This window comes from Halosimplex yunnanense (assembly GCF_054504345.1).
Map to the genome: position 1 here is coordinate 445,758 of NZ_JBTJEL010000034.1, position 42,901 is coordinate 488,658.

Genomic DNA, 42,901 nt, shown 5'->3' on the forward strand with positions numbered 1-42,901 from the left:
CCGATCGCCGCGGGAACGAGGAGGTCGACGTCGAGTTCGAGGATCGCCTCGTTGCTGATCGTCTCGTCGGCGTACTTGGTCACGGCCTCGGGCTCCTCGTCGTGCGAGGGGATCGAGCGGGTGTCGAGGCCGTCGGGATCGTAGGCGGCGCCGTTGACGTCGCTCACGGCGACGATCGACGCGCCCCAGTCGTCGAGCAGGCGGGCCGCGTTCGCGCCGACGCTCCCGAAGCCCTGGACCGCGACGGTCGCGTCTTCGAGGGGGTAGTCGTAGTATTCCAGCGCCTCACGACTGATGATGGCGACGCTGCGGCCGGGCGCTTCCTCGCGGCCCTCGCTCCCGCCGATGACGGGCGGCTTTCCGGTCACGACGCCGGGCGTCGTCTCGGCCTCCTGGACGCTGTAGGCGTCCATGATCCACGCCATCGTCTGGGCGCCGGTTCCCATGTCGGGCGCCGGGATGTCGGTCATCGGCCCGATGATGTTGCGTATCTCGTTGGCGAACCGGCGGGTGAGCCGCTCGGTCTCGGCCTCGCTGAGGTCCTTCGGGTCGACGACCACGCCGCCTTTCGCGCCGCCGAAGGGGATGTCCATCACCGCGCACTTCCAGGTCATCCACATCGAGAGGCCGATGCACTCCTCGCGGGAGACCTCCGGATGATAGCGGAGGCCGCCCTTGTACGGCCCGCGGACGCTGTCGTGCTGGGCGCGGTACCCCTGGAACATCTCGACCGTCCCGTCGTCGCGCTTCAGGGGGATCGTCACTTCGTGGACGGCCGCGGGGTAGTTGAGCCGTTCGACGATGTTCCGGTCGACGTCGATGATCGACGCCGCCTCGTTGAGCTGGTGGCGCGCGGTCTCGAGTGCGGTCTCCGGGTGGTCGTCGGTCTCCGACGACGCACCCTCGGCTGTCGAGGTGGGTTCTGTGGCCATCTGATGATCCCGTTGGGTGGGTTATTCGAGGGATTTCGCCCGGTTCTGGTACTCGCCGCCGCACTCGCACTCGCCGGGATGGGACTCCGAGTTCACCATGTCGCCGCACTGCAGACACTCGTACGTCGATGTCTCGTTCGGGTCGTTCTCGTGTTCGACGTCTTGTCCGTGTGGCATGACCATCGCTTGTAGCGCCTCGGGTAAGTATTAATCGTAATATGAATATTAAGGATATATCAATACCTTATATGTGGTTGGTGGGCGCGATCGCCTGCGGCGTTCCACCGTACTTCGGAGTGCCAATTCGGGGACGGTGGACTCCGTTCGCCTCACGACTTCGGCGGCAGATGTGCGACTTCCAGCCAGAACGTGACGAGCGTCTCGGCCAGCCGTTCGAGTCCCGCTGCGTCGGTCGGCCTGTGGACGTAGGCGTTCGCACACAGTTCGTACGCCCGGGCGACGTCTTCGATAGCGTCGGCCTCCGTTGCGACGACCGGGATCTGCCGCAGTTCGGGATCATCGCGCATCTCGGCGAGGATCTCCATTCCACGGGAACCGCCGAGACGCAGGTCGACGACGACCAGATCCGGCCGCGATACGTCCGTGAACTCGCCCCGCCGATGCAGGAACTCGAGCGCCGCCGTGACGTCGTCGACGACGTGGACGCGTTTCGTGGCCGCCGTCGCTTCGAACGCGTCGACGAACGGGGCAACGGCCACCGGATCCGACTCCAGCAGCAGGACGTCGTAGGTTCGGGTCCGTCCTCGGGGAGTCGTCGGCGTCACGGTCGGCACGTTCGTCTGGAAGGAAGGCGGCTTGCGGCGATAGCCGTTCGTCCTAATATCTTCGGCGTGAGCGCCTGACAGTCCCCGTCTCGGAACGGGTCGGCCAGACCACTTTCACTGCGGTAGGCTGGAGTATATGTACGAACGGGACGTGCAGTCTGTACCGAGAGCGCGCCCCCGCGTCCGAACCGCGCTCACGCTTCCAGGTGATTTCAATGGTCACGCAAGAATCGTCACGGCTCGGCGTCTGTCCGGTCTGCGGCGAGGAGGTGCTGTCCCGTCACGTCCTGATCAGCTACGAGACGGAATCGGGCGAGACCGACGTCTGGGCCGAGTGTCCGGACTGTCACGACGTGGTTCACCCGCGATGAGTTTCTCGATCGTCGACGGGGTGCGGCGCCTGCTGGGGTCGTCGACCGCGTCGGTGGTCGAGTGTCGGCGCTGCGGGACCTCCCTCGACGAGGGCGCCGAGCAGTGCCCCGAGTGCGGTAGCGAAGCCCTCAGCCGCTACGATCTCTGAGCGGTCTGCCCGCCGCACGGGCGCGGGTCACGCATCGAACTCCGCGGCCTCGAAGAGGGGGCGGAGTCGCTCGGTCTCGGCGACCGATCGCAGTCGGTTGCGCGCGTCCGTCGCCATTGCGAACTGCCGCGTAGCGTGGTAGCGGAGCCGTTCCTCGTCGACCGCCGGCGGGACGATCCCGTCGGGGCTGCCCTCGTCCTCGATGGCGAGTCGAATCTGTCGCGCCGTGCTGAGACCGCGACCGAGCGACGCGAAGTGATCCCGGTGGGACTCGTCGGCCCCGGCGAGCGTGACACCGACGACTGCCGCGCTCTCGCCGAGGCGGCCAGCCGTCCCGTCGACCAGCGAGACGTGATCGTCGGCGCTCGCGCCTGCCCGGTCGCGAATGGTGTGGAACGTCCGAACGAGGTCGCTGGACGTCTCTGCGAGCGTCCGATAGCACGCGTCGAGCGTGGGACGGTCGATCTCGCCGAGCGTCGAATACGCCGCGGCGTAGAGGAAGTCGCCGGCGAGGAGGGCGACCGTCCGATCCCGGTCGAGCGAGTGCGGAACCGACCCGTCGATCTGGACGAGCAGTTCGTTTCTGAGCCGGCAGTAAGCGCGGAGCAGTTCGACCGCGGCGCCCGCCCGTCCCACGAGTTCGTGGTCGGCGTCGTCGGCGACGGCCCGGTACGTGCGAGCCAGCACCTGGCCGAACCACCGGTCCTCGGACTCGTCGACGACGGCCCGGGCGAGCGGGAGCCGGGCACCGCCGGCGGATTCGACAGCGGCGTCGAGCTGGCGGTCGATCGCCGCTTCGGAGTCGGTGGTCGTCCAGTCGGTCGTCATGGTGTCAGTCGTCCGTCGAGACAGCCTCCGGACCGGCGTCACCGACGTCGACACCGGACTCCGTGAGGTCGTTCTCGCGCCAGGTTCCGCGCCGGTACCAGCCGTAGGCGACGACCGCCCCGACGACGTTGGAGACGGCGAACGAGAGCCAGATGCCCGACTCGCCGAGCGGGCCCGAGGCGATCCACGCGATCGGGAACCGGACGACGCCGAGCATCACTACGGAGATGGCCGCGGCGGTCAGCGTCTTGCCGGCGCCACGGAAGCTCCCCGTGTACGCCCGCATGATGCCGATGAACCCGAAGGTCAGTGCCACGTAGCGGATGAACTCCGTGGCGATGTCGACGACTTCGGGGTCGGTCGTGAACACGTCGGCGATGGGCGCCGCGACGAACCAGACGAGGATGCCGGCGGCCGTCAGGATGCCGAAGAGCACCTTCGCGGCGAGCCCGGCGGCTTGTTCGGCCCGGTCCGGTTTGTCGGCACCCATGTTCTGGCCGGTCATCGTCTCGACGCCCCGAGCGACGGCGATTGCCGGCAGGAAGATGACCGAGAACACGCGCGTCCCGATCCCGTAGGCCGCGACGACGGCGTCCGGGAACATCGCGACGATGAACAGCAGCAGGTTCATCGACAGCGCGCGGCCCATCCCTTCGACCGACGCGGGGAGGCCGATCCGGAGGAGCCGCCGCAGGTACGTGAGGTCGGGCGCCATGTCGCGGAGGTTGATCTCGACGCCGCGGGTCCCGCGGAACATGATCGCCAGCCCGACCACCAGCGCGAGGGCGCGCGAGAATATCGTCGCGATCGCGGCGCCGGTGATGCCCGAACCGGTGTAGGCGGTCGCCTCGAGCAGCGTCGCTTCGAGCCCGCCGAGCCCGAGCATCGAGAACAGCGGGTTGCCCTCGAAGCCGAAGATCAGGAACGGGTCGATGACGATGTTCAGGACGACCGAGCCGAACATCACGAGCATCGGGGTGATCGTGTCGCCGTAGCCGCGCATGAGCGCGATGAAGACGGCGAAGCCGAACATGAACAGCAGGCCCAGCGAGATGACTTCCATGTAGCTCGTCGCCAGGGGCAACACGTCGTCGGAGGCGCCCATGAGCGCGAGGAAGTCGGAGACCGCGAAGTAGCCGACGACACCGAGGATGATCGACGCGATGGCCGCGAACGTCACCGTCTGGGAGGCCGCGTACTCGGCCTCGCGCTTCTCGTCGGCGCCGGTGAACTGAGCCACGAGGACGCTCCCGGCGACCGAGATGCCCATCCCGAGCGAGATGAGCAGGAACACCATCGGGAACGCGAAGCTGATCGCCGCCAGCGCGTCCGTGCTGTACTGGCCCAGCCAGAACGTGTCCGCGAGGTTGTAGGCCGTCTGGAAGAGGTTCGTGACGACGATCGGCATCGACAGGAAAAACAGCGGCTTGCCGATGCCGCCCGACGTGAGGTCGAACTCCTCGGGGCCTTTGAACAGCGCCCCGATACGGTCGCGGACGCCCATCAGTGCGCGACCTCCGTCGACCCGTCGGCGACCAGATACGCTTCGGCGTACCGGGTCACCGACTCGTGTACCCGTTCGGGGGCGCGGTCGAACGCGGCGTTCCGGGCGTGAGCCCCGGTAACCACGGTAACGAGGAGTTCCGCGCCCGCGTCCGGGTCGACGCGCTCGTCGAACGCACCCGCCTCGACGCCGGCGGACAGCACCTCCCGGAACCGCTCGAAGAGCGCCTGGTCGAACGCGGCGAGCTGTGACCGGATCGCCTCGTCAGAGGGCGCCTGCGCGTTCACTTCGAGCATCGCCGTGCGGAACTCCCGTCCGGGCGTCGTTTCCGAGTCGGCCAGAAGCAGGTCGAGGAGCACCGCGAGGTGCTCGCGGGGCCCGCCCTCTGGCTCCGACCGGAGTTCGGTGGTGAACCGATCGTAGAGGTGTGCGAGTAGCTCGCTGAAGAGATTCGCCTTGCTGTCGTAGTAGTAGTGGATCAGTCCGGTGCTCGTGTCGGCCTCGGCCGCGACGTCCTGCATCGTCAGATCCGCGTATCCGTGGTCGCAGAGTGCGCGATACGCCGCCTCAAGGATCTCCGTCGCTGGTTCGTCGTCCATTCGATACGTAGCTTACTGACTAGTTAGTCAAAAAGCTTTGGAAGCCCGACGGGTCCGTCGGCGGCGCCGTATCGCCGCGGAGCGCCCCTCGGTCGGGTGATGCGTTCTGCGAGCGGCTGACTATCGGGTCACAACTGTTAACCGGGACTGGCCGTATGCACTACCAATGGCCGACAAGCCGGACAGGTCGTTCTCGGAGGCCGACGAGGAGATCATGCGAGCGACCTACCGGGCGCTCCGGGAGCACGGATACGCGAACCTCACGATCAAACGGATCGCCGAGGAGTACGGCAAGTCGACGGCCGCCGTCCACTACCACTACGACACGAAAGACGACCTGCTGGCCGCGTTCCTAGACTACGTCCTCGACCGGTTCGTGGCGACGATCCACGAGGTCGAGACGACCGATCCCGAACAGCGACTGAACTTACTGCTCGATAAGTTGCTCGTCGTCCCCGGGGACCACTACGACCTCCTGATCGCCATGCTGGAGATGCGGAGTCAGGCGCCGTACAAGGAGGCGTTCGCCGAGCGCTTTCGGCAGAACGACGAGTACGTCCGGTACATGCTCCGGACGGTCATCGACCACGGCATCGACGAGGGCGTCTTCGCCGACGCCGACGCGGAACACGTCGCGAGCGCGCTGATGACCATCGTCGACGGCGCCCGCACGCGAGCTGTCGTGTTAGACGAGACGGAGTCGCTGGAGACGGCACGGCGGGCGGCCGACGAGTACGTCACGGCACTGCTGCTCGAGGACCGCTGAAACTGCTACGACGGACGGCGAGCCCCGGCACCGAACGCACCGCTGGCCACTTACTCCGATGGATCGTCCGACCGTTTCGCCGGCGATTCGGCAGCCGATTCCGGCGCTAACTCACCGACCTCGGCCGTACACCACTGGCAGAAGTCGAGTTCGGGATCGAGTTCCCGTCCGCAGTTCGGACAGTGGATGAGCTGGCCGTCGGCCGAGGCAGTCGCCTGTGCGACGATGTTGTGCGCGTGGGCGAGCACGTACGCGTCGGCGACGCTGAACGCGCCCGCGACCAGGAGCGGTGCCAGTGCCTGCGGGTCGACGGTCCCGGAGTTCACGAGCGCGTCGAGCGCGGCGGGATCGACGAACAACACGGCGACCCCGGACAGGACCGCGACCCACCCGATCGCGCGCCGCCACCGGCGGAGGTAGAGATGCCCGAATCCGGTCCCCAGCGCCGCGAGCACGGCGGCGAGCCACGGCCGTTTCCGAGATATCGATCGGTCCATGCTCTTACTAACCAGTTAGTCAGCCATAAGTCTTCTCGCCTCCGGACGGTTCGGATATCCGACGGCGAACCCGTCGGCGGTCGGCGGTCTGTGGCGGACGGCTGCTACCCAGGGGCGTCGATTCGGCGGCCAGGCGGCCCGGCTTCGAGCGCCGGGATGGCCGAGCAGTAGCCCGTGCTTATTTATTCTCTATCGATGTTTGGTAGTCTGTGAACTCGTGGTTTCGAGGGGACGAACGGCGGATACCGCGGTACCTCGTCGCGGTCGCGGTCGTCCTCGGGGCGGCGACCCTTCTGGAGGTCGCGCTTCGCGCGCTCGGCGTACTCGCAGGGTCGAGCGGCGAGACGCTGGTCTTCCAGGGTGAGTTCATCGTGGGGGTGCTCACGGCCGCGCCGTTCGTCGTCGGGATCGGCTACGCCGGCTATCGACTCCCGGAGAGCCGGCTCGACCCGGCGCGATATCCCCGCATCCTGGAGTGGCTGCTCCGCGGCGCCGTGCTGTCGCTGCTGTTCAACCTGCTGCTCATCGCGGTTATCGGTGTCTCGTCACTGGCGATATTCGTCGCGTGGGTCCGCTGGGGGATCGCCGTCGGAGCGGGTCTCGGCGTCGTCATCGGCGTCTCCGAGGCCCGGGCCGTCCAGAACTCCGTCGAGGCGGAACTCGCCCAGGACCGGTCGGAACGCCTCGCCAGACAGCGCGACCTCCTCAACTACCTCAACAGCTTCCTCCGCCACGAGGGCCTGAACACGGTCCAGATCATCAGCGGCCACGCGAACTTGCTGCTGGAGGAGAGCGACCCCGGGAGCGACGCCTACGCGCACGGTGAGGTCATCCATCGCCGTAGCGAGGACATCGCGGACGTGATCACGGACGTCCGGCTGTTGATCGAGGTGGCCCACGAGGAGATTGCGCTCGAACCGATGGACGTCGGCGCGGTGTTACAGGGAGAGATCGAGCGGATCGAGGACAGGGACGAGCCGGTCGAGGTCGACGCCTCGATCCCCGAGGATACCTACGTGCAGGCGAACTCGCTACTGAAACACGTGTTCGGGAACCTGCTGGCGAACGCGGTGGAACACAACGACAGCGCCGTCGCGAAAGTGGGCATCTCGGTAACGCGCTCCGGGGAAACCGTCGCGGTCGAGATCGCGGACAACGGCGAGGGGATCCCCGAGGCCCGTGTCGGCGAACTGTTCGGTCAGCCGGACTCGTTCGCCACCGACCACGGGCTCGGACTGTTTCTCGTCGGCGAACTGGTCGAGCAGTACGACGGGTCGGTCGAACTGGTGGAGACCGGAGCGGACGGGAGCGTCTTTCGTGTCGAACTGCCGCGAGCCGCGTCCGGTGTGGCGGCTCGCTCCGCCGAGCCGGATCCGGATGCATCCAGCACTCCGACGACCGACACCGCGGGGGAGTCGGACGAGTTGCACCTCGATTGATCGAACGTCGGTCGGGCACGTTGCTGCGGTATGGACAAAGTTTATGCTGCGGCCGGGAGCACTCGAAGCCGTCCGCACACACGGACAACGAAGCCATCCACTTCGTTCGGGAGTTCCCCAACTCCCACCCGAACCCACCACAACCCTGCGGGCCCGTCCGGGCCCGCGTTTTCGCCCTGTACTCGTCCTCGACGACCGGGAGAACGCCGTTCCGCCAGTCGCTACCGGTGGATCACTCGTCGGAGTACTCGAAGTACTCGATCCGGTCGCGCTCGATCTCCTCCCACGTTCCGTCGGTGAGCTGTTCGGTGACGCGGTGGATGTCGTCCTCGCCCGGGAAGAGGAGGATCCGGAGCCGTCGCGGCGGGGTGTCGACGGGGTGGTACTCCAGTTTGAAAATCTCGTCCATGTCGTGTCCACCGGCCCGGGACCAATCCGTTACCGGGAGCGCTAATAACGTCTGCTATTCCAGTATCGACGGCCGAGCCGCCTCGAACGGTCGTTTCTCGGGGACGGCGACGGGGCGGGGAGAACGTGGTGCGGGAAAGTAACTCACAGTTGTCCGCCCGGTGGTCGCGCCGTGACCGCCCTGCAGTATCCGCCCGGGCACCGATTACGCGCCGGACCGTAGCCCGGGTATGATCACGGCTGATCGGATGCGAGCGGTCACGTCGAACGCCGTCGCGCTCGGCGTTTCGCGGGCGCAACTGACGGAAGCGAGCGCGACGGCCGTCGCCCGCGAGGTGCGCGAGTGCGCTAGCGCGGGCGCCGCCGTCGCGGTCGTCGCAGGTCGCGGCGAAAACGGCGGTGTCGCACTCGCTACCGCCCGCCATCTCGACGAACTCGATCCCGAGATTCCGCTACTGGGCCGTCCCGAATCGATCGCGGCGGCGACCGCGCACGAAAACTGGACGGCCGCCGTCGCGTCGGAACTCGACGCCCACCCCGTCGTCGACCCGCGTGACCTCGACTTCGGGGCCGCGGACGTGGTCCTCGACGGGATCCTCGGCCCGGATATCTCCGCTGCGCCGGATGAGCCAGAGCGGACGGCCATCGAGGCGGTGAACGGCTGCGACGCCACCGTCGTCGCCGTCGACGTGCCGTCCGGGCTGGACGGGAACACTGGCGAGCAGCCGGGCGTCGCCGTCGACGCCGACCGCACTGTGGCCTTCCACGCCGCAAAGCCCGGACTCGACTCCCGCGTTGACTCTGATTCCGAGGTCACTGTCGCTGACGTGGGGATCCCGGCGGCCGCCGAGCGGTTCGTCGGCCCGGGCGACCTCCAGTGCATTCGCGGACACGTGCGGGCGAACCGCGCGGACGACGACGCCGGGCGGATCTTCGTGATCGGCGGCGGCCCCTACACGGGCGCCCCGGCGCTGAGCGCGCAGGCGGCGCTCCGCGGCGGCGCCGACCTCGCCTTTCTCGCCGTCCCGGAGGCGGTCGGCGACCCTATCAGCGGCTACGCCGAGGACCTCATCGTCCAGCCGTACCCGGGCGAGCACCTGACGCCCGATCAGGTCGACGACCTGGTCGAGACCGCGATGGGACACGACGACGCGGTCGTGCTCGGGCCGGGGCTGGGCGACGCGGACGAGACGCACGCGGCCGTCGAAGCGTTTCTCTCGGCCTACGACGGGCGCGCCGTCGTCGACGCCGACGCCATCCCGGCGGTTCCGGCCGTCGAGACCGACGCGACGCTCGTTCTGACGCCGAATACCCACGAACTGGAGGAGATCGGCGGACCGTCAGTAGCGGATCTCCGGGAGTCGACAGACGAGATCGAGTCGTTCGCCGCCGAACTGGGCCACGCGCTCGCGGTGAAAAGCGCCGAGACGGTCGTGACGGACGGAGAGTCGACACGGATCGTCCGCGCGGGAACGCCCGGGTTGACTGTCGGCGGAACGGGCGACATCTTCGCCGGGCTGACGGCGGCCTTCCTGGGCGTCGCCGACCCGCTCGACGCCGCCTGTGCCGCGGGCTACGTGAAAGGCCGGGCCGGCGAGCGACTGGCCGAGACGATGGGCGCCGGGTTCGTCGCGTCGGGCCTGCTGGATGCCATCCCGCCGACGATCTGGCCGCCGGAGCGGCGGTCGATCCCACGTAGCGGTGACGGCCCGGCCCCACGTCGCGGTGACAGACTGCCCCCGCGATAGCGGCGACGCGGCCGCCTCGTCCGGGTTTCACTTCCGGCCCGTGGCGCTCACTCTTGGGCGTCGGGCTCCTACCGCGCGGCATGGCTCGACGCACGAGCGCGGACCTGCCGCTGCACTCCGGATCGGCGCCCTCGTGGCTGTTCGACCGGATGGTCGACCTCAGCGGCGCCATCGCCGAGGCCGTCGTCGCGGAGTACGGCCGGGAGGAACTCCTCCGGCGACTCGCCGACCCCTACTGGTTCCAAGCGCTGGGTTGCGTCATCGGTTTCGACTGGCACTCCTCGGGCGTCACGACGACGACCATGGGCGCGCTGAAGGAAGCCCTCTCCGCCGAGGACCACGGGATCGAGATCGTCGGCGGCAAGGGCGCGACCTCCCGGGAGACGCCCGACGAAATCGACGACAGCCCGCTGGGTCTGCCGCCCGGAGCGCGCGACGACCTCCGGTACACCTCGCGGCTGAGCGCCACCGTCGACAACGCCTGCGTCCAGGACTCGTTCACCCTCTATCACCACACGATGGCGATCACCGAATCCGGGTCGTGGTGCGTCGTCCAGCAGGGGATGAACGACTCGACCGCCCGCCGCTACCACTGGCTCTCCGACGACGTCGACGACTTCGTCGAGGAACCGCAGGCGGCCATCTGTTCGCAGGGGCAAGCCGACACGCTCGATCTCACCTCCGAAGGCTCGGCGGAGACGCGGGAGGCCTCGGTCGACCTCGTGCAGGACGACCCGGTCCACCTCAAGCGCGAACTCCGGGGCGAGGCCTCGCTCGCCGACTTCGGCGGTGGCGTTCCGAGCGATGGCGGGGGCGGTGGCAGGGACGGGAACGCCGGCGGAAACGGAACGGGAGCGCTCGACGTGCTCGCGGACGATCCGGCCCTGACGATGCCGGCCCACCACGAGCTCCGGGACGCGGACCTCTCGGAGCGAGCGATCGATCAGCTCGAACGGGCCTACGAGTACCAGCCCGACAGCTACGAGGAACTCCTCGACCTCGACGGGATCGGGCCGGGGTCGATCCGGGCGCTCGCGCTCGTCGCCGAACTAGTCTACGACGCCGAGAGTTCCCGGGAAGACCCGGCAAAGTACGCATACGCCCACGGCGGGAAGGACGGGACGCCCCAACCGGTCGAGCGCGAGCGCTACGACCGGTCGATCGAGTACATGCGGTCGATGCTCGACGGCGCCGAACTCGACCGCGAGACGAAACAGCAGTCGCTCCAGCGCCTTGCGGAACTGGAGTGAGACGGATCAGCCCGTCGCGTCGACGCGTTCGACCTCGTCGGCGAGGTCGGCGAACAGTTGGTCGGCCTGCTCGTCGTCGTAGTCGGTGTGGTACTCCTTCGGCACGCCCTCTTTGGCGAGGTTGACGTGGTGGTCGGGGGTGACGCCGTGGTCGTCGAGACATTTGCGGGCGCACTCCAGCGGGCAGCCGTCGATCACCACGGTCGGCCGGCCGGAGGTCGCGGTGTCGACGAGCGGGGCCACGTCCCCGCCGACGCCGGCGATGCAAGACATCTCGGCCAGCCGTTCGCGGTCCAGTCTGACGGCGAGGTCGTTGGCCATCTGCGCCGCGCTCGAACAGCCCGAACAGGAGTACACCAGCGGTAGGTCGTCGTAGTCGTCGGTCATCGCCGATCCGTTCCCCGCCGTCCACGGAAGCGATTGTCCCGAACGACTTCGTTTCGCCCGGTTCGACCGTGACGAATGGTCGCTACGCAGGCGAAGGTATTCGCACGAACGCCTTCGGGGGTCCGCGGCGTCGTTTCCGACGATGGCCCAACAACAGCTGGACCTCCGCGAGGTGCCGCCGCCGGAACGCCACCCGAAGATCTTCGAGGCGTTCGAGGCACTGGAGAGCGGCGAGGCGCTGACGCTCGTCAACGACCACGAACCGACGCCGCTGTACCACCAGATGGCGGCGGAGATCGAGTCGTTCGACGCCGAGGGGTACACCGTCGACCGCGTCGGCCCGAACGAGTTCATCGCCACGCTCCCCAAGAAGTAATCGAGCGCGCACTGGATCGATCACCTCACCGGGGGGAGAGCAAACACTATCCGCCAGTGCGACGAACCGCCGTTCATGTCAGCCGACGACGGAGTTCCGCGTTCGCGGCGCGAGGGGATCTATCGCGACGAGCGGTGGCTCCGCCAGCACGTCCGCGGACTCCTGAACTTCTACTATCCCGACTGCGTCGACCACCGCTTCGGGGGGTACGTCGCCCAGTTGAGCGACCGCGACGGCCACGTCTACGACGGCAAGTCGAAGCTCACCGTCGCGACGGCGCGGTTCGTCTTCAACTTCAGCACGGGGAAACGGCTCGGCGGTCCCGACTGGTGTCACTCCGCCGCCCAGCACGGCGTCGACTTTCTGATCGACGTTCACCGCCAGGACGACGGCGGCTACCCGTGGCTGCTCTCCGGACGCGACGTCGAAGACCCCGAGCGGACCGCCTACGCCCACGCGTTCGTCCTGTTCGCGCTCTCGACGGCCGCCGAGGCCGACATTCCGCGGGCGGAAGAGCACGTCCGCGAGACGTTCGAGACTATCGACGAGCGCTTCTGGGAACCCGAACACGGCCTCTGCAGGGGGAAACTCGACGCCGACTGGGAGGAGACCGAGGCCTACCGCGGACAGAACGCGAACATGCACGCCTGCGAGGGGTTCATCGCCGCCTACGAAGCCACGGGCGAGGAGGAGTACCTCGACCGGGCGTACGCCATCGCCGAGCGACTGGCGCTGGAACTGGCCGACGCGGGCGACGGGTTAGTCTGGGAGCACTACACGACGGAGTGGGACCACGACTGGTCGTACAACCGCGAGGAGCCCACGCACCTCTTCCGCCCGTGGGGGTACCAGCCCGGCCACCTGCTCGAGTGGGCGAAACTGCTCTGTCACCTCGACGAGCACGTCGACGCCGACTGGCTGGTCGACCGAGCCGAACGCTTCTTCGACGCCGCGGTCGAACGCGGCTGGGACGGCGACCGCGGCGGCTTCGTCTACAACTTCGACCGCGACGGTGAGCCCATCGCGGAGGAGAAGTACTACTGGCCGCTCGCCGAGGGGTTCGCCGCCGCGGCCCGTCTCGGGGAGGTCACTGGCGACGAGACGTACTGGACGTGGTACGACCGGATCTGGGAGTACGCGATGGACAACGCCGTCAACCCGAAGTACGGCAACTGGTACTTCCGGCTGACGCCGGACAACGAGGTCGACGAGGCGGCAATCGACGCTTCGCCGGAAGTCAAGACCGAGTACCACCCGCTCGGTGCCTGCGCCGACGTCCTGCAGGCGACGAGTGATCGGTGACGAGACGGTTCGTTTCCCGATACGGGCCGCAAACGCCGGGATTATGGCCGTTGTCCCCTGACGGGGATAGCTCGATAGAACCAAGTGGTCCCGGGGCCTGCGTGCGAGACAGAGCTACGAATGGAGATCTCCGATCAACTTCGCTGTCTCTTCTCCGCGCGCGTAGAGGAGCGGGACGAATCGTACGTCGTCGAAGTTCCCAAGCGGGAAGTCAGGCGCGGCGGAGTCGAACCGGGCGAGACGTATCGCGTCGCACTGCTCCCGTCGCCGGACACGGGCTCGAACGGGACCGACGAACGGACGAACGGGGCCGACCGGTCCGGTTCGTCCTCCCGCGAGAACGGCGGGCAGACGAGCGACGACGACGGGCCGAGCGAGTCGACGAACGGGAGCCGCGAGCGCGGCAGCCGGCAGCGACCGCCCGTCGAGGAGGGCGAGTCCCGCCGCGTCGAGATCGAGGACATCGGCGAACAGGGCGACGGCATCACGCGCGTCGAGCGCGGGTTCGTCGTCATCGTCCCCGACACCGAACAGGGCGAGCGCGTCGAAGTCGAGATCACGGACGTGCGCGAGAACGTCGCCTTCGCCGAAGTGGTCGAGCGGTTGAGCTACTACGAGTAACCGACCGCTGTCGTGTACGACTCTCGAACGCGGCCCCGAAACGGCCGCTGTCCGGCTGACAGAACGCTTAACCGGGTTCCGATCGCACGTCCGGCAGATCAACCGTGACGGCGATCACCGACTACGAACTGTTCGAGGTACCGCCCCGCTGGCTCTTCCTGAAAGTCGAGACGAGCGATGGCACCGTCGGCTGGGGCGAACCCGTCGTCGAGGGCCGCTCGAAGACTGTCGAGACTGCCGTCGAGGAGCTGATGGACAACTACCTCCTCGGCGAGGACCCCGCCGACATCGAGGACCACTGGCAGGCGATGTACCGCGGCGGCTTCTACCGCGGCGGCCCGGTCCTGATGAGCGCCATCGCGGGCATCGACCAGGCGCTGTGGGACATCAAGGGCAAGCACTTCGGCGCGCCGGTCTACGAACTGCTCGGCGGGAAGGCACGCGACCGCGTCCGCGTCTACCAGTGGATCGGCGGCGACCGGCCCGCCGACGTCGGCGACGCCGCCGAGGAGCGGGTCGACGAGGGACTCACCGCGCTGAAGATGAACGCCACGCCGGAACTCCGCCGCGTCGACAACCCCGCGGCCGTCGAGGCGGCCGTCGACCGCGTGCGGACGGTCCGCGAGCGCGTCGGCGACGAGGTCGACATCGGACTGGACTTCCACGGCCGCGTCGCCAAGTCGATGGCAAAGCGGATCGCCGAAGCCGTCGAACCCTACGAACCGATGTTCGTCGAGGAGCCCGTCCTCCCGGAGAACAACGACGCGCTCCCGCACGTCGCGAACCACACCACCACGCCCATCGCGACCGGCGAGCGGATGTACTCCCGCTGGGACTTCAAGGAGGTCTTCGAGCAGGGGGTCGTCGACGTGATCCAGCCCGACCTGTCCCACGCCGGCGGGATCACCGAAGTCTCGAAGATCGCCGCGATGGCGGAGGCCTACGACGTCGCGCTCGCGCCCCATTGCCCGCTCGGCCCCATCGCCCTCGCGTCGTGCTTCCAGGTAGACGCGAACGCGCCGAACGCGCTCATCCAGGAGCAGAGCCTCGGCATCCACTACAACGAAGGCACTGACGAACTGGCCTATCTCACTGACCCGTCGGTCTTCGAGTACGAGGACGGCGCCGTCGCGGTCCCCGACGGTCCCGGACTGGGCATCGAGATCGACGAGGAGTACGTCCGCGAGCAGGCCGGGCAGGACGTGGACTGGCACAACCCGGTCTGGCGCCACGACGACGGCAGCGTCGCCGAGTGGTGAGCGGTCGCTGCCGCTCGAACGAAGAGATCGACGGCACGAAAGGGGGGCTAGTCGCCCCCGAGTTGAAACCGGGTGACAGAGTGGGTCGGACGGGGTGCCGTGGCAAGCTGGCCCGTCTCGCACGAGCCATCTATGCAAAGGGTCCACACACGCAAGTCGGCCCGGCCTCAAATGTTTGGGTCCCATTCCTCGTCTCGGTAGGCCCCGCGATCGCAGTCGATTACCGCGCCGGACAGTCATAAAAATATTCTTACTCGATAGGGAATTCAAACGTTATTTGTCAATTTCTCTGCCCACCGTGAAAGACTTGATGGGAAACGTCAATACCTCGCGGTTTCGATCCGGAATTGGGCTATTCGAGGGTTCTCGGTGTGGTTCTATTTGCCTTCTAACTCGGTTCGGTTCGGAATCCGGAAGCGGCCGAGTGCTCCGGGGAGGGCCCAGTTCGATTCTCCGTTTTGGACTCAAAAACGTAGGAAATAGGGCCTAAAGGTCCTGAGGGTGCCGGGGCCGGCTACCAGTGTCGCCGATCGTGCCGATTTTGCGCCAGATCGGTGAGGCGACGAATCATAAATTTACGATCAGTACTGGAAATGCGTATGGTTTTCCGGATCGGGGCAGTGGCCCGGACCCGATCTGGACCTACCAGTCGCGTCTCGGGTCGAGGAGTTCGACGGGGTGAGTCGGCTCGCGCGCGAGGAGCGCGTCGATCTGTTCGAGACAGGAGGTTCCGCTGGCGACGGGGATGCGGTCGCCGTTGCCGGGCGCCCGGAGCTGTTCGCCGAGCTGTTCGCCGACGTCCATGCTGATCTCGTAGTAGTCGGACTTGTAGCCGAAGCTCCCTGCCATACCGCAACACTCCACGTCAGTGGTCGTCACGTCGTAGCCGAGGCGTTCGAGGACGGCGACAGTGTGCGATTCGAGCCCGAGCGTCCGCTGCTGGCAGTGGCTGTGGTAGACGACTCCCGGACCGTCGGCGTCGGGGCCGCTCAGGAGGTCCTCGTCGGCGCCTTCCTGGGTTAGCAGGCCGTAGACGTACTCCAGCACCTCGTAGCTGTTCGTCGAGACCGTCTCCAGCGCATCGCCGTCCTCGGGCAGGAGCTTCTCGTACTCCCGGTCTATCATGGCGAGGTCGCTCGGCTCGACGACGACCACGTCGTAGCCCTCGGCGACGTACTCCGAGAGGGTGGCGACCACGTCCTCGGCGTGGTCGGTCGCGGTGCGGACCATCCCCTGCGAGAACGGCGCGCGGCCGCTGGCGCGCACGTCCGGGACGGTCACCGAGCAGCCCAGCGCTTCGAGCGCGCGAACGGCCGCCTTCCCCCGGTCGGTGAGGACGTGGTTCGTGTAGAGGTCGGGATAGACGACGACCTCGCGGCCGTGGGTGTCCGAACCGTCGACGCCGCTCGACCGCTTGTCGGCCCACTCACGGAACGTCTCCCGGCGGAAGGTCGGGAGGTCGCGGCGCTGGTCGACGCCGAGGACGCGCTCCATCGCCCAGCGGCTCGGCCCCGCGTCGGCCAGCCAGTTCGACAGCGGCGCGGTCGCGCTGCCGAGCTTCGCCACCGTCTCGAAGTTCCCGAAGAAGCGCTTGCCCAGCGGCGGGCTCCCCTCGTCCTCGGCGTCCGGCGTCAGGCCGTCGACCAGCGAGTCGAAGTTGGTCTCGTCGTCGCCGCGGTTGATCCGGTCCCGGACGACCGTGTTGATCCACGGGATGTCGATGCCGACCGGACACGCGTTCACGCAGCGCGTACAGCCGGTACAGAGGTCGTTGAACTCCGCGGCGACGTCCTCGCCTTCGATTCCGGCTTCCCAGCCCGTCGCGATGCCGCCGGAGTACGTCTCGCCGCCGAAGGCGTGGCCGCCGACGCTCTGGAAGTTGGCACAGCTGTTCGAACATGCCGAACACCGGATGCAGTAGAGCGTCTCGCGGAGCTGGTCGTCCTCGCGCATGTCGAGGCGACCGTTGTCGACGAGTACGAGGTGGAAATCCCGGTCGGCGTCCAGTTCGGAGAGGGGCGTCTCGTCGTCGTCGAAGTCGACGGTCGGTGTGTCGACCGGCGGCGTGAACAGCGAGATGTAGGAGGTGATGTCCTGTCCGGTGCCCGAGCGGCCGATGAGTTCGACGAACGGCGCGAAGTCGCTGACCGAGGGGACGATCTTCTCCACGCCGGCGACGGCGACGTGGGTGTCCGTCGCTGCGACGGACTTGCGGGCGTTACCCTCGCTGGTCACGAGCGCCATCGTCCCCGATTCCGCGGCGACGAAGTTCGCGCCCGTCATGCCCACGTCGGCGTCCTCGATCAGGTCGCCGAGGTGCTCGCGGGCGAACTGGGTGAGTTCCTCGGCGGTCTCCAGCGGTGGATCGGGGTCGAACCGTTCGTTGAGGAGATCGGCGATACCCTCGCGGGACTTGTGGATCGCCGGCGCGACGATGTGGGAGGGGGCCTCGTCGGCCACCTGCAGGACCCATTCGCCGAGATCCGTCTCGACCACGTCGACCCCGTCTTCCTCCAGCGCTTCGTTGACCTCCAGTTCCTCCGAGGTCATCGACTTGCTCTTGACCACTCGCTCGGCGTCCTCGTCGGCGACGACCTCCCTGATGTACTCGTTGGCGTCCGCGGCGTCGTCGGCGACGTAGACCGTCCCGCCGTTGTCCTCGACGGTCTCGCGGAGCTGATCGACGAGTTCGGGGAGTCGCTCGATGGCGTCCTCCTTGATCGCGCGGGCCTGTTCCTTGAGTTCCTCGTAGTCGTCGAGTCTGGCGACCGACTCGTAGCGGCCGTCGTTGAACGCGGTCGTGTTGGCGCGGACGGCCGCCCCCTCGGCGTCCATGAGTCGCCGGTAGTCGTCCTGTTTCGCCATCGTCACGACCCCTCCACGACGATTGCGGTCACCGTCTTCGGCCCGTGCGCGCCCTCGACGAGCGCGCCCATGTCGGCGGTGGCGCTCGGTCCGGTCGCGAGGATCCGGCTGCCTCGCGCCGTCTCGGGGTCCGCGTCGAAGCCCTCGAACGCCGTCTCCATGTCTTCGACGACGTCTTCCTCTCGAAGCACGGCGATGTGGTCCTCGACGAAGAGGCTGACCAGTTCTGCCCCGTCGGCGGTGCCGGGGAGCACGAGCGACCCGTAGTCGCCGACGCAGAGCGACGCGGGCGTCACGCCGACGCTCGCGGCCTTCAGCTCCGCGGGCGTGGGGTCGACGACCACGGGCGTCTCCGAAAGCGAGACGGGCAAATCGGTCAACTGGACGCCGACGGCCGGGCCGACGGCGAGGTCAGCGATGATCTCGGCGAACTCCTCCGGTCGGACCCGATGGGTCTGGACGCCCACCGATTCGAGGTCCTCACGCAGGCCGTCCACAGTCCCGGAAGTCATGGGACGAACGTCGGACCGCCCGGTCTTGTGCTTTGCGGGTCAGTGACGAACGGACGAGTAATTTCAAGACCGAGGGGGCTCTGCACCGGGACATGGAGATAGCGAGCCACCGACGTGAATCACGGACAGAGCGACCGTCTCGACGGGAGGTGACGGCGCCGTGGTGACCTTCGACGTCAACGCCGGCATCGTCGGCGAGTCGGTCCCCGACGGGATCGAGCGCGCCGCCGACCTCGGCGTCGAGGCCGTCGAGTTCTTCGACTGGGAAGGCGCCGACCTGGACGCCGTCGAGTCGGCCTGCGAAACCCACGGGATCGACATCGCGGGAGTCCTCGCGGCGGGCGCGGGCTCGAACATCGACGACCGCGACGCGCCCGCGGCGGTCAACCCCTACGACCGCGAGACGGCCGTGGCGGACATCGAGCGGTCGCTTGAGGCCGCGGGGGACCTCGGCGCGGAGTGTCTCATCGTCACCGTCGGCCCCGACCAGGGCGGGTTCTCCCGGGATACCCAGCGACGCGCGCTCGAACGCGTTCTCTCGGACGTGGCACCGACCGCCGAGGACGTCGGCGTCACGGTCGTCATCGAACCGCTGAACACGGTCGTCGACCACCCCGGCTACTTCCTCGAATCGTCCCGGGAAGCGTTCGACGTCACGCGCGCGGTGGGCAGCGACCGCGTGCAGGTGCTCTTCGACGTCTACCACCAGCAGATCACCGAAGGCGACGTGATCCGCAACCTGACGGAGAACGTCGATCAGGTGGGCCACGTCCACGTCGCCGACAACCCCGGCCGGTTCGAACCGGGGACTGGCGAGATCGCCTACAGCGAGGTGCTGGACGCCCTCGACGACGCCGGTTACGACGGCTACGTCGGGATGGAGTTCTTCGCGACCAGCGAGGGCACGTCGATGGACGAAGCCGTCCGGTCGACGCTGGAACTCGCCTGATCGGCGGGAGTGGGTGATCTGTCCGCTCTGATCGCGGTGCCGGAACGGACTCGGCGCGCGCTTCACGAACGGCCGAACACCGGTTCCGGTAATACCGTACAGATTTATAATGATCGAGGTTTGAGTACCGGGTAGAGGCGACCGAAGGATGCAAACCGAGATCGACGTTCCGGTGAAGGCGACGCGGGTGAGTTTCGACGTCGTCGAGGTGCTCCGCGCACTCGACGGGGCGGGTGTGACGGAAGTCGCAGACGAACTCGACCTCCCGCGGAGTACAGTACACGACCACCTCCGGACGCTCGAGGAACTCGAGCTGGTCGTCAACGAGGACGGGACCTACAAGACGGGGACGCGATTCCTCGAGTTCGGTGGGTACGCGCGCCAGCGCATGAAGGTCTTCGAGGTGGCCAAGCCGGAGCTGCAGAAGCTCGCCGAGCAGACCGGCGAGCACTCCAACCTCATGGTCGAGGAGCACGGGCGCGGCGTCTTCCTCTACAAGACCGAGGGGGAGAACGCGGTCAAGCTCGACACCTACAACGGCTATCGCGTCCACCTCCAGACCACCGCGCTCGGCAAGGCGATGATGGCCCACATGGACGAGGAGCGCGTCCGCGACATCCTCGACCGCCACGGCATGCCGGCGATCACCGACCGGACGGTCACCGACGAGGACGTCCTCTTCGAGCAGTTCGAGGAGATCCGCGAACGCGGCTACGCCATCGACAGGGAAGAGCGCGTCCGCGGGATGATCTGCATCGCCGCGCCGCTGCTCGACGACGACGAGGTGCTGGGCGCCATCTCCGTCTCCGGCCCGAAAAACCGGATGCAGGGCGAGCGCTTCGAGGAGGAGATCCCCCGACAGGTGCTGCGCATCGCCAACGTCATCGAAGTCAACATGACCCACGCGTAGCCGCCCCAGCGGCTCCAGCTTTCCGTGGGCGCTCTCCCGGTGCCCACCCGGAGTGACAGTCTCGCCTGCGGTCGGTGTTCACCGGCTACCGCCGTGTCAGCGGCCTCGGTTTCAATCGCAAAGCCTGCGGCGCCCTGCCCACCCGTTGCCGAAGCATCACCCTTCTAAAGATTTAAGGGTCGATGGGACGCTCTTCCGGTGATGCGATTCGTTCGCTACACAGACGGCGGGAGCGCCACCTGGGGCGTCCGCGACGGAGACACGATTCACTCGCTCGACGGCCAGCCGACGGGCGAGCCGAGCTACGAGCAGTTGACCAACGAGAGCTACCTCGACGAGGTGCGCCGCCGCGTCGAGGACGGCGCGCTCTCGCAGCGTTCGGCCGAGGACGTGTCGCTGCTCGCGCCGGTCCCGGTTCCCGGCAAGATCGTCTGCGTGGGGCTGAACTACCGCGACCACGCGGAGGAACAGGACGAGGAGATCCCCGAGACGCCGCTCCTGTTCTCGAAGGCGCCGACGACGGTCACGAACCCCGGCGACCCCATCGTCCACCCGGGCGGCGACGAGCAGGTCGACTACGAGGTCGAGCTCGCGGTCGTCATCGGTCGCCAGGCCAAACACATCGACGAGGACGAGGTCGACGACCACGTGGCCGGATACACCGTGCTCAACGACGTGAGCGGCCGGCGTTCGCAGTTCGACGACGGCCAGTTCTTCCGCGGCAAGAGCTTCGACACCTTCTCGCCGATGGGGCCGTCGCTGGTCGCCGGCGACGGGTTCGACCCGAACGGCGTCGACGTGTCCCTGCGCGTCGACGGCGAGACGAAGCAGGACTCCAACACCGAGCAGTTCATCTTCGACATCCAGGAGGCGGTCTCGTACATCAGCGAGAACATGACGCTGCGGCCCGGCGACGTGATCTCGACCGGGACGCCCGGCGGCGTCGGTATCTTCCGCGAACCGCTCGACCTACTCGAACCGGGCGACACCTGTGAGGCCGAGATCGAGGGCATCGGCACGCTCGAGAACCCGGTCGTCGAAGAGTAAGCGACGCGATCCCCGTCCCCCGCGCGGCTGACGCTACTGGCGCGGGGGAACTTTTACTATCGACCCGCGTCCACCGCGGGGTATGGTACTCGACTCCCATACGCACACGTGGGGACCGCCGAGCGACGACCACCCGTGGGTCAACGGCCCGCTCGTCGAGGACTCGGTCAGTTCGTTCTCGGTCGACCCGGTCTTCCGGAACGAGGCGCTGCTCGAGGAGATGGACGCCGTCGGCGTCGACGAGGCGGTCGTCGTCGGCTACCCCATCTGCGAGTGGACCGACAACTGGTACACGATCGAGGCCGCCCGCGAGCACGACCGGCTCCACGGCGTCGTGATGCTCGACCAGTTCGCCGACGGGGCGGCCGACGACCTCCGCGAGGCGATGGCCGTCGACGGCGTTCTCGGGTTCCGACTGGGCGGACTCTGCCCCTACGACCGCATGTGGGAGACGTTCGACCGGTCGGTGACGTGGCTCCGCGACGCTATCGAGGAGACGGAGTTCTGGGAGGCCGCCGCCGAGACGGACGCGCTCGTCCAGATACTCGTCCGCGGGGAGCAACTCGACCAGGCGCTCGAACTCGTCGAGCGTTACCCCGACCTGACGTACCTCTTCGACCACTTCGCGTACGCCGAACCGGACGAACCACTCGGCGACGGCGTCTACGAGACGTTCTCCGCTCTCGCGGAGTACGACTCCGTCGGCGTCAAGGTCTCCGAGATCGTCCACCAGTCCGACGAAGCCCACCCCTACGCCGACATGCACGACCACGTCCGGTGGCTACTCGACGAGTTCGGCCGCGAGCGCGTCGTCTGGGGCTCGGACTACCCGAACGTCTCCGACGAGGCGACCTACGGGGAGACGCTGTCGTGGGTCGACGCCGTCGACGACCTCTCACCCGGCGACCGCAAGTGGCTCACCGACCGGGCGTTTCGTCGCCACGTCGACCTGTAACAGCCGTTCGGACTCACATTCTCTCTGGGATGTGATCTGACCGCCCTCCTGCGAGGAGCGCTATATGACCGTCCTCCTGCGAGGAGTGAAACGTAAGTGGCCCATATATTCCGGCAATGCCGGACGATATTCGCGATCGCGCTGCGGTCTCCGAGAAATCACCCGGCTTGCGACCGCCGGCGGAACCGTGAAACCCGTTGATCAGGCCCCGATCGAACCGGTGACCGGCGTCCGACTCGGACGAAATTCCATTTGTAAGTCTGTAATCAAGCCGGCGCGGACCGGAGTAAAGGTGGCAGATAGCCCATCCGGCGATCATTGCCGCTCGTTTGCCGTTTGACCGCCGAGAGCGGCGCAGCCTGTCCATTCCGCCAATCTGTCCGGTAATACCGGAACCAGTATGAGAATAGTTGGCACAGGTGGTGGACGAGATCCGGCTCTGTGGCTGGGACGGCCTCGAAATCCGGAACCTCGTGGGATTCCCGCTGAGAGGGGTTCCGGTATTACCGAACGATTTCGAGCGGGAGACGAGCCCCACGAAATAGCTGAAAGACGGCACAGCGAGGCACGGGAGAGCCGATGGTGAGTCTCCTCCGCTGGGACGGCGGTCGAAGCGCTCACAGCGGATTGCGGGGTGAGTTAGTTACTCGGAGTCGCGCTGCGCTGTAGAAGTAGACGATGTGATCGGGCGACCGACTGTCGAGAAGTCAATGTGGAAACCGGGTGCGGCGCGGCGGACGGAGTCGCGTCGGCGATCGCTCCCGGGTTAGTCGTCGGCGAAGCGGAAGACGGGTTTGACGACCTCCGAGGCGAGGAACGATTCGAAGGCAGCGGTGGGATCGGCAGTCGAAAAGGAGTCGTCGACGACGGCCGCGGCGTCGATGGCGTCGTTCTCCATGAGTCGCAGCGCCTGTTCGAAGTTCGTCCAGACCGACCCATAGGAGGAGATGATGTCGATTTCGCCGCGGACGACGGGGGTCATGAGAAGTTCGCTCGGTTCGCGGGGGATGCCGACGACGACGACTTCACCGCCCTTGCGGGCGATGTCGACCCCCGTCTCGACGCCCGTGTAGTGGCCGCTGGCGTCGAACACCACGTCGAAGCCGACGTCGTCTGTCCGTGCCGCGGCGTGGGATTCGAGGTCTGATTCGGAGACGTTGATGGTATCGATGCCGAGCGACTGGACGAGCGGCAACCTGGAGTCAGCGTCCTGGCCGAGGCCGGAGACGAGGACGTTGGCGCCCAGAGAGTCGGCGACGGCGGCGGTGAACACACCGATCGGCCCGGGACCTTCGACCAGTACGTCGTCGCCCGGATTGATCGACGAGCGTGTGAGTACCGCCCGTGTGGCGATGCTCAGCGGTTCGGTGATGGCGGCGTCGGCCAGCGACACCGCGTCCGGAACCGCGTGGAGGTGCTGGGGGTCGACCACCGTGTAGTCCGCATACGCGCCGTCGCGGTGCATGCCGGTGATGGAGAAATTCTGGCAGATGTTTTCCTCGCCATTCTGGCACTGGAAGCACTCCCCGCAGTGGTGGATGGGTTCTTCGACGACGCGGTCGCCGGGGTCGAAGCTCGTGACCTCCTCGCCGACGGCTTCGACCGTGCCCGAGTACTCGTGGCCCATGATGCGGGGCATGGCGATCCAGTCGTAGCCACCCTCGTACTCGTAGGCGTGGGCGTCGCTGCCGCAGATACCTGCCGAATGCACCCGGACGAGCACCTCGTCTGGACCGGGGGACGGCCGCTCTCCTTCCTGAACCTCGACGGACGCAGGGCCCGTCTGGACTATTTGCTTCATATGCTAACAGATCCCTCTCGACTTCGACACTATCAGGTGCGTGCCTTCAATATATAAATATGGTGGCCGGTCGACCCCGCGATCCGCCAGTTGCCTCTCGTATTCTTCCGGTGGTCACTCGAGGTCGACGGCGACACGTTCGCCGGTCCGCGCGCTCTCGTAGGCGGCGTCGAGCAGCGCCGTCACGACGAGGACGTCCTCGGCGGTCGCCGGCGGCTTCGTCTCGGACTCGATCGCCTCGGCGAACGCGGCGAACTTGCTCGGTGCCTCGTCGTAGGCCAGATCGGGGATCCGCTCGTCGCCGCCGGGCTCGACGACGGTGAGTTCGCGCTGGCCCCAGCCAGTGCCCTCCAGATACATCGCGCCCTCGTCGTCCCAGACGTGGATGTGCTCGCGCGTCGCGGAGGCGACGGCGGAGTCGGCGAAGCTGGCGACCGCGCCGTTCTCGAAGCGGACCGTCAGCGAGGACTTCGTGTCGATGTACCCCTCGTCGTCGTAGAAGTCCATCTCGGCGCTGACCGCCGTCGGGGTCAGCCCGGACAGCCACAGCACCGACTCGAGGACGTGAGTCCCGACGCTGAAGAGATGTCCGCGTCCGCCGATCTCGGGTTTGACCCGCCAGTTCGTCCCGCGCTCGAAGTGCCCGGTCCAGTCCTGTGTCAGCTCGCCGGTCATGAACGTCGGCTCCTGTCCCTCCTCGTGATAGCGGTCGTAGGCGGCGACGAAGCCGGGGTTGAGGTGGCGCTGGTAGCCGGCCATGAACACCAGATCGGAGTCGGCGACCCGGTCATGGAGCCGCTCGGCGGCCTCCTGTTCGATCACGACCGGCTTCTCACAGAGGACGTGCAAGCCGCGGTCGAACGCCTCGTGGATCTGGTCGTCGTGGAACGCCGGCGGGGTGGCGATGATCACCGCGTCCAGGTCCGTCTCCGCGTACATCTCGGCCTCGTCGGTGTACAGGACCGACTCGTCGAGGTCGTGTTCGGCCGCGAGTTCCTCGAGCGCGTCCTCGTTCACGTCGACGGCGGCCGCGATCCGTCCGTCCGGGTGCTCGCGCACTTCCCGGGCGAGGTGGGTCCCGATACCGCCGGTCCCGATAATGGCAGTTCGTAGCACGACTCCCCGATTCAGGGGCCGACCGCTTGCGTCTTACGGATCCGGGGGCGGCCGCATCGGAACCTGCCGGTTCCCCGGGGGCGGCTCCACAAGTGACGGCGCGACCCGCCGTGAACGGTAGGTATTTTGGTCCCCCGCACGCTGTGAGAGACGTATGCATTCGCTGCAAGCGGAGCCACCAGTCGACGGCGCGGCGACCGACGTGCGGATCGGCTACGTCGGCGGCGGCAGCCAGGGCTGGGCGCTGACGCTGATAAACGACCTCGCGCAGTGCGACGACGTCTCGGGCACCGTCGCCCTCTACGACGTGAACTACGACGGCGCCGTCGAGAACGCCGAACTGGCCAACGACGTGATGGACCGGGAGGACGTCCCGGGCGAGTGGACCTTCGAGGCCCACCGCGAGATGGACGACGCGCTCGCCGGTGCGGACTTCGTCGTCTGCTCGACCCAGGATCCGCCCGAGGAGACGTTCGTCCACGACATCGACGTGCCACAGGAGTACGGCATCTACCAGACCGTCGCCGACACGGTCGGCCCCGGCGGCGTCTTCCGGTCGCTGCGGTCGATCCCCCAGTACCGCGAGATCGCCGCGACCGTCCGCGAGCAGTGTCCCGACGCGTGGGTGTTCAACTACACCAACCCGATGACCGTCTGCACGCGGACGCTCTACGAGGAGTACCCCGACATCAACGCCATCGGCCTCTGTCACGAGGTGACCCACGTCCAGCACATGCTCGCCGACGTGGCCGAGCGGTACGTCGACGCCGCCGAGGATCTCACGGGCTCGGACATCGCCGTGAACGTCAAGGGCGTCAACCACTTCACGTGGATCGACGAGGCGCGCTGGCGCGGCCGCGACGTCTTCCAGTACCTCGACGAGGAACTGGAGCGGCACGAGCCGATCCCCGGCTTCGAGCCGGGCGAGCTGGCCGGCGAGTCCTACTGGAGTAACCACCACCAGATCGCCTTCGACCTGTACGACCGCTTCGGCGTCCTCGGCGCGGCAGGCGACCGACACCTCGCAGAGTTCGTTCCGTGGTACCTCGACATCGAGACCCCCGCCGAGATCGAGCGCTGGGGGACGCGCCTGACGCCGAGTTCCGCCCGCCGGAGCGACGGCGAGGCCCCGGCGAAGATGGACAAGTTCCGCGACGAGGACGGCGAGTTCCACCTCTCGGAGTCGGGCGAGGAAGTCGTCGACATCATGCGCGCGCTGCTGGGCATCGAGCCGATGAAGACCCACGTCAACTACCCGAACCGCGGCCAGTGCCCCGACCTGCCCGACGGCGCCGTCGTCGAGACGAACGCCCTGGTCACCGGCGACGACATCTCGCCCGTCAACGCGGGGACGCTCCCCCGGCAGGTCCGCAGCATGGTCACGCGGGCGGTCCACAACCAGGAGACGCTGATCGAGGCCGGCTTCGCGGGCGACCTGGATCTCGCCTTCCAGGCGTTCCTCAACGAACCGCTCGTCTCCATCCAGCGCGACGAGGCACAGGATCTGTTCGCCGATCTGGTCGCCATCGAGCGCGACTACCTCGACGCCTACGACGTCGAGGGCGCGTCGGTGCTCGACGACTACGAACTGGACCGCGAGGCCGTCCTCGCGGACTGATCGGTTCGTTTCGACCTCCGTTCCGTCCAGGACACCGACCAGACGACCGATAGGTCGCCTGTCGTCTCACCTTCTTCTCGCCGTGTGATCTACCTTCTCGAACGAAACGCAGCGGTTACCGGCCGGCGTGTCTACTTCCGGATGCGAGTTCGATAGCCGTCGGGCGCTCGCCGCTGGCCCCCCGATAGTACTGGAAAGAATAGTCCGAACTGCTGCCCCGGCCCGGTCCGCTCAGGTGTTGTCTTCGAGGATGCGGATCTCGTCGAGGAGCCCGGTCCCCCGCGTACCGATACCGCCCTCGGTGTAGTCGGTCTCGAAGGAGGTCGTCCCCGCCGCGACCTCGTTCCCGTCCGGGTCGTTCAGCGTCGCGGTCAGCTCGTCTTCTCGCCAGTCGACGACGACCTCGTAGAACTCGCCGAGCGTGACGGCGCCGACGGACTGCTCGATCATCTGGGTCCCGCTACGCTGCCAGACCTGGAAGCGCCAGTCGTCCTCGCCGCTCCTCCACAGGCGGGCGAAGTGGAAGGGGAACGCGGAGTCGGCGTCGAGCGACTTCGCGCTCCCGAACGCGATGCCTGCGTTCTGGGCGTCGCTGGTGGCGCCGATCTTCGCGGAGAACTTCGTCCCCTCGGCCGGCATGCGGTCGAGGTCCGCCGCCAGGAGCTTCGAGTTCTCCCCGCCCGACCCCTCCAGCCGGTAGCTCCCCGAGGGGACCGGACTGCTCTGGTTGACCTCGTAGTCGCCGGTCGCGCCCTCGTACTCGTCGATATTGCCGTCCTCGAAGTCGTCGACGACGCCGGGACTGGTGTCGTAGTCCCACGATACGTCGCCACCGTCGTCACTGCCTCCGCCGTCGTCCCCGCCGCTGGCGGGGTCGCGGCCGACGAGGGCCTGGGGTTGGTCGACCACGTAGTCGAGGGTGAGGTCCTCGCCGGGGTCTTCGACCCACTCGACGACGAGGTCCCAGCCCGACCCGTTGTACTCGAAGCGGTGGTCGTAGGCGAACGCCGAGGACGGTGGCTGGAACACCTTCGCGCGCAGGTCGAGCGTCGCCTGTCCCTGCGTCGTGACGTTCTCGACGCGGGCGGCGGGGTCGCTCCCCGACGAGAGCGTGACCGTGCCCGACGCCACGCCGGCGCCGACGTTGTCGCGGACGACGACGCTCGACGGTTCGACGCTGATAGCCGCTTCCGTCCCGGCGCCACGGACGTCGTTGTTGACGATCCGGACGTTGTTGGTGTCGCGGCCATCGCGCGGCCCTTTCGTCACGTTGACTCCGTAGGGCATCTGCGGTTCGTCGCGGGTGTCCTCGATGCGGAGGTTCGACACGCAGATCCCCTCGGCGGGCGGGTGTTTCTTCGAGGAACGCGAGTCGATCCTGACGCCCTCGGCGTCTGTGTTTCGGATGACACCGCCGTTGACGGTGACGTTCGCGCCGTCCTGGATCAGGATGCCGTGGGACGTGTTACCGACGATGTTGACGCCCTCGATCGTGGCGTTCGACGACGACGAGACCGTGAACACGCCGCGCGCGCAGTTGCGCGCCACGACCTGCCCGCAGGTGACGTCGTCGCAGTAGTTGGCGAGCCGGAAGGCGGCGTACCCGCCGCCGACGTCCACGTCTCTCCCGACGACGGCGCCGACGGTGGCGTCCGTCGTCTCGTTCAGCAGGACGCCGCAGCCCGATTCGACGCCGTTAGCGATGACCTCGCCGACCTGGATCCGGTCGACAGCGTAGGTCTCGAAGGCGTGGCCCTGCGTGTTCTCGAAGTAAGCGCTGTCCACCTGGATGTCCGTCGAACGGATCGTGTCGTCGCCGCGCCCCTCGGCGAACCCGTCGATGCGGACGCCGCCGCCGGTGGCGCTGATGACGCTGTCTTCGGGCGTCCGGATGTCGACGTGTCCGAACCGGACGTTCGAGACGCTCCGGAACCAGACCGCCGACCGAAAGTTGCCGCTGATCGCGACCCGCGGGATCTCGATCTCCTCGGCGTTCAGCGCCCGGAGCGGGCGGATCAGCGCCTCGCCCTCGTCCTCGACGTGGATCGTCCCACGGAAGTCGACGATGGTGTAACTCGGGATGTCGATGGCGAGGACGTCGCCGTCCCACTCGTGGGGTCCCATCGTCCCCGAGCAGGCCACAACGACCTTCTCCTTGGTCGTCCGCCCGTCGGTGAGACTGCCGATCGCCGCGTTGACCGCCTCGGTGAAGTTCTCGCCGCTGTAGACCGTCTCCTCGGCGCCGTCGGCGTGGTAGGTCCCTTCGGGGTCCTGCCAGACGAGGACGTCCGCGTCGCGCGCCGCCGTCCTGACGTTCCCCAGTGTTGCTCCTCCTGCGTCGAGCTCCCCGACGTTCCGCAGGTCGTGGTCCTGCGCGTCGACGTGCTGGTTCCACTTGCGCGTGGGTTCGTCCCCGTTCTCGTCGCCCTCCTGGGCCGCTGCGATACCGCTCGCCCCCGCGAGCGTCCCCGCGCCCAGCAGGGTCATCGCCACCCGCCGCGTCATCGTGAGCCCGTCCGCGTCGCCACTCCGTGTGCCGTGACTGTTGCTATCGCGCATCACGATCCGGGTCGAATACTAATCGTTTATAATTAGTGGAAAATTTCAGAGTAGTACCGCCTTTCCGGCCGTCTCATTGTCACGTACTGGCCGGATGTGTGTGTATCGCCACGCGTCATCTCGGGGTCGTCGGGAGGCGGAGGGACGGTCGGGAAAATCGCTCGCGGATACGGCAACGACTAGGTAATCGTCGGGCGCGCCGGGTTCGGGAGCATGCGGTCAGGGTTCGACTGTTCGCTGCGACTGGGTCACACTGCGTCGATCCGCTCGCTCAGCGGTGGGGGTCGGCCGGTCCCTCGTCGGCGTTCTCGTCCCACGTACTCGGTTCGGAGTATTCGCGGCGGTCGAGGTTGGCCTGCGGCCGGTCGACGACGTAGTCGAGGGTCACGTCCTCGCCGGGGTCGGTACGCCACTCGACGACGAGTTCCCACGCGCCGGCCTCAGGGTCCCACTCGAAGTAGTCGGTCCACGAGAAGCGCGCGTCGGGCGCCTCGTGGGCCTTCGCTCGGAGGTCGAGCGTCGCCGCCTTGTGTGGCGACACGTCTGGGACGCGCGCTGCGGGCGACTCGCCGCTGGTGAGCGTGACGGTCCCCTCGTCGATGCCGGCGCCGACGTTGTTCGCGACGAGCGTCGACGCCGAGGCGACGGTGATGCGCTCTTCCGTCCCGCCGGTCCGCACGTCGTTGTTGACGAACTGGTTGTTGAACGCCGTCTCGCCCGACTCGCGGATGCCGTAGGTCTGGGTCCGTTCGCCCTCGGGCCGGTCGTCGCGGAAGCGCACGTTGCTGACCGTGATCCCCTGCGTGGGGACGTTGAAGTCGTCGTACGTGTCCGTCGGGTAGCCGTGAATCCGGATGCCGTCGCCGCGGCAGTTCTTGACGACGCCGCCGGAGATGGTGATATCCGTCGAGAGCGCGATGAAGATGCCGCTGTCCGTCGAGCCGGTGATGTCGACCTCGCCGAAGGAGGCGTCCTTGGCGGTGAGGCACATCAGCCCCTTCGCACCGCCGCGACTGACGACCTGTCCGACCGAGACGTTGTGGCAGTAGTTCGCCAGTCGGACGGTCGCGTACGTCGAGGGGTGGCCGGGATCCTGCCCGACGACGCTGTTGATCGTGGCGTCGATGGTGTGGTCCATGTTCAGGCCCGCGTTGGCGGGGTTGTCCGCGACGAGCTGGCCCGCCTGGAACCGCGTGACGCCGTTCGTCTCGAAGGCGTGGTGCCCGGAGTTCTTGACGAACCCCGACTCGATCTGGACGTTCCGGCTCCGCCCGGTGTCGCCGTGCTGATCGATGCGTACGCCGAGGCCCACCTCCGCGATGTCGTCGGCCATCTCGACGTTGACGTGCCCGATGCGCACGTCCTCGACGCTGTTCATCCAGACGCCGTACCTTGGGTTGCCCTTGATGTTCAGGTTCGGGAACTCGATGTTGTGCGCGTCCTTCGCGTGTACCGCCCGGATGAACGGTTCGCCCTCGTCTTTGACGTGGATGGGGACGGGAACGTCGAGGATCGTGTTGCTCGGTACCTCGATGCCCTTGTAGCCCGGCCACGGCCCTTCGCCCCACTCGTGAGGCCCGACTTCGGCCGGCGAGACGATCGCGACCTTCTCCTTCCAGTCGCGGTCCTCGGTGAGGCTGGCGAACGCCTCGTTCGTCGTTCGCATCACGTCGTCCGTGGTAGTGACGTGGCCGTCGCGGCCGTCCGCGTGCCACTTGCCCTCGTCGTCCTTCCACACGACCACGTGGGCGTCACGCGCCGCGGCGTACACGTGCTCGACGTCGATTTCCTCGAGGTTCGTCAGAGCGTGCCCCTGTGCGTCCACGTCCTGATTCCACGGCCGGGCGCCGTCCCCCGATTCTCCGCCCTCTTGCTCCGCGCTCGCAGATCCGATCACGGCTGCCCCGGCTCCGCTCGCGCCGAGCAACGCGAGCGCACTGCGTCGCGTGAAGGTTAACCTGTCGCTCGACACGTCAGACTCGTCTGGGTTTTCGGATGACACGTATCTGTGGTTTCCTTCACGATGTATAAATTTTCCGTCGGTTCGGGCCGAACCCACTCGCTGAGCCGAGGAGCGTCCCCCGGGACCGCGACTTCCAGCCACCGAATTTCCCCGGTCGGTATCACTAAGCGAGCGAGTGCCGAACGGAGCCTATGGGATCCGCAAGCTACGACTACGCGGACGAGACGGTGATCGTGACCGGCGGGAGTTCCGGGATCGGCCGTGCCGTCGCCGAGCGGTTCGGCGCGGCCGGCGCGACGGTCGTCGTCGCCGACGTGCGCGAGGGTCCGAAGCGAGCCGACGTGCCGACGCACGAAGCGATCCGGGACGAGGGAGGTCGCGCGACGTTCGTCGAGACGGACGTCTCCGACCCGGCGGAGGTCACGTCGGTCGTCGAGGCCGCTCGCGAGTTCGGCGGCGTCGACGTGATGGTCAACAACGCCGGCATCTACCGCGGCGCGCCGCTGCTCGATGCCGACCCCGAGACGTTCGACCGCGTCTACGGTGTGAACGCCCGCGGGACCTTCGCCGGGATGCAGGCGGCCGCCCGGGACATGCTCGACCGCGACGACCCGGGGTCGATCGTCAACACCGCGTCGATCAGCTCCGAACTCGCACAGCCGGGCCACGCGATGTACGATGCGTCGAAGGGCGCGGTGATGATGCTGACGCGCGTCGCCGCGCTCGAACTCGCCGAACACGGCGTCCGCGTCAACGCCGTCGCGCCCGGGCCCGTCGACACCGGAATCGGGTCGGACGACACCGGCGAGTCCGAGACCGAGGTGCCAGCTATCGACAAGTCGGCGCCGATGGGCCGCGCGGCGCCCGCAGCGGTCGCCGGCCCGTACCTCTTCCTCGCCAGCGACGACGCCTCGTACGTGACCGGGCACCTCCTCTACGCGGACGGCGGGTACGCGGTCTTCTGAGGCCGGCTGTGCCGCTCGTCCTGTCGGTGGGGCACTCGTCGCGCCGGACTCTTACACCGAGGTGAACGTCCAGAGCTGGTGGTCTCCTCCGTTGTCACTCCACTGCTGGACGTTGTCGCCGTCGGACGTGCCCGCGCTGGCCACTTCGGCGACCTTGCCGCTGTTGGCGTTGACGAGGCGGTACTGGCCACTGCCCGCGTCCTCGATGGTCCAGGCCTGGCACGCGTGGTTGCTGTTGCTGTACTGCTGGATGTTGTCGCCATCCGCCGTCCCTGCACTGGCGACCTCCAGCCAGAGGCCGCTGTTGACGTTCGTGATCGCGTAGGTACCGTCACCGTTCTTGCTGACGTTCCATTGCTGGCAGGCGTGACCCGTATCGGCGTACTGGCGGACGTTGTCGCCGGCGGCCGTCCCCGCACTGGCGACCTCCAGCAGCTTGCCGCTGTTGACGTTCGCGATGTGATAGGTGCCCTCGCTGATGGGGCCGCTGGTGCCGCCGCTCCCGCTGTCGTCGCATCCGGACGGTTCGCCGGGGACGGGGGCCTGGCTGCTGGGTTCGCCGTTGCAGGCGATGACCGGCCAGTCGTTGCCGTCCCACTCGATGCGGTCCATCATCATGTAGCGCGTCTCGTCGTCGGCGGTCGCTTCGACGTGGTAGAAGCACCACCAGTCGCCGTTGGGCCCCTGGAAGACGTCGTTGTGTCCCGGTCCCGTGAACTGGTCGTTGCCCTGCAGGATGGGGACGCCGTCGTGTGAGCCCGAGAGGTCCCGCAGGTCCGTCCCGTTCTGATTGTAGTACGGCCCCGTGAACGACGTCGCACGGCCGCATTCGAGGCGGTAGGTGCTGTCGTACCCCTCACAGCACTGCCCCGACGAGTAGAACAGGTACCAGTAGCCGTTGTCCTGGAGCATCACTGGCCCTTCGATCGAGTCTCCGGCCATGTGGAACTCGGTACCGGGCACGATGTCGTCCATCGCGCCGTTCAGTTGGACGGCGTAGATGCCCTCGTAGCTCCCCCAGACCAGCCACGGTTGCCCGTCAACCATCACCGTGTCCGCGTCGATGCAGTTCGTCAGGTCGAGGTCGCTGCTCTGGATCACTGGCCCCTGGTCGGTGAAGGGCCCGTCGGGCGTGTTCGAGGTGGCGAGCCCGATGCCGGCGTTGTCGCTCCCCCAGACCGACAGGGAGTAGTAGAGGTGATACTGGCCGTCGTGATAGCGGATGTCGGGCGCCCAGCACCCCGGGTCCGACTCCGTGGGGTGCCAGCCGGGCGTCGCCGAGAGCGCCGCCCCGATGTACGACCACTCGACCATGTCCGACGACTCCGCGATCGGGATGATGTCGTTCGGCGTCTCGGTACCGTACGCGTAGTAGGTCCCACCGTCCTCGATGATCGACACGTCGCCGAACCCGACCGGGCCGACCGGGTTGTGATAGTGCTGGTCGCTCGGGTCCGCCGTCACCGAACCGCTCGTCCCGACCACACCGCCCGCCGCGAGTGTCCCCGCGCCGATCGCTTTCAACACGTTGCGCCTATTGGTGTTCCCACTGTCATAACCATCCGACATGCAATCCTAGTTGATAATCAATCATTGATAACTTTTTTCATGGCAATTGGGTACACAGTCGCAAGTAAATATTCAGTTCCGAGGTCCTTGGATTGACCGCCGACCGCCGGATCGCTCGTCTGCTCGCCCGATTCAGACCGGGTCCAAGGTCCACCGCTGGTTCGCACCGCCGGTCCACGGCCACTGGATGACGTTCGCCCCGTCGCTGGTGGCGCTGCCCTCCACGTCGGCGACGGAGCCGCTGTGGGCGTTTTCCAGCCGGTACGTGCCGTCGCCGTTGTCGACGATGTTCCAGTCCTGGCAAGCGTGGCCGGTGTCGCTGTACTGCTGAACGTTCGCTCCGTCGCTGGTCGAGGCGTTCGCGACTTCGAGGAGCAGCCCGCTGTGGACGTTGGTTATCGCGTAGGTGCCGTCGCCGTTGGCCGTCACGTCCCAGTCCTGGCAGGCGTGGCCCGTGTCGGCGAACTGCTGGACGTTGTCGCCGGCGGCTGTCCCCGCGTCGGCGACTTCGAGGAGCTTGCCGCTGTTGACGTTCGTGAGGTGGTAGGTGCCCTCGCTGACGGGGCCGCCAGTTCCGCCGTCGTCTCCCCCGTCCCCACCGTCGCTACCGCAGTTGCTCGCGTTCCCGGGCCCCTGCGCCTGGGTGCTCGGCGTGCCGTCGCAGGCGACGACCGGCCAGTCGTTGTCGTCCCACTCGATGCGGTCGACCATGAGCACGCGGCGCGGGACGCCGTCGACGAAGCCGCCGGCCTGGGAGTCGTAGGCGTGATAGAGCAGCCAGTCCGATCTGTCGCTGAACGTCGTCACGTCGCCGTGTCCCGGCGCCGGAAAACGGTCGTTCCCGGTCAGGACGGGGACGCCCGCGTTGTTCTCCGACCGGTCCATGAGGGCCGTTCCGTTCTGGTCGTAGTAGGGGCCGGTGAACGAGTCGGCGCGACCGACCTCGATCTCGTAGGTGCTGCTGAGTCCGTCGCAGCACGACCCCGTCGAGAGGAACAGGTAGTGGTAGCCGTTGCGTTCGAGGTGGATCGTCCCCTCGTAGGCGGTGCCGGCCACTTGCACCTGGGTCGACAGGTCCACGCTCTGTAAGTCCGAACTGAGCTCGGCGACGTAGATGCCCTGGAAGCTCCCCCAGAACATGTGCGGTGTCCCGCCCTGGTCGACGAAGTAGGCGTCGATGGTCCCCCCGCCGGTGTCGTTGTCGCCCACGACCTGGCCGTGGTCGGTGAACGGCCCCGTCGGCGTATCGGCGGTCGCCAGTCCGATGCCGAACTCGCCGCTCTCCCAGGGACGGGGCGACAGCGAGTAGAACATCGCGTACTCGCCGTCGTAGTAGTGGATGTCCGGCGCCCAGACCGACCCGTACGTCCAGCCCGGCCGGGACGTGAACGCCTCGCCCTCGTAGGACCAGTTCACGAGGTCAGTCGACGAGAGGACGGGGACGAGCAGTTCGTCCGCGTCGTTCTCTCGGTTCATGTTCGTCCCGTACGCGTAGTAGGTCCCGCCGTCGTCGAGGATCGTGGGGTCCGGGAAGTGCGGCTCGTACAGCGGGTTGTGGTAATGGTCCGAGCTCGGGTCCGCCGCCACCGTCCCGCTCGCGCCCGCCGTCACCGCGACACCGAGTGCGCCCGCGCCGAGTCCTTTCAGTACGCTTCGCCTGTCGATCGAACTATCGTCATGACAATCAGTCATGCAAATTCTAGAATATAACAATAATATATAGTGGTTTTGGCTCGTGGATGTACGCGAGCCGCAACTGTGGAGGCCGGTCGACGGGAGCGGTCGGGCTGGACGGTCGGTTTCGACCCGACAGCAGGGGCTAACCAGCGGCGGTCCTGCGGTCCGAGCCACCGCACCCCGTCGACCGCCTCGCGATCGCTCAGCGGGTCCTGCCGTCGATCAGTCCTTCAGACGGAGCTGAAGGTCCACTTCTGGTTCGCGCCGTCGTTCCAGGTCCACTGGAGGACGTTGGCGCCGTCGCCGGTCGAAGCGCCGTCGACGTCCGCGACCTTCCCGCTGTGGGCGTTTTCCAGCCGGTACGTGCCGTCGCCGTTGTCGACGATGTTCCAGTCCTGGCAAGCGTGGCCGGTGTCGCTGTACTGCTGGACGTTGTCGCCGTCGGCCGTTCCCGCGCCTGCCACCTCTAGCAGGAGACCGCTGTTGACGTTCGTGAGGGTGTACGTCCCGTCGCCGTTGGCCGTCACGTCCCACTGCTGGTGGGCCCCGCCGTTGTCGCTCCACTGCTGGACGTTGTCACCGTCGGCCGTTCCCGCGCTCGCGACCTCCATCGGTTTCCCGCTGTTCTCGTTGACGATCCGGTAGGTGCCCTCGTTGATAGCTCCGCCGCCGCCACCGCCGCCGCAGTTGGTGTTGCCGCTGACGGTCGTGTTCGAGGCATACGTCTGGATGTCGCCCGAGTCGTTGTTGCAGAGGTCGTTGTCCAGGATCGCGTTGCTCTCCGTGTCCGGCCCGGTCTCGTAGACGCCCCACCCGGCGCTGTTCTCGATGGTGAGGTTCCGGACGGTGACGTTGCGCGTGTACGGGTGCGTGTCGCTGTCCCGCGAGTCGATCCTGACGCCGGAACTCCCTGTGTTCGTGATCGTCCCGCCGTCGATGGTCGTGTCGCGGGTGTCCTGGATGAGGTTGCCGCCGTTGCCGTCGAGGTACACGTCGTATATTTCGATGCCGCTGGACCCGGAGACGGTGAAGATGCCACGGCCGCAGTCGACCGCGTCGACGCGGTTGACCGTGATGTTCGGCCCGGCGTCGTTGGCGCAGCGGAAGCCGGCGTAGCCGCCGCCCTGGTCGCAGCGCGTCGCGTCGACGAAGTCGACCGTCGCGTTGGCGGTGTCGTTGAGTAGCAGGCCGCAACCGCCGCTGTCGGTCGCCGTGACCGTTCCCACGTCGAGGCCGTCGACGCCGTAAGTCTCGACGGCGTGGGTGCCCGATCCGCTGACGTTCGCGTTGTTGAGCGTGACGTTCGTCGTGTCCGCGCCGTCGCGACCGTCGATGCGGATACCGAGACCGTTCGAGAGGTCCATCTGCGCGTCGTCGATGATCACGTTGTCGCAGTGGGAGATCCGGATGCCGTACCGGGGATTGCCGCTGACGTTGAACCGCTGGATCTCGATGTCGTTGACGCCGTTCGCGCGCGCTGGGATGACCCACGGCTCGCCGCTGTCGTTGACGTTGATGTTGCCGGGCACGTCGAGGATCGTGTAACTGGGCAGGTCCACGGCGTGGGTGCTGGAGTGGCTGCCGGTGTCGCCGGTCGCGTCGACGCGGACCTTCTCTTTGCTCGTCCGGCCGGCGGTGAGGCTGTCGACCGCCGCCTGGATGGCCGCGATGAAGTCGGTCCCGTCGTAGACGACGGTCCCGCTGTCGACGTTCTCGGCCACGAACCCGGCGCCACCGTTGTACACGACCGCGTTGTGCGAGCTGGCCGACGCCGTGCCGACGAAGCTCCCGAGCGCACCCGCGACAAGCGACGAGCCCGCGACGCTCAGCGCGCGCCGCCGCGTGAGGCTCGGATCGCCCCCGTTTTCGGACGCCGGCGAGCGGTCGCTCGCCGCCTCCGATCGCCGCCCGTCTGTCGATTTCGTTCGTTCGTCGTCGATACCACTGCTGTCGCCACTGTGTGATGAGCCATCGTTTGACATGGCTGCGAGTAGTTACCACACACTCATTGGTTGATAAATATTTATGATCTATTTAGAATTGATATACAAACAATACTATTCGGATCAGTACCGACGGAGCGTCTCGGGGGGTTCGGGCGGCGCGGACCGAATCTTGAAAGGGGCCGGCGGCGAACCGGGAGTCGATGCCTGCCGACCAGCCGAACGTCCTCGTCGTGATGACGGACCAGCAGCGCTTCGACACGATCGCGGCGCTGGGCCACGACCACGTCGACACGCCCAACCTCGACCGGCTCGCCGAGCGCGGCGTCTCCTGTACCAACGCCTACAGCAGCGCCCCGATCTGCGTCCCCGCGCGACACAACGTCCGGACCGGCCGCGACCCCCTCGCGACCGGTTTCCTCGGCAACGACAAGCGCTCCGCCGAACACCTCGAAGCCGAGCACGGCCCGTTCCTCGCCCACGCGATGGGGAACCGCGGCTATCGCACCTTCGGGATCGGGAAGTTTCACGCCCACCCCGGCGACATCGACCTCGGCTACGACCGGCAGTTGACCGGCGACGACTACGCCGCCGAACCCGGCGCCGACGCCGCGGCCGATACCGGCCGACTGTCCGCGATGAACTTCCTCCCCCAGTCCTGTTCGCTCCCGCCCGAGGACCGCAGGATGGCGTGGATCGCCGACGAGGCGGTCGGTGAGATCGAGCGTGACACCGACGACCCGTTCTTCGGGTTCGTTTCCTTCTCGAAGCCACACCCCGCGTGGAACCCCTCGCCGCCGTTCGACGACTACTACGACCCGGACGACACGCCCGCGCCGATACGCGAGAACCGCGAGCTGGACCACGTCGACGAGAAGATCCCCGCCCAGAACTACCACTTCTGGAAGGCCCGCGAGGACGACACCGGTGAGTCCACCATCCAGATCGCCCGCGCCCACTACTACGGCCTCGTGACGCAACTCGACCGGGAGATCGGCCGCGTGCTCGATGCCGTCGAGGCCCGCGACGACGCCGACGACACCCTGATCTGCTTCGTCTCCGACCACGGCGAACTCCTCGGCGACCACCACGGCTGGGGGAAGAGCTCCTTCTTCGAGGAGTCCACGCGGGTCCCGTTCCTCGTGAGCTGGCCCGAGCAGCTACCGACCGGGGAGACCTACGACGGGCTGGTCTCGCTGACCGACGTGTTCGGCATCGCCACGACCGCCGCCGGCGACCCCGACCTGCGCGACGGGGCCGACGTGCTCGGTGCGCTGACCGGCGATGCCGAACCCCGCGAGCGGTTGTTCGGCACTCACGAGACGCCCCGCGAGACGAACCTCTTCTCGCTGCCGCACAACCTCACGTGCATGGTCCGCGAGGGCGACTGGAAGTACGTCTACGCCGTCGACGGCGGTCGCGAGCAGCTGTTCGACCTCGATTCGGACCCGCGAGAAACGGTCGACCGCTCCGACGACGAACCCGAGGTGGTCGAGCGCTGTCGCCGCGCCGCGGTCGAACACTTCCGCGAGCACGACGCGACCGAGTACCTCGACGGCGACTCCCTGCTTTCGATCCCCTTCGAGCGACTGGAGATGGGCCGCTATCACCCGGACACGTACGGCCCGCCTGAAGAAGCGATCGACGGCGAAAACTGAGTCACGGAACTGAGTCTCGATCCCGTCCGTGACTGCGCGCCGCCCGCCGCCAACGATGCTCTGCTCTCGATTCTACTGCCGCTCGAAACTGTACGACCCCGCGCCCACTTCGACCACGAGGTCGCCATCCTCGACTGCGATCGATTCGACGCCCTCGGGCGGGTCGGCCACCGGCCCGTCGACGCCGAGGAGCGCGTCACCGCCTTCGTTCGCCGACAGGGGACGCTCGTCGCCCGGCAGGACGACCGTCGCCGTCGCGTTCCAGGGGACGGTCACGTCGAGCGCGAACGCGTCGTCGTCGCGCTCCCACTCGACCGCTACCGGGCCGCGCTCGGTCGGGACGCGACCGCTGGCCTCGTCGAGTCCCTCGGCCGGCGGTGCGATTTCGAGCGTTGCCGCCCCCGGCGACGTGACGCGGACCCCCAGCAGCGTCCGCTGGATAGAGGTCAGCACGGTCGCGCCCATCGCGTGGGACTCGCTGCGATTGTGCCGTTCGTCGGCCGGTTCGAGCGTGCGGCAGTGCCACGTCTCCCACGTGAACGTGCCGCCGACGTCGAGGATGTTCGCCCAGCCGTCCGCCTCAGCGTCGGTCAGGAGATCGACCATCGCCGCCGGGCGGTCGGTCCGGTCGAGCGCGTCGAGCAGCCAGCGGACCATCATCGGCCCCATCGACAGCCCGTCAGCGGCGACGCGCTCGGCCACGTCGTCGACCCGCTCGTCGGGCACCAGCCCGGTCGCGAGCGGCAGCGCGTTGGCGTGCTGGGCGCTGTGGTCGCTGGCCGGGAGCGCGTCATTGGCGTCATCTTCGGGACTCGAGCCGTCTCCGGGTTTCGGGTCCGCACCGTCCACGTAGCGGTCTCCGTGGCGGAGGTGCTCGTCGATCCCCGTCTCGATGGCCTCGCGGTTCTCCTCGAAGTAGGCGCGCTCGGCGTCGGGACGGTCGAGTTCGGCGGCGACGTCGGCCGCCCGGGCGAGCGCGTTCGCGCAGAGGACGTTCACCGTCGTCCGGGCCGGCCAGTCGCGGTCGTAGCCGTAGCGCATCTCCGGCGGCCAGTCGACGATGCCCTCGTGGTAGGGACCGCCCTCGCCGCCCGAGAGGCGCGTCACCAGCCCGGTCTCCTCGTCGACGTGCTCGACAACGTAGTCGGCGACGGCACGGACGACGGGGTAGGCGCGTTCGAGCGTCGCGCGGTCGTCGCTCTCGCGGAAGTACTCGTAGAGCCACTGTGGGAACGTGACGGTGAAATCGGGGATGTCGCGCTTGCCGTCGCCGTTCGGGTAGACGGCGTTGAACCGGCCCTCGGGCGCCCAGTAGCGGTAGTGCGAGCGCAGGAACTCCCGGATGGCCTGTCGGCTCAGCCGCCGCTCGCGGAAGGCCCGGGTCGTCACCGCCGAGACGTTGAACGCGTCGGCGAGGAACTGCCCCTTCTCCCGCGTCGGCGTGTCGACGAACTGCTCCTGGCTCCCGTACAGCGCGGAGTGGCGCGCGAGCTCGAACACGGCTTCGACCGTCTCGTCGCCGCACTCGAAGGTGCCCGCGTTCGCGTCCGGCACCTCGTTGTGCGTCGCGACGAGCGAGATCTGGTCGGCGTCGAGGTCCTCGCCGGGGTCGTCGATCTGCAGGTAGCGGATCCCGAGGTAGTTGAACGGCCGGAACGTCTGTGCGCCCTCGCGCTGGAGGTACTCGTAGCGCATGTCGGTCCACTGTGTCCCCTCCGTGTCGTCGACGTACCCGTCGTCGGTCAGGCGGTAGCCGGCGAGCAGGTTCACGCGGTGGCCGTCCTCACCGTCCTCGAACCGGACGTTCGGGACGCCCGGGTACACCGTCCCGAAGTCGACGACGTAGGTGTCCTCGTCGACGCGCTCGACCGATTCGGGGTCGACGCGGTGGCGAACGCGCTGGCGGTCCTGCGCGATCAGCCGCTCCCAGGGGTCGGTCGGGTGGGCCCCGACGACTTCCGCGGGCTCCCACGCGGCGTCGTCAAACCCGGGTTCGTCCCAGCCCCGCGGGGCGACGCGCCCGTCGATCGTCTCCACGGGTTCGGCTATCTCCCCGTTGCGGAGGGGCGAACTCACCCACTCGGCCGGACGGGTCTGCCACTCGCCGTCGGTGGTGATCACTCGCTTGCGCCCGTCGGCGAACTCGACGACCAGTTGCGCGATGAACCCCGGTTCCGCCTCGGGCCGGCCCTGTCCCTCGCCGTTCCAGTTGTAGAGCGCGCCGACGGCGTTGTCGCCCTCCGAGAGGGCGTCGTCCAGCGCGACGGTCTTGTAGTACTGGAAGTCGGGGTAGGAGAACGATTGGCCGTGGTCGACCGGCTCGCCGTTGACCGAGAGGGCGTACTGGTGGCTGGCGGAGACGTACGCCCGCGCCCGCTCGACCGCGCCGTCGAGTTCGAACTCCCGGCGGACGTACGAGAACTCGCCGCGCTCGGCCTCCTCGGTCGGCCGCCGGATCCACGAGGCCGTCCAGTCGTCGGCGTCGAGCAGTCCGGTCTCCCACGAGGCCGGTTCGCTCCACGCGCTGGCCTCGCCGCGGTCGTCCCAGACGCGGACGGTCCAGTGGTACGCTTCTCCGGCGTCGAGTTCCGGCCCGTCGTACCTGACTGCCGGCCGCTCGCTCCGGCGCTTTCCGGTGTCCCAGACGTCCGCGGCGTCGGGACTGAGGCGGTCCGGGCTGGTGGCGACGAGCACGCGGAAGGCGGTCTGGCTCGCGCCGCGGCGGTCGGTCGGGGCCCGCCAGCGAAGCGTCGGTTCGCGCTCGTCGATCCCGACCGGGTCGACGGCATAAGCTGTACGCAGACCTGTCGGTGGGCTCGCGTCGGCCATCTCGCTCCCTCGTTCCCTCCACCGGATAATAAAGCCAGCGAGTGCGGTGTGAGATCGATCGGCAATGGCACGAAGTCGCCGGGTCGAAGACAGGGCGACTGCGACCACCGACCGGGTCGAAGAAAAAGTCGCGACAGCGCACCGCGAAGAGGCGGTGTCCGAGCCGTCGGGGTTCAGTTGAACTCGGGGATGACCTCTTCGCCGAACAGTCGGATCTGGTCTTCGACGAGGTCTTTGGGCATACCGGAGTGGTGGAAGCGCAGGGCGAGCTGGTTGAGTTCGAAGCGGTCCTGCATGGCTTCGATCTGCTCGACGATCTGGTCGGGGGTGCCGTAGATGAAGCGGTCATCGGCGAGTTCTTCGAAGTCTTCGACGCTGTCGGCGTTCATCAGCGGGTGGGAGAACTCGCCGCCGTACTCGTCGACGTAGGTGGTGTGGAGGTACTCCTTGCGCTCCATGACTTCTTCCTCGGTTTCGGCGATGACTGCCTCGCGCATGAGCGGGTGATCCATCGACTCCCAGTCCTGGTCGGTCTCCTCGACGTGCTCGCGCTGCTGGTTTTTCCGGTCCTCGACAATGCCGAGGTCGGCGACGACGCCGGGGACCCACGCGTCGGAGAACTGCACCGAGCGGCGGATCTGCTTGGGACCCCAGCCACCGATCCACAGCGAGGGCCGCGGTTCCTGAATGGTCTTCGGCAGGGGCTGCCAGTCCTCGACCTCGAAGAACGGACATTTGTACGTG

At 67.5% G+C, this 42,901-nt stretch carries 37 protein-coding genes (1 of these 37 running past the window's edge); 17 read left to right on the plus strand and 20 right to left on the minus strand.

What is annotated here, in order from left to right; translation table 11 throughout:
* From gdhB to AB2U09_RS13490, 3 genes are all read right to left on the minus strand, one after another.
* Nucleotides 1–932 carry the 5' portion of a glutamate dehydrogenase GdhB gene (gdhB, locus tag AB2U09_RS13480; RefSeq protein WP_459193235.1) on the minus strand. 364 nt of this gene lie to the left of the window's left edge, so the window shows 932 of its 1,296 coding nt (coding positions 1–932); its start codon is at nucleotides 930–932; its stop codon lies beyond the left edge, outside the window.
* Nucleotides 933–953: 21 nt separating this feature from the next.
* Complete coding sequence (locus AB2U09_RS13485; protein WP_459193236.1) at nucleotides 954–1,109, minus strand: rubrerythrin-like domain-containing protein; 156 nt, start codon at nucleotides 1,107–1,109, stop codon at nucleotides 954–956.
* Between the two features lie 152 nt (nucleotides 1,110–1,261).
* Nucleotides 1,262–1,726 carry a response regulator gene (locus tag AB2U09_RS13490; protein WP_459193237.1) on the minus strand — a complete coding sequence of 155 codons (465 nt, stop codon included), beginning with the start codon at nucleotides 1,724–1,726 and terminating at the stop codon, nucleotides 1,262–1,264.
* A 206-nt stretch (nucleotides 1,727–1,932) separates the two neighbouring features.
* On the opposite strand from AB2U09_RS13490, the gene AB2U09_RS13495 reads away from it, so the two are divergent.
* Together AB2U09_RS13495 and AB2U09_RS13500 are read left to right on the plus strand one after the other, a co-directional pair.
* Nucleotides 1,933–2,088, plus strand: a complete 156-nt coding sequence (locus AB2U09_RS13495; RefSeq protein ID WP_459193238.1) for a DUF7837 family putative zinc-binding protein — start codon at nucleotides 1,933–1,935, stop codon at nucleotides 2,086–2,088.
* Entirely contained in the window at nucleotides 2,085–2,237 is a 153-nt protein-coding gene (locus AB2U09_RS13500; RefSeq protein WP_459193239.1) for a zinc-ribbon domain-containing protein, read from the plus strand. Before AB2U09_RS13495 ends, AB2U09_RS13500 begins: the two co-directional genes overlap by 4 nt.
* 27 nt (nucleotides 2,238–2,264) lie before the next feature.
* Here the strand turns inward: AB2U09_RS13500 and AB2U09_RS13505 are convergent, their stop codons facing one another.
* The 3 genes from AB2U09_RS13505 to AB2U09_RS13515 are packed head-to-tail and all read right to left on the minus strand — an operon-like array spanning nucleotide 2,265 to nucleotide 5,168.
* The gene (locus AB2U09_RS13505) at nucleotides 2,265–3,065 is read right to left on the minus strand and encodes a polyprenyl synthetase family protein (protein ID WP_459193240.1); all 801 of its coding nucleotides are present in this window, start codon (nucleotides 3,063–3,065) and stop codon (nucleotides 2,265–2,267) included.
* 4 nt (nucleotides 3,066–3,069) lie between these two features.
* Nucleotides 3,070–4,569 (minus strand): MATE family efflux transporter, encoded by a 1,500-nt coding sequence (locus AB2U09_RS13510; RefSeq protein ID WP_459193241.1) that lies wholly within the window; start codon nucleotides 4,567–4,569, stop codon nucleotides 3,070–3,072.
* Nucleotides 4,569–5,168: a TetR/AcrR family transcriptional regulator gene (locus AB2U09_RS13515; protein ID WP_459193242.1), complete on the minus strand. Its 600-nt coding sequence runs from the start codon at nucleotides 5,166–5,168 to the stop codon at nucleotides 4,569–4,571. The genes AB2U09_RS13510 and AB2U09_RS13515 overlap by 1 nt, the downstream gene beginning before the upstream one ends.
* 166 nt (nucleotides 5,169–5,334) lie before the next feature.
* On the opposite strand from AB2U09_RS13515, the gene AB2U09_RS13520 reads away from it, so the two are divergent.
* Entirely contained in the window at nucleotides 5,335–5,934 is a 600-nt protein-coding gene (locus AB2U09_RS13520; protein ID WP_459193243.1) for a TetR/AcrR family transcriptional regulator, read from the plus strand.
* Between the two features lie 50 nt (nucleotides 5,935–5,984).
* Here the strand turns inward: AB2U09_RS13520 and AB2U09_RS13525 are convergent, their stop codons facing one another.
* A complete protein-coding gene (locus AB2U09_RS13525) occupies nucleotides 5,985–6,431 on the minus strand; it encodes a DUF7575 domain-containing protein (protein WP_459193244.1) in 447 nt (148 codons plus the stop codon).
* A gap of 209 nt (nucleotides 6,432–6,640) precedes the next feature.
* Here AB2U09_RS13525 and AB2U09_RS13530 point away from each other — a divergent pair, with 209 nt between their 5' ends.
* Entirely contained in the window at nucleotides 6,641–7,870 is a 1,230-nt protein-coding gene (locus tag AB2U09_RS13530) for a sensor histidine kinase (RefSeq protein ID WP_459193245.1), read from the plus strand.
* Nucleotides 7,871–8,102: 232 nt separating this feature from the next.
* Here the strand turns inward: AB2U09_RS13530 and AB2U09_RS13535 are convergent, their stop codons facing one another.
* Nucleotides 8,103–8,279: a hypothetical protein gene (locus tag AB2U09_RS13535; RefSeq protein ID WP_459193246.1), complete on the minus strand. Its 177-nt coding sequence runs from the start codon at nucleotides 8,277–8,279 to the stop codon at nucleotides 8,103–8,105.
* A gap of 229 nt (nucleotides 8,280–8,508) precedes the next feature.
* Here AB2U09_RS13535 and AB2U09_RS13540 point away from each other — a divergent pair, with 229 nt between their 5' ends.
* Complete coding sequence (locus AB2U09_RS13540) at nucleotides 8,509–10,026, plus strand: NAD(P)H-hydrate dehydratase (RefSeq protein ID WP_459193247.1); 1,518 nt, start codon at nucleotides 8,509–8,511, stop codon at nucleotides 10,024–10,026.
* An 80-nt stretch (nucleotides 10,027–10,106) separates the two neighbouring features.
* The gene (locus tag AB2U09_RS13545; protein WP_459193248.1) at nucleotides 10,107–11,276 is read left to right on the plus strand and encodes a DUF763 domain-containing protein; all 1,170 of its coding nucleotides are present in this window, start codon (nucleotides 10,107–10,109) and stop codon (nucleotides 11,274–11,276) included.
* 6 nt (nucleotides 11,277–11,282) lie between these two features.
* Here the strand turns inward: AB2U09_RS13545 and AB2U09_RS13550 are convergent, their stop codons facing one another.
* Nucleotides 11,283–11,663: a putative zinc-binding protein gene (locus AB2U09_RS13550; protein WP_459193249.1), complete on the minus strand. Its 381-nt coding sequence runs from the start codon at nucleotides 11,661–11,663 to the stop codon at nucleotides 11,283–11,285.
* 142 nt (nucleotides 11,664–11,805) lie between these two features.
* Between AB2U09_RS13550 and AB2U09_RS13555 the strand changes: the two genes are divergently transcribed.
* The 4 genes from AB2U09_RS13555 to dgoD all read left to right on the plus strand — a co-directional run bounded on the left by AB2U09_RS13555 (nucleotide 11,806) and on the right by dgoD (nucleotide 15,221).
* Nucleotides 11,806–12,039, plus strand: a complete 234-nt coding sequence (locus AB2U09_RS13555) for a DUF2249 domain-containing protein (RefSeq protein WP_459193250.1) — start codon at nucleotides 11,806–11,808, stop codon at nucleotides 12,037–12,039.
* A gap of 75 nt (nucleotides 12,040–12,114) precedes the next feature.
* On the plus strand, nucleotides 12,115–13,341 hold the full coding sequence (locus AB2U09_RS13560) for an AGE family epimerase/isomerase (protein ID WP_459193251.1): 1,227 nt from the start codon (nucleotides 12,115–12,117) through the stop codon (nucleotides 13,339–13,341).
* A 120-nt stretch (nucleotides 13,342–13,461) separates the two neighbouring features.
* Entirely contained in the window at nucleotides 13,462–13,962 is a 501-nt protein-coding gene (locus AB2U09_RS13565; protein WP_459193252.1) for a TRAM domain-containing protein, read from the plus strand.
* Between the two features lie 104 nt (nucleotides 13,963–14,066).
* Nucleotides 14,067–15,221, plus strand: coding sequence for a galactonate dehydratase (gene dgoD / locus AB2U09_RS13570; protein ID WP_459193253.1), 1,155 nt, complete (start codon nucleotides 14,067–14,069; stop codon nucleotides 15,219–15,221).
* A 642-nt stretch (nucleotides 15,222–15,863) separates the two neighbouring features.
* Here dgoD and AB2U09_RS13575 read toward each other — a convergent pair.
* Nucleotides 15,864–18,086 (minus strand): LUD domain-containing protein, encoded by a 2,223-nt coding sequence (locus tag AB2U09_RS13575; RefSeq protein ID WP_459193254.1) that lies wholly within the window; start codon nucleotides 18,084–18,086, stop codon nucleotides 15,864–15,866.
* Between the two features lie 2 nt (nucleotides 18,087–18,088).
* Nucleotides 18,089–18,598 carry an LUD domain-containing protein gene (locus AB2U09_RS13580; RefSeq protein WP_459193255.1) on the minus strand — a complete coding sequence of 170 codons (510 nt, stop codon included), beginning with the start codon at nucleotides 18,596–18,598 and terminating at the stop codon, nucleotides 18,089–18,091.
* A gap of 163 nt (nucleotides 18,599–18,761) precedes the next feature.
* Here AB2U09_RS13580 and AB2U09_RS13585 point away from each other — a divergent pair, with 163 nt between their 5' ends.
* The 4 genes from AB2U09_RS13585 (at nucleotide 18,762) to AB2U09_RS13600 (ending at nucleotide 22,459) form a co-directional block, all read left to right on the plus strand.
* Nucleotides 18,762–19,547: a hydroxypyruvate isomerase family protein gene (locus AB2U09_RS13585; RefSeq protein ID WP_459193256.1), complete on the plus strand. Its 786-nt coding sequence runs from the start codon at nucleotides 18,762–18,764 to the stop codon at nucleotides 19,545–19,547.
* Nucleotides 19,548–19,695: 148 nt separating this feature from the next.
* The gene (locus AB2U09_RS13590; RefSeq protein ID WP_436922918.1) at nucleotides 19,696–20,457 is read left to right on the plus strand and encodes an IclR family transcriptional regulator; all 762 of its coding nucleotides are present in this window, start codon (nucleotides 19,696–19,698) and stop codon (nucleotides 20,455–20,457) included.
* A 201-nt stretch (nucleotides 20,458–20,658) separates the two neighbouring features.
* Nucleotides 20,659–21,504, plus strand: a complete 846-nt coding sequence (locus AB2U09_RS13595) for a fumarylacetoacetate hydrolase family protein (RefSeq protein ID WP_459193257.1) — start codon at nucleotides 20,659–20,661, stop codon at nucleotides 21,502–21,504.
* Between the two features lie 82 nt (nucleotides 21,505–21,586).
* A complete protein-coding gene (locus tag AB2U09_RS13600; protein ID WP_459193258.1) occupies nucleotides 21,587–22,459 on the plus strand; it encodes an amidohydrolase family protein in 873 nt (290 codons plus the stop codon).
* 766 nt (nucleotides 22,460–23,225) lie between these two features.
* Here the strand turns inward: AB2U09_RS13600 and AB2U09_RS13605 are convergent.
* Both AB2U09_RS13605 and AB2U09_RS13610 read right to left on the minus strand, forming a co-directional pair.
* A complete protein-coding gene (locus AB2U09_RS13605; protein WP_459193259.1) occupies nucleotides 23,226–24,260 on the minus strand; it encodes a zinc-dependent alcohol dehydrogenase in 1,035 nt (344 codons plus the stop codon).
* Between the two features lie 114 nt (nucleotides 24,261–24,374).
* Nucleotides 24,375–25,376, minus strand: coding sequence for a Gfo/Idh/MocA family protein (locus AB2U09_RS13610; protein ID WP_459193260.1), 1,002 nt, complete (start codon nucleotides 25,374–25,376; stop codon nucleotides 24,375–24,377).
* A gap of 154 nt (nucleotides 25,377–25,530) precedes the next feature.
* On the opposite strand from AB2U09_RS13610, the gene AB2U09_RS13615 reads away from it, so the two are divergent.
* On the plus strand, nucleotides 25,531–26,994 hold the full coding sequence (locus AB2U09_RS13615) for a family 4 glycosyl hydrolase (RefSeq protein ID WP_459193261.1): 1,464 nt from the start codon (nucleotides 25,531–25,533) through the stop codon (nucleotides 26,992–26,994).
* 231 nt (nucleotides 26,995–27,225) lie between these two features.
* Here the strand turns inward: AB2U09_RS13615 and AB2U09_RS13620 are convergent, their stop codons facing one another.
* On the minus strand, nucleotides 27,226–29,553 hold the full coding sequence (locus tag AB2U09_RS13620) for a NosD domain-containing protein (RefSeq protein WP_459193262.1): 2,328 nt from the start codon (nucleotides 29,551–29,553) through the stop codon (nucleotides 27,226–27,228).
* Nucleotides 29,554–29,824: 271 nt separating this feature from the next.
* Nucleotides 29,825–31,555: a right-handed parallel beta-helix repeat-containing protein gene (locus AB2U09_RS13625; protein WP_459193263.1), complete on the minus strand. Its 1,731-nt coding sequence runs from the start codon at nucleotides 31,553–31,555 to the stop codon at nucleotides 29,825–29,827.
* Nucleotides 31,556–31,707: 152 nt separating this feature from the next.
* Between AB2U09_RS13625 and AB2U09_RS13630 the strand changes: the two genes are divergently transcribed.
* Complete coding sequence (locus tag AB2U09_RS13630; protein WP_459193264.1) at nucleotides 31,708–32,481, plus strand: SDR family NAD(P)-dependent oxidoreductase; 774 nt, start codon at nucleotides 31,708–31,710, stop codon at nucleotides 32,479–32,481.
* Between the two features lie 51 nt (nucleotides 32,482–32,532).
* Here AB2U09_RS13630 and AB2U09_RS13635 read toward each other — a convergent pair whose 3' ends face one another.
* From AB2U09_RS13635 to AB2U09_RS13645, 3 genes are all read right to left on the minus strand, one after another.
* Nucleotides 32,533–34,008: a family 43 glycosylhydrolase gene (locus AB2U09_RS13635; protein ID WP_459193265.1), complete on the minus strand. Its 1,476-nt coding sequence runs from the start codon at nucleotides 34,006–34,008 to the stop codon at nucleotides 32,533–32,535.
* A gap of 174 nt (nucleotides 34,009–34,182) precedes the next feature.
* A complete protein-coding gene (locus tag AB2U09_RS13640; protein WP_459193266.1) occupies nucleotides 34,183–35,742 on the minus strand; it encodes a family 43 glycosylhydrolase in 1,560 nt (519 codons plus the stop codon).
* 215 nt (nucleotides 35,743–35,957) lie between these two features.
* Nucleotides 35,958–37,709 carry an RICIN domain-containing protein gene (locus AB2U09_RS13645; protein WP_459193267.1) on the minus strand — a complete coding sequence of 584 codons (1,752 nt, stop codon included), beginning with the start codon at nucleotides 37,707–37,709 and terminating at the stop codon, nucleotides 35,958–35,960.
* Between the two features lie 164 nt (nucleotides 37,710–37,873).
* On the opposite strand from AB2U09_RS13645, the gene AB2U09_RS13650 reads away from it, so the two are divergent.
* On the plus strand, nucleotides 37,874–39,328 hold the full coding sequence (locus tag AB2U09_RS13650; protein ID WP_459193268.1) for a sulfatase family protein: 1,455 nt from the start codon (nucleotides 37,874–37,876) through the stop codon (nucleotides 39,326–39,328).
* Between the two features lie 72 nt (nucleotides 39,329–39,400).
* On the opposite strand, the gene AB2U09_RS13655 is transcribed toward AB2U09_RS13650, so the two are convergent.
* Both AB2U09_RS13655 and AB2U09_RS13660 read right to left on the minus strand, forming a co-directional pair.
* Nucleotides 39,401–42,157, minus strand: a complete 2,757-nt coding sequence (locus AB2U09_RS13655; RefSeq protein ID WP_459193269.1) for a family 78 glycoside hydrolase catalytic domain — start codon at nucleotides 42,155–42,157, stop codon at nucleotides 39,401–39,403.
* A 173-nt stretch (nucleotides 42,158–42,330) separates the two neighbouring features.
* Nucleotides 42,331–42,901 (minus strand): LLM class flavin-dependent oxidoreductase (locus AB2U09_RS13660; RefSeq protein WP_459193270.1); only part of this gene is annotated, 571 nt, incomplete at its 5' end.

Bases quoted from the DNA above. Each gene is read 5' to 3' on its own strand.
- AB2U09_RS13605 (WP_459193259.1), bottom strand. From the start codon at position 24,260: ATGAAGCAAATAGTCCAGACGGGCCCTGCGTCCGTCGAGGTTCAGGAA.
- AB2U09_RS13500 (WP_459193239.1), top strand. From the start codon at position 2,085: ATGAGTTTCTCGATCGTCGACGGGGTGCGGCGCCTGCTGGGGTCGTCG.
- AB2U09_RS13540 (WP_459193247.1), top strand. From the start codon at position 8,509: ATGATCACGGCTGATCGGATGCGAGCGGTCACGTCGAACGCCGTCGCG.
- AB2U09_RS13575 (WP_459193254.1), bottom strand. From the start codon at position 18,086: ATGGCGAAACAGGACGACTACCGGCGACTCATGGACGCCGAGGGGGCG.
- AB2U09_RS13545 (WP_459193248.1), top strand. From the start codon at position 10,107: ATGGCTCGACGCACGAGCGCGGACCTGCCGCTGCACTCCGGATCGGCG.
- AB2U09_RS13555 (WP_459193250.1), top strand. From the start codon at position 11,806: ATGGCCCAACAACAGCTGGACCTCCGCGAGGTGCCGCCGCCGGAACGC.
- AB2U09_RS13505 (WP_459193240.1), bottom strand. From the start codon at position 3,065: ATGACGACCGACTGGACGACCACCGACTCCGAAGCGGCGATCGACCGC.
- AB2U09_RS13520 (WP_459193243.1), top strand. From the start codon at position 5,335: ATGGCCGACAAGCCGGACAGGTCGTTCTCGGAGGCCGACGAGGAGATC.
- AB2U09_RS13650 (WP_459193268.1), top strand. From the start codon at position 37,874: ATGCCTGCCGACCAGCCGAACGTCCTCGTCGTGATGACGGACCAGCAG.
- AB2U09_RS13495 (WP_459193238.1), top strand. From the start codon at position 1,933: ATGGTCACGCAAGAATCGTCACGGCTCGGCGTCTGTCCGGTCTGCGGC.
- AB2U09_RS13620 (WP_459193262.1), bottom strand. From the start codon at position 29,553: ATGCGCGATAGCAACAGTCACGGCACACGGAGTGGCGACGCGGACGGG.
- AB2U09_RS13565 (WP_459193252.1), top strand. From the start codon at position 13,462: ATGGAGATCTCCGATCAACTTCGCTGTCTCTTCTCCGCGCGCGTAGAG.
- AB2U09_RS13485 (WP_459193236.1), bottom strand. From the start codon at position 1,109: ATGCCACACGGACAAGACGTCGAACACGAGAACGACCCGAACGAGACA.
- AB2U09_RS13615 (WP_459193261.1), top strand. From the start codon at position 25,531: ATGCATTCGCTGCAAGCGGAGCCACCAGTCGACGGCGCGGCGACCGAC.
- AB2U09_RS13510 (WP_459193241.1), bottom strand. From the start codon at position 4,569: ATGGGCGTCCGCGACCGTATCGGGGCGCTGTTCAAAGGCCCCGAGGAG.
- AB2U09_RS13640 (WP_459193266.1), bottom strand. From the start codon at position 35,742: ATGACTGATTGTCATGACGATAGTTCGATCGACAGGCGAAGCGTACTG.
- AB2U09_RS13595 (WP_459193257.1), top strand. From the start codon at position 20,659: ATGCGATTCGTTCGCTACACAGACGGCGGGAGCGCCACCTGGGGCGTC.
- AB2U09_RS13525 (WP_459193244.1), bottom strand. From the start codon at position 6,431: ATGGACCGATCGATATCTCGGAAACGGCCGTGGCTCGCCGCCGTGCTC.
- AB2U09_RS13550 (WP_459193249.1), bottom strand. From the start codon at position 11,663: ATGACCGACGACTACGACGACCTACCGCTGGTGTACTCCTGTTCGGGC.
- AB2U09_RS13655 (WP_459193269.1), bottom strand. From the start codon at position 42,157: ATGGCCGACGCGAGCCCACCGACAGGTCTGCGTACAGCTTATGCCGTC.
- AB2U09_RS13535 (WP_459193246.1), bottom strand. From the start codon at position 8,279: ATGGACGAGATTTTCAAACTGGAGTACCACCCCGTCGACACCCCGCCG.
- AB2U09_RS13560 (WP_459193251.1), top strand. From the start codon at position 12,115: ATGTCAGCCGACGACGGAGTTCCGCGTTCGCGGCGCGAGGGGATCTAT.
- AB2U09_RS13590 (WP_436922918.1), top strand. From the start codon at position 19,696: ATGCAAACCGAGATCGACGTTCCGGTGAAGGCGACGCGGGTGAGTTTC.
- AB2U09_RS13645 (WP_459193267.1), bottom strand. From the start codon at position 37,709: ATGTCAAACGATGGCTCATCACACAGTGGCGACAGCAGTGGTATCGAC.
- AB2U09_RS13600 (WP_459193258.1), top strand. From the start codon at position 21,587: ATGGTACTCGACTCCCATACGCACACGTGGGGACCGCCGAGCGACGAC.
- AB2U09_RS13515 (WP_459193242.1), bottom strand. From the start codon at position 5,168: ATGGACGACGAACCAGCGACGGAGATCCTTGAGGCGGCGTATCGCGCA.
- AB2U09_RS13580 (WP_459193255.1), bottom strand. From the start codon at position 18,598: ATGACTTCCGGGACTGTGGACGGCCTGCGTGAGGACCTCGAATCGGTG.
- AB2U09_RS13630 (WP_459193264.1), top strand. From the start codon at position 31,708: ATGGGATCCGCAAGCTACGACTACGCGGACGAGACGGTGATCGTGACC.